This is a genomic window from Micromonospora sp. NBRC 101691 (genome assembly GCF_030269285.1).
GTDB classification, from domain to species: Bacteria; Actinomycetota; Actinomycetes; order Mycobacteriales; family Micromonosporaceae; genus Micromonospora; species Micromonospora echinospora.
Genome location: NZ_BSTB01000017.1, coordinates 1 through 57,671, shown reverse-complemented (window position 1 = coordinate 57,671; position 57,671 = coordinate 1). Strand labels below are relative to the sequence as shown.

The 57,671-nt window shown below is 73.5% G+C and carries 45 protein-coding genes; 18 read left to right on the top strand and 27 right to left on the bottom strand.

All coding sequences use genetic code 11. The features are described 5' to 3' along the window. Window positions 1-313: 313 nt before the first annotated feature. Window positions 314-1,735 (top strand): glycoside hydrolase family 10 protein, encoded by a 1,422-nt coding sequence (locus tag QSK20_RS23460; protein ID WP_285790765.1) that lies wholly within the window; start codon window positions 314-316, stop codon window positions 1,733-1,735. A gap of 73 nt (window positions 1,736-1,808) precedes the next feature. Here QSK20_RS23460 and QSK20_RS23455 read toward each other — a convergent pair whose 3' ends face one another. The 4 genes from QSK20_RS23455 to QSK20_RS23440 form a co-directional block, all read right to left on the bottom strand. Next, window positions 1,809-3,104 carry an extracellular catalytic domain type 1 short-chain-length polyhydroxyalkanoate depolymerase gene (locus QSK20_RS23455; protein WP_285790764.1) on the bottom strand — a complete coding sequence of 432 codons (1,296 nt, stop codon included), beginning with the start codon at window positions 3,102-3,104 and terminating at the stop codon, window positions 1,809-1,811. Between the two features lie 224 nt (window positions 3,105-3,328). Next, window positions 3,329-5,770, bottom strand: a complete 2,442-nt coding sequence (locus tag QSK20_RS23450; RefSeq protein WP_285790763.1) for a M14 family metallopeptidase — start codon at window positions 5,768-5,770, stop codon at window positions 3,329-3,331. 235 nt (window positions 5,771-6,005) lie between these two features. Further along, a complete protein-coding gene (locus QSK20_RS23445) occupies window positions 6,006-8,591 on the bottom strand; it encodes a DUF6493 family protein (protein WP_285790762.1) in 2,586 nt (861 codons plus the stop codon). Further along, window positions 8,588-9,910, bottom strand: a complete 1,323-nt coding sequence (locus tag QSK20_RS23440; RefSeq protein ID WP_285790761.1) for an SWIM zinc finger family protein — start codon at window positions 9,908-9,910, stop codon at window positions 8,588-8,590. The genes QSK20_RS23445 and QSK20_RS23440 overlap by 4 nt, the downstream gene beginning before the upstream one ends. Window positions 9,911-10,047: 137 nt before the next feature. Between QSK20_RS23440 and QSK20_RS23435 the strand changes: the two genes are divergently transcribed. Beyond that, the gene (locus QSK20_RS23435; RefSeq protein ID WP_285790760.1) at window positions 10,048-10,713 is read left to right on the top strand and encodes an SMI1/KNR4 family protein; all 666 of its coding nucleotides are present in this window, start codon (window positions 10,048-10,050) and stop codon (window positions 10,711-10,713) included. A 114-nt stretch (window positions 10,714-10,827) separates the two neighbouring features. Here the strand turns inward: QSK20_RS23435 and QSK20_RS23430 are convergent, their stop codons facing one another. From QSK20_RS23430 to QSK20_RS23415, 4 genes are read right to left on the bottom strand one after another with little or no spacing between them, the layout of a single operon-like run. Further along, window positions 10,828-11,868 carry an LLM class flavin-dependent oxidoreductase gene (locus tag QSK20_RS23430; RefSeq protein ID WP_285790759.1) on the bottom strand — a complete coding sequence of 347 codons (1,041 nt, stop codon included), beginning with the start codon at window positions 11,866-11,868 and terminating at the stop codon, window positions 10,828-10,830. A gap of 39 nt (window positions 11,869-11,907) precedes the next feature. Further along, window positions 11,908-12,894, bottom strand: coding sequence for an alcohol dehydrogenase catalytic domain-containing protein (locus QSK20_RS23425; RefSeq protein ID WP_285790758.1), 987 nt, complete (start codon window positions 12,892-12,894; stop codon window positions 11,908-11,910). Beyond that, window positions 12,894-14,114, bottom strand: a complete 1,221-nt coding sequence (locus tag QSK20_RS23420) for an amidohydrolase family protein (RefSeq protein WP_285790757.1) — start codon at window positions 14,112-14,114, stop codon at window positions 12,894-12,896. The genes QSK20_RS23425 and QSK20_RS23420 overlap by 1 nt, the downstream gene beginning before the upstream one ends. A gap of 2 nt (window positions 14,115-14,116) precedes the next feature. Continuing rightward, on the bottom strand, window positions 14,117-15,013 hold the full coding sequence (locus QSK20_RS23415) for an ABC transporter substrate-binding protein (RefSeq protein ID WP_285790756.1): 897 nt from the start codon (window positions 15,011-15,013) through the stop codon (window positions 14,117-14,119). A gap of 204 nt (window positions 15,014-15,217) precedes the next feature. Between QSK20_RS23415 and QSK20_RS23410 the strand changes: the two genes are divergently transcribed. The 7 genes from QSK20_RS23410 to rocD all read left to right on the top strand — a co-directional run bounded on the left by QSK20_RS23410 (window position 15,218) and on the right by rocD (window position 23,109). Further along, on the top strand, window positions 15,218-16,780 hold the full coding sequence (locus tag QSK20_RS23410) for a PucR family transcriptional regulator (protein ID WP_285790755.1): 1,563 nt from the start codon (window positions 15,218-15,220) through the stop codon (window positions 16,778-16,780). A gap of 122 nt (window positions 16,781-16,902) precedes the next feature. Further along, window positions 16,903-17,820 carry an amino acid ABC transporter permease gene (locus QSK20_RS23405; protein WP_285790754.1) on the top strand — a complete coding sequence of 306 codons (918 nt, stop codon included), beginning with the start codon at window positions 16,903-16,905 and terminating at the stop codon, window positions 17,818-17,820. Beyond that, window positions 17,817-18,587 (top strand): amino acid ABC transporter ATP-binding protein, encoded by a 771-nt coding sequence (locus QSK20_RS23400; protein ID WP_285790753.1) that lies wholly within the window; start codon window positions 17,817-17,819, stop codon window positions 18,585-18,587. Before QSK20_RS23405 ends, QSK20_RS23400 begins: the two co-directional genes overlap by 4 nt. A 40-nt stretch (window positions 18,588-18,627) precedes the next feature. Beyond that, window positions 18,628-19,530 (top strand): arginase family protein, encoded by a 903-nt coding sequence (locus QSK20_RS23395; protein ID WP_285790752.1) that lies wholly within the window; start codon window positions 18,628-18,630, stop codon window positions 19,528-19,530. Further along, window positions 19,527-21,041 (top strand): argininosuccinate lyase, encoded by a 1,515-nt coding sequence (argH, locus tag QSK20_RS23390; protein WP_285790751.1) that lies wholly within the window; start codon window positions 19,527-19,529, stop codon window positions 21,039-21,041. Before QSK20_RS23395 ends, argH begins: the two co-directional genes overlap by 4 nt. After that, window positions 21,038-21,847 carry a dimethylargininase gene (gene ddaH / locus QSK20_RS23385; protein WP_285790750.1) on the top strand — a complete coding sequence of 270 codons (810 nt, stop codon included), beginning with the start codon at window positions 21,038-21,040 and terminating at the stop codon, window positions 21,845-21,847. The genes argH and ddaH overlap by 4 nt, the downstream gene beginning before the upstream one ends. Further along, the gene (rocD, locus tag QSK20_RS23380) at window positions 21,844-23,109 is read left to right on the top strand and encodes an ornithine--oxo-acid transaminase (protein WP_285790749.1); all 1,266 of its coding nucleotides are present in this window, start codon (window positions 21,844-21,846) and stop codon (window positions 23,107-23,109) included. Before ddaH ends, rocD begins: the two co-directional genes overlap by 4 nt. A gap of 81 nt (window positions 23,110-23,190) precedes the next feature. Here the strand turns inward: rocD and QSK20_RS23375 are convergent, their stop codons facing one another. From QSK20_RS23375 to QSK20_RS23365, 3 genes are all read right to left on the bottom strand, one after another. Next, a complete protein-coding gene (locus tag QSK20_RS23375; protein ID WP_285790748.1) occupies window positions 23,191-23,430 on the bottom strand; it encodes a hypothetical protein in 240 nt (79 codons plus the stop codon). A gap of 63 nt (window positions 23,431-23,493) precedes the next feature. Next, on the bottom strand, window positions 23,494-23,760 hold the full coding sequence (locus QSK20_RS23370; RefSeq protein ID WP_285790747.1) for a hypothetical protein: 267 nt from the start codon (window positions 23,758-23,760) through the stop codon (window positions 23,494-23,496). A gap of 61 nt (window positions 23,761-23,821) precedes the next feature. Then, entirely contained in the window at window positions 23,822-24,754 is a 933-nt protein-coding gene (locus tag QSK20_RS23365; protein ID WP_285790746.1) for an STM4015 family protein, read from the bottom strand. Between the two features lie 448 nt (window positions 24,755-25,202). On the opposite strand from QSK20_RS23365, the gene QSK20_RS23360 reads away from it, so the two are divergent. The 6 genes from QSK20_RS23360 to QSK20_RS23335 all read left to right on the top strand — a co-directional run bounded on the left by QSK20_RS23360 (window position 25,203) and on the right by QSK20_RS23335 (window position 33,893). Then, a complete protein-coding gene (locus tag QSK20_RS23360) occupies window positions 25,203-27,629 on the top strand; it encodes a carbohydrate-binding module family 20 domain-containing protein (protein WP_285790745.1) in 2,427 nt (808 codons plus the stop codon). 169 nt (window positions 27,630-27,798) lie between these two features. Next, the gene (locus tag QSK20_RS23355; protein WP_285790744.1) at window positions 27,799-29,622 is read left to right on the top strand and encodes a right-handed parallel beta-helix repeat-containing protein; all 1,824 of its coding nucleotides are present in this window, start codon (window positions 27,799-27,801) and stop codon (window positions 29,620-29,622) included. A gap of 258 nt (window positions 29,623-29,880) precedes the next feature. Then, on the top strand, window positions 29,881-31,416 hold the full coding sequence (gene mhpA, locus QSK20_RS23350) for a bifunctional 3-(3-hydroxy-phenyl)propionate/3-hydroxycinnamic acid hydroxylase MhpA (RefSeq protein ID WP_285790743.1): 1,536 nt from the start codon (window positions 29,881-29,883) through the stop codon (window positions 31,414-31,416). 302 nt (window positions 31,417-31,718) lie between these two features. Beyond that, window positions 31,719-32,987 (top strand): family 16 glycosylhydrolase, encoded by a 1,269-nt coding sequence (locus tag QSK20_RS23345; RefSeq protein WP_502888994.1) that lies wholly within the window; start codon window positions 31,719-31,721, stop codon window positions 32,985-32,987. 95 nt (window positions 32,988-33,082) lie between these two features. Then, complete coding sequence (locus tag QSK20_RS23340) at window positions 33,083-33,532, top strand: helix-turn-helix domain-containing protein (protein WP_285790742.1); 450 nt, start codon at window positions 33,083-33,085, stop codon at window positions 33,530-33,532. Next, window positions 33,525-33,893, top strand: a complete 369-nt coding sequence (locus QSK20_RS23335) for a DUF4180 domain-containing protein (protein WP_285790741.1) — start codon at window positions 33,525-33,527, stop codon at window positions 33,891-33,893. The genes QSK20_RS23340 and QSK20_RS23335 overlap by 8 nt, the downstream gene beginning before the upstream one ends. A 75-nt stretch (window positions 33,894-33,968) precedes the next feature. Here QSK20_RS23335 and QSK20_RS23330 read toward each other — a convergent pair whose 3' ends face one another. From QSK20_RS23330 to QSK20_RS23320, 3 genes are all read right to left on the bottom strand, one after another. Continuing rightward, window positions 33,969-35,423: a cellulase family glycosylhydrolase gene (locus QSK20_RS23330; RefSeq protein ID WP_285790740.1), complete on the bottom strand. Its 1,455-nt coding sequence runs from the start codon at window positions 35,421-35,423 to the stop codon at window positions 33,969-33,971. 246 nt (window positions 35,424-35,669) lie between these two features. After that, window positions 35,670-36,686, bottom strand: coding sequence for a LacI family DNA-binding transcriptional regulator (locus QSK20_RS23325; RefSeq protein WP_285790739.1), 1,017 nt, complete (start codon window positions 36,684-36,686; stop codon window positions 35,670-35,672). A gap of 326 nt (window positions 36,687-37,012) precedes the next feature. Then, window positions 37,013-37,852: an SGNH/GDSL hydrolase family protein gene (locus QSK20_RS23320; protein ID WP_285790738.1), complete on the bottom strand. Its 840-nt coding sequence runs from the start codon at window positions 37,850-37,852 to the stop codon at window positions 37,013-37,015. A 225-nt stretch (window positions 37,853-38,077) separates the two neighbouring features. Here QSK20_RS23320 and QSK20_RS23315 point away from each other — a divergent pair, with 225 nt between their 5' ends. Beyond that, the gene (locus QSK20_RS23315; RefSeq protein ID WP_285790737.1) at window positions 38,078-38,818 is read left to right on the top strand and encodes a nucleotidyltransferase domain-containing protein; all 741 of its coding nucleotides are present in this window, start codon (window positions 38,078-38,080) and stop codon (window positions 38,816-38,818) included. 82 nt (window positions 38,819-38,900) lie between these two features. Here QSK20_RS23315 and QSK20_RS23310 read toward each other — a convergent pair whose 3' ends face one another. From QSK20_RS23310 to QSK20_RS23285, 6 genes are all read right to left on the bottom strand, one after another. After that, a complete protein-coding gene (locus QSK20_RS23310; RefSeq protein WP_285790736.1) occupies window positions 38,901-39,803 on the bottom strand; it encodes an ABC transporter substrate-binding protein in 903 nt (300 codons plus the stop codon). 26 nt (window positions 39,804-39,829) lie between these two features. Next, a complete protein-coding gene (locus QSK20_RS23305) occupies window positions 39,830-41,308 on the bottom strand; it encodes an MFS transporter (RefSeq protein ID WP_285790735.1) in 1,479 nt (492 codons plus the stop codon). Window position 41,309: 1 nt separating this feature from the next. Continuing rightward, a complete protein-coding gene (locus QSK20_RS23300) occupies window positions 41,310-42,323 on the bottom strand; it encodes an ABC transporter substrate-binding protein (protein WP_285790734.1) in 1,014 nt (337 codons plus the stop codon). Between the two features lie 16 nt (window positions 42,324-42,339). After that, window positions 42,340-43,062 (bottom strand): ABC transporter ATP-binding protein, encoded by a 723-nt coding sequence (locus QSK20_RS23295; RefSeq protein WP_285790733.1) that lies wholly within the window; start codon window positions 43,060-43,062, stop codon window positions 42,340-42,342. After that, on the bottom strand, window positions 43,059-43,910 hold the full coding sequence (locus QSK20_RS23290) for an ABC transporter permease (protein WP_285790732.1): 852 nt from the start codon (window positions 43,908-43,910) through the stop codon (window positions 43,059-43,061). The genes QSK20_RS23295 and QSK20_RS23290 overlap by 4 nt, the downstream gene beginning before the upstream one ends. A gap of 169 nt (window positions 43,911-44,079) precedes the next feature. Then, the gene (locus tag QSK20_RS23285; protein WP_285790731.1) at window positions 44,080-45,039 is read right to left on the bottom strand and encodes a helix-turn-helix transcriptional regulator; all 960 of its coding nucleotides are present in this window, start codon (window positions 45,037-45,039) and stop codon (window positions 44,080-44,082) included. A 64-nt stretch (window positions 45,040-45,103) separates the two neighbouring features. On the opposite strand from QSK20_RS23285, the gene QSK20_RS23280 reads away from it, so the two are divergent. Together QSK20_RS23280 and QSK20_RS23275 are read left to right on the top strand one after the other, a co-directional pair. After that, entirely contained in the window at window positions 45,104-46,261 is a 1,158-nt protein-coding gene (locus QSK20_RS23280; RefSeq protein ID WP_285790730.1) for an epoxide hydrolase family protein, read from the top strand. Window positions 46,262-46,452: 191 nt separating this feature from the next. Then, window positions 46,453-47,319 carry a S1 family peptidase gene (locus QSK20_RS23275; protein WP_285790729.1) on the top strand — a complete coding sequence of 289 codons (867 nt, stop codon included), beginning with the start codon at window positions 46,453-46,455 and terminating at the stop codon, window positions 47,317-47,319. 216 nt (window positions 47,320-47,535) lie between these two features. Here the strand turns inward: QSK20_RS23275 and QSK20_RS23270 are convergent, their stop codons facing one another. The 7 genes from QSK20_RS23270 to QSK20_RS23240 all read right to left on the bottom strand — a co-directional run. After that, complete coding sequence (locus QSK20_RS23270; RefSeq protein WP_285790728.1) at window positions 47,536-47,826, bottom strand: hypothetical protein; 291 nt, start codon at window positions 47,824-47,826, stop codon at window positions 47,536-47,538. Further along, window positions 47,820-48,143 (bottom strand): hypothetical protein, encoded by a 324-nt coding sequence (locus QSK20_RS23265; RefSeq protein ID WP_285790727.1) that lies wholly within the window; start codon window positions 48,141-48,143, stop codon window positions 47,820-47,822. The genes QSK20_RS23270 and QSK20_RS23265 overlap by 7 nt, the downstream gene beginning before the upstream one ends. 114 nt (window positions 48,144-48,257) lie before the next feature. Next, entirely contained in the window at window positions 48,258-50,156 is a 1,899-nt protein-coding gene (locus tag QSK20_RS23260) for a non-ribosomal peptide synthetase (RefSeq protein WP_285790726.1), read from the bottom strand. Continuing rightward, complete coding sequence (locus QSK20_RS23255) at window positions 50,153-51,619, bottom strand: condensation domain-containing protein (RefSeq protein WP_285790725.1); 1,467 nt, start codon at window positions 51,617-51,619, stop codon at window positions 50,153-50,155. The genes QSK20_RS23260 and QSK20_RS23255 overlap by 4 nt, the downstream gene beginning before the upstream one ends. After that, window positions 51,612-52,850 carry a MupA/Atu3671 family FMN-dependent luciferase-like monooxygenase gene (locus QSK20_RS23250; protein WP_285790724.1) on the bottom strand — a complete coding sequence of 413 codons (1,239 nt, stop codon included), beginning with the start codon at window positions 52,848-52,850 and terminating at the stop codon, window positions 51,612-51,614. The genes QSK20_RS23255 and QSK20_RS23250 overlap by 8 nt, the downstream gene beginning before the upstream one ends. Next, the gene (locus QSK20_RS23245) at window positions 52,843-57,174 is read right to left on the bottom strand and encodes a type I polyketide synthase (protein ID WP_285790723.1); all 4,332 of its coding nucleotides are present in this window, start codon (window positions 57,172-57,174) and stop codon (window positions 52,843-52,845) included. Before QSK20_RS23245 ends, QSK20_RS23250 begins: the two co-directional genes overlap by 8 nt. A gap of 81 nt (window positions 57,175-57,255) precedes the next feature. Continuing rightward, window positions 57,256-57,671: phosphopantetheine-binding protein (locus tag QSK20_RS23240; RefSeq protein ID WP_285790722.1), on the bottom strand; the 416-nt coding region annotated here is incomplete at its 5' end.

The following is a 57,671-nucleotide window of genomic DNA, read 5'->3' as shown; positions in this document are numbered from 1 at the left end:
ATCCGGGAGTCCGGGTGGCCGGCGATCCTCGTCGCGTGACGTCCGATGCCCTGTTCGGATGAGGTGTCGCGGAATCGGCCGGTGCGGCCGAGGCGGTGGGCGGCGCGGCGAGGGCCCTGCCTGGCCGTTGAGGTTTCGGGGCTGTTTCGATAATGTGCGGATGCAGGAGCTTCGATCAACCCATGGTGGTCGAGCAGCCGGACCGGTCGACGTGGCTTCCGGGCGACCACGCCGACGCCGAGCCGGCCGCCATGGTGGGGCAGTGGTCGGGGCGACCTTCCCCATCCGTGCAGCTCAGCGAAAGGCAGCTGTCATGAACGACCTGTTCGCCCGCGACCGCGGGCGTCCGGTTACCGGATCACGGACCCGCGCGGGGTGGTTGTCGGCCGCGCTCGGAGTCGCTCTCGTCGCCACCGCGGTGGTCGTGGCGTCCTCCAGCGCCAGTGCCGGGACCACCCTCGCGACGGCGGCCGGCGAGACGGGCCGCTACTTCGGCACCGCGGTGTCCGCGAACAAGCTCTCCGACTCCGTCTATGTCGGCATCCTCAACCGCGAGTTCAACTCGGTCACGGCGGAGAACGAGATGAAGTGGGACGCGACCGAACCGTCGCAGGGCCAGTTCACCTTCGCCAACGCCGACCGGATCGTCAACCACGCCCGGGCCAACGGGATGATGGTGCGCGGCCACGCCCTGGCCTGGCACTCCCAGCAGCCCGGCTGGGCGCAGAACATGAGCGGGACCGCGTTGCGGTCGGCGATGGTCAACCACATCACCCAGGTGGCCAGCTACTACCGAGGCAAGATCCACTCCTGGGACGTGGTGAACGAGGCGTTCGCCGACGGCAGCACCGGCGCCCGCCGTGACTCCAACCTCCAGCGGACCGGCAACGACTGGATCGAGGTGGCGTTCCGGACCGCGCGGGCCGCAGACCCGACCGCCAAGCTCTGCTACAACGACTACAACACCGACGACTGGACCCACGCCAAGACCCAGGCCGTCTACACCATGGTCCGCGACTTCAAGGCCCGGGGCGTCCCGATCGACTGCGTCGGTCTCCAGTCCCACTTCAACCCCCAGTCGCCGGTGCCGGCGAACTACCAGACGACGCTGTCGAGCTTCGCCGCGCTCGGCGTCGACGTGCAGATCACCGAGTTGGACATCGAGGGCTCGGGGCAGGCGCAGGCCGACAACTACGGCCGGGTGGTCCGGGCCTGCCTGGCCGTGGCCCGGTGCACCGGCATCACCGTCTGGGGCATCCGGGACACCGACTCCTGGCGGGCCAGCGGCACCCCGCTGCTCTTCGACGGCAGCGGCAACAAGAAGCCGGCGTACACCTCGACCCTGAACGCCCTGAACGGTGGCGGCACCACTCCGCCGCCCACCACCCCGCCGCCGACCACGCCCCCGCCGACCACCCCGCCGCCGACGACGCCGCCGCCCGGCGGGGCCTGCGCCGCCACGGTGTCGCTGAACTCGTGGACCGGTGGGTTCGTGGCCACGGTCCGGGTGACCGCCGGTGCCGCCGGCCTCAACGGCTGGACGGTCGCGCTCACCCTGCCGTCGGGCAGCGCGCTGACGAACACCTGGAGCGCGCGGGCCAGCGGCACCGCCGGCGCGTTGACCTTCCGTAACGTCGACTACAACGGCCAGCTGACCCCCGGGGCCAGCACCGAGTTCGGCTTCCAGGGCACCGGTGCCGGCCCGACCGGCACCCCCACCTGCACGGCGGGCTGACCCGCCCGGCCGGTGACGGTACGGCGAGCGGCGGCGGGACACCGGACGGTGTCCCGCCGCTTCTCGTGTCGGCTCAGCCGGTCGAGCAGGTGGTGCCGTTGAGGGCGAACGAGGCGGGCGCGCCGGTGTTGCCGGTGTGGGTGGCCTGGAAACCGATGCTGACCGAGGCGTTCGGGGCGATCGTGCCGTTGTAGGCGACGTTGCGGGCGGTGACCGTTCCGCTCGACGGCGCGTACGTGGCGTTCCACCCGCTGGTCACGGTCTGTCCGGCGGGCAGCGGGAAGGTCAGGTTCCAGCCGTCGATCGTGGTGCCGCCGGTGTTGGTGATGGTGACCGACGCGGTCAGGCCGGTGTTCCAGGAGCTGACCGTGTAACCGATCCGGCAGGTTCCCGGCCCGGGCGGGGGCGTGGTCGGCGGCGGCGTGGTCGGCGGTGCGCTGGTCGGTGGCGTGGTGTCGATGCCGAAGAAGCGGATCGCCTGCGCGGCGTCGACCGGCAGGTTGTGCGACACGCCCTGCATGCTGATCGCCTCGACCGGGGCGGTCGGGCCGGACCCGCCGTACCGGGTGCGGGTGTAGCCGGACTGCGGGCTGTCGGTGTACGTGGGCGTCTGGCTCAACCCGTGCAGGTTGGTCCACTGCTTGATCTGTTCACCGAAGTTGGGGTACCGCAGGGTCTCGTCGTTCGTGCCGTGCCAGGTCTGCATCCTCGGACGCGGGCCGGTGTATCCGGGGTGGGCGTTGCGGACCAGGTCCCCCCACTGCTGGGGCGTCCGGACGATCTGGCCGTTGGCGCACTGGCTGTTCCACTCCGACCCGTCGGTGGTGGCGAAGCAGCCGAACGGCACGCCGGAGAAGGCCGACCCGGCGCTGAACACGTCGGGGTAGAGGCCGAGCAGGACGTTGGTCATCATCGCCCCGGACGAGATGCCGGTGGCGAAGATCCGGGCCGGGTCGACGTCGTACCGCTGCCGGACGTGGTCGACCATGGACATGATGCCCACCGGGTCGCTGCCGCCGTCGCGCCGCAGCGCCTGCGGCGACGACACGTCGAAGCACTTGCTGCTGCGGGTCACCGACGGGTACACCACGATGTAGCCGTACCGGTCGGCGAGCGCGGCGTACTGGGTGCCGGAGTGCATCGCCGGTCCGCTGCCGGTGCAGTAGTGCACCGCGACCACCAGTGCGGGCCGGGGCGCGACGCGGTCCGGGACGTAGAGGTACATGCGGAGGTTGCTGGGGTTGGGCCCGAAGCCGGTCACCTCGGTCAGCGCCGCGGCGGACGCGGGCGCGGGGACCGTCACGGCGGCCAACACGGTGATCGCGGCGGCCACCAGGGCAGCGCCCAGCAGCTTGAATCTCGCCGTCATGGATGGATCCTCCTGAGCATCACTGGATGTGGGGAGGTGCCGATCGGGAACTGCCCGGTGCCCGATCACGTCCGGCTCAGGAACATCTGTCAGTATGGATGGCTGCCGGTCCGGTGGGCAAGCCGGTGGGCACCGGCGTCGCTGACCACGCCCTGATCCCCGGACGCGGCGTGGGGCGGCGGCCAGGTCGGCCACCGCCCCACGTGTTCGTCCGGTCACCCGGGTCAGCCCCGGGGCAGCACCGCCCGGTCCTTGTTGAAGTTGCGACCGTGGCCGTCCGGCCGGTAGTTGCCCTCCACGTTGCCGGCCGCGTCCACCGAGAACCAGTGGACCCGCGTGCCGGCCGGGACGGTCAGCGTCTCCGCCCCCTCCCGGATGCCCGCCGAGGCGTACAGGGTGGACGTGTAGGTCGGCCGGCCGCCGTCGAGGGTGTAGAACACCGCCGCCGGCTCGCTGACCTCGAACCGCACGCTCACCATGCCCGGGGCGGCGTTCGGCGTCACCGCCATCGTGCTCTCCGGCCGGGTGCGGTCCTTGTCGAAGTCACGGGCCACCCGCATCAGCTCGACCAGGCCGTTGGCGTACTCCAGGGTCTGCTCGTGCGCCTCGTCCCAGGCTGGCTGGAAGCTGTTGCCGACCTCGAAGTTCCAGGCGTAGATGCCGTACCGGTACCAGAGCATGTCACCGGAGTTGCCGGCCGCGGAGTAGAGCACGTCGGAGATCGGGCCGGTCCGGGCCGGGGTGACCGCCAGGTTGCGGTGCCGCTTGATGGCGGTGAGGATCCGGGACGAGGCGCCCCAGAAGAACGACTCCTCGGCCAGCGTCGGACGCGGCGCGGAGACCCGGTCCGGCAGCGAGTACGCGCCGGGCGACCACATGAAGTAGTTGCCGGAGGAGTGCAGGTTCATCGAGAACCTGATGTTCCCGCGCCGCGCCAGCCAGTCCAGGTTCCGGTTCTCCGGCTCGGACAGCTCCGACGGCCCGGCGTAGCTGCCGCTGGTGCAGCTCGTCGACGCGCCCGCGTAGCCGTCGAAGAGGCTGTACTCGGTGTAGTTACGGTTGTTGTCCACGCCCCAGGAGTTGCGGGCCAGGGCGTCGGCCGCGTCCCCGGTCGGACAGTGGTTGGTCATGCTCTTGCGCTGCGAGGCGAAGTCGTAGAAGGAGTAGTGCCCGCCGTCCGGGTTGATCGACGGGGCGATCCAGATGTCCAGGGTGTCCAGCAACTGCCGGGTCTGCCGGTCGTGCGCGTAGTTGCGCAGCAGCCGTTCGGCGGTCTCGATGGTCACCAGCGGGGGCACCCACTCGCGAGCGTGTTCCTGGGCGTATGCCAGTACACCGGTGCGGGAGCCGTCCCGGTGCTTGCCGATCCGGATCGCGTACACCGGGTGCGGGTCGCGGGACACGCTCGCCGGCGCCTTGAGGTTGTCGGTCAACGGTGTCCGGGCGACCGGGGCGACCACTCCGGCACCGGCGTCACCCCGGTAGGTGTAGGCCCGGACCAGGGTGCCGGCGCGCGCGTTGAGTGCCGCGACCACCTCGGCGGCGGTGCTGGTGACCGCCCCGGCGGCGTCGGTGGCCAGCTCGACCCGGACCGCCGGACCGGTGACGGTCACGGTGAGCGGCCGGTCGGCGGCACCCGGGTCGGCCAGCTCCACGGAGATGTCGTTGCCGCCCTGGTGGCCCCAGGCGAGCGAGTCGACCGCGACCCGGCTGGCGGCGGCGCTGCCGCCGAGCACCACCTGCGCCTTGCGCCGGTACCCGTTCGTCTTGTACGGCAGCTCGACCACCTCGGCCAGCCTCGGGTGGTCGGCGGCGAGCTGCCGGATCCGCGCGTACAGCTCGGTCGGGGTCAGGTAGCTGGTGACGAAGTCCTTCTGGTAGCCCGGCCCCTCCGGATCGTCGTCCGGGACGGGCAGCCACTCGGTGACCTCGGCGACCGCCACGTCCCCGGTCGGGCTGGTCACCTGGATCCGGTGCGGCCGGGCGGTGACCGTGGCCGCGCCCCGGTGGTACAGGTACACCCCGGCGTCGACGAACCGGGAGATGGTCTGGGTGCCGCCGGAGCCGATCTCCGTGCCGGGGCCGCTGTCCCGGGCCACGGTCAGCGCGTCGCTGGCGGTCTGCCCCTGACCCCACTTCGCCTCGACCGAGAGCACCTGGTCGGTGCCGGAGGTGTAGTAGTCGGCCCGGATGATCCGGACGTCCGACGCGGTCGCCGACGGGGCGAGGCTCGCGGAGAACCGGCGGTTGTCGGCCCGGTGCCCGGCGATCGTCGCCTCCCGTTCGGCGATCCGCTGCGCGGAGTCGGCCGGGTCGTGCAGGGTCGCGCCGATCCGGTAGCCCATCCGCCGCAGCGCGGCGGTCTCGGTCGGGGTCACCACGGCGTGCACCACGATCCCGGTTCCGGTGCGGGTGACGTGGTGGTCGAGGTCGACGCCGGTGGCCACCAGTTCGTCCAGGGCGGCCTGGTCGGCGAGGAACACCTCCACCACGGACGCCTGCTCGTCGGCGGGACGGTCGAGGGCGGCGGGCGCGTCGGCGCGGGTACCGCCGGCCGGGGTGCCGCTGACCGCCGTGGCCGGGCTGGCCAGCATGAGCAGGGCGGCGCCGGCGGCGGTCGCCACGGGGAACCGTCGTCGCCAGCGGGAGGGAACGGGTCGGGGCATCTGTCGCCGCCTTTCGCGTCGGACGGGAGCGGGCGATCCGGCACAGCTGGTACGGGCGTGGACCCGGCGGTGGCTGGCGGGAGGGTCGGCGCACCGCTGGTCCCGGAACCGGTCGGGGGTGGACGATCGGTGCGCCCATCCTGGTCGGAGCGGGTACGCATGTCAATGGAACGGGCACCCGGTCCGATCCGGGGAGTGTGGGCCGCCCGTGCGCCGGGCGGCCCGTCGTCGCGGGTTACCGGGCGAGCGCCTCGGCGAGCCGTCGCGCCTCGCGGACCAGTCGGCTCGAACCACCCCGTCCGGCGACCTCGGCCAGCCCCGGCACCTCGATCCGCACACCGGTGCGGGTGGCCGTCTCGGCCGCCAGGCTCAGCAGGTCCGGGGTGCCCCGGGGCGCGGTCGGCGCGGCGAGCAGCGCCGGCAGGGCGGCGGCGAGCAGCCGCCACGTGCTCAGCGGGGCGCCGGCGGTGGCCGCGTCCCGCAGCGGGGACACCGCCCGGGTGGGCAGCACGTTGCCGTCGGTGACCAGCGTGCCGAGGTGGCCGCCGACCGCCGGGGCGTCCAGGGTGCCGGCGGCGGCGAGCATGAGGAGGGCGTCGAGGGTGGCGATCCGGTCGGCCTCGTGCCGGGCCCCCAGTCCGTACGCCAGGGCCAGGTCGAGGGCGGGGCCACCCGCGCCGCCGCTCTCGGCGAGCACCGGCAGGACCGCCGTGGCCCCCCGGACGTCCTGGTCGGCGGCGCCGGCGACCTCGGGCAGCGCGTGCGCCGCCACCACACCCGGATGCCAGGGCAGCGCCGACGCCCAGAACGCCGCCCGGTCGCCCTGGTTGCCGCCGAGGGGCACGGGCGGCACGGTGAGCAGCCCGAACCGGTCGGCGTACCCCTCGGGCGGGGTGAGCCGTACCTGCCGCCGCCGCTCGGGCAACTGGTCGTACTCCCAGTCGGTAGACCATTTCCGGACGGGCTTGCGGCGCTCCCGTCGGGGCACGGTGAGGACCTCGGTGACCGGAGCGGGCAGTCCACCGTCGCGCAGCCAGGTGGCGAGCCGGTCACCGGCCGGGCTGCGCAGCGCCCGCGCCTTCGCGGCGAGCGGCTCGTCGGGCCCGGGGGGCAGCCGCAGCAACGCCTGGGTGAGGTCCCACCGCCACGGGCCGTCCGAGCCGAGGCGGGCGATCCGCTCGTAGAGGGCCATCGGGTCGACGGCCCCGGTGGCCGAGGTCGGCATGGCGAGCAGCCCCGGGTAGGCGGACTCGCCGATCCGCATGCCGACCTCGGCGATCCGGGCCCGCCACAGCCGGTGCAGGGCGGGCACCCGGGCCGGGGCGGGACTGTCCAGGTCCGGCTCGGGCGTCCGGCCGACCGCGGCCGTCAGCGCCTGCCACCGGCCACGCCGGTCGGGGGACCGCGCCGGGTCGGCGGCCGTGTACAGCACCCCGCCGACCAGCTCGCAGATGCAGCACGGGTCCCACCGGTGCTCGTACATGCGGTGCCGGTGCCGGTCCAGCACCGGGACCAGCGCCCGGTGCAGGGTGGGCCGGTCGGTGCCGGCCAGGCGGACCACCCCGTCGAGCACCCGGTCCAGTGGCAGGGCCTCCGTCCTGCCGTCCAGCAGGGCCCCGACCTCCTCGGCCAACTCGTCCGGGTCGGTGATCGGCGGCGGCGCGGGCAGCGGTCCGGCCGGCGGCGGCAGTTCGTCCCCGACGACGGTGACCACGGCCGGCGCGGGCGCGTGGCCGTGCCGGGCGGTCAGCGTGGCGACCCGGTCCCGGATGTCGGCGGCGGGGTGGTCGAGCGCCTCCGCGATCACCTCGGCGATCTCGGCGGCCCGGTCCGGCAGCCGGCGGGCGAGCCGGTCGAGCCAGCTCAGCTGGGCCTTCACCAGGGCCTTGTCCGGCCGGGCCAGCACCGCCCGGGACGCGTCGAGCACGTCCTCGATCGCTGCGCCGTCCCACTGCCGCAGCGCCTTCTGGGCCATCGTCGCGACCGGCGCCGGGGCGTCCGCGAGTAGCCGCAGGTAGCCGGCGGCCCGGTCGGCCACCTCCGCCCCGGTCGGGGCGAGCTGGTCGAGCAGGGCGGTGAAGGCGCGCAGCGCCGCCGGCCGGTCGTCGCGCAGCAGCCGACTGAGGCACCCGTCGAGCAGGACCGCCCGGTCCAGTCGGCCGGTGCCGGCGAGCGCTGCCAGCGCCCGGGGCAGGGCCATCTTCTCCCGGCTCTCCGGGTCGTCCCTGTCCTGGGACCAGAGGGCGTCGAACGACATGTTCACACCGATGCCGTCGACCTCGAAGAGGCGGGGCAGCAGAGCGTCGAGGAACGGGTCGGCGGCCAGCCGCTCCACCAGCGGGACGCCCCGCTGCCGCTGCTCCCGTGGCCAGGCCAGGTGCCGTACCCATCCGGTGACGAAGAGGTCCCCGGTCGGCGGCGGGGCCTGCTCGGCGGTGAGCAGCCCGCCGATGAACTCCCACCCGTCGTCCGGATCGGTGCGTGGCAACTTGTCCGCCAGGCGGTACGCCAGGTCGGCCAGCCAGGTCACGCCCCGCTCCCGCGCCACCTCGACCACCAGCCTGGTCTGCACCGCGCGCAGCGAGACCGACCGCCGGCCGAGCAGTTGGGCGGCCTGGGCGGCGCTGGGCAGACAGCCCACCGCCACCACCGCCAGGGCGGTGGCCCGGCCCTCCCAGAACCAGGGGTTCTCCTGTCCACGGATGTGGACCAGCAGGGCCTTCGCCATGTCGCGGCGCTGCTCGTCGGTGAGTCCGGTGACCGCCACCTTCGCGGCCCGGACGCCCCCGGTCTTCAGGTAGTCGAAGCGTCCGTCGGTCACGCCGACACCTCCACCATGGACACGGCGAGCGCGTGCTTGCACGGTCCCCGTTCGCCCCGGTGCCGGCTCCACCACCGGCAGGTGCAGGTGTACCCACCGTCGGGGAGGCGACGGACCCGGTAGACCTCGGTGCCGTGGCTGACCGTGGCGACGTCCCCGTCCCGGCCCACCGCCCCGGCCTCCACCAGCGCCCGCGCCCCGACCAGCCGGGGATTGTCCCGCTCGGCCCGGCCGGCGTCGTACGGCAGCACCCGGTGGAAGTACGCCTGCTCGGCCACGTCGTACCCGACCCGGCCGGCGGTGCCCAACTGCACCAGGGCGGCCCGGACCCGCTCGTCGGTCAGGCCCGCCTGCGCGGCCAACGTCGGCACGTCGATCGTCGGATCCCAGGACAGCAGCACGCTGACCAGCGCGGCGTCGTCGGTGACGTCGTCGGAGGCCAGGGACGCCAGGACGCCGCCCTCGCCGGAGAACCCCCGGTACGGTTCCGGGGACAGGGTCAGCGACAGCCGCATCCCGCCGGTGTCCAGCTCCCAGACGCTCGCCGCCGCCGGTGACCCGGCGCCCACCGCCGGTCCGTACACGCGCAGCGTCGTGGCGAAGCGCAGCAGTCCGCGCAGCGCGGCCAGCCGACCGGCCCCGGCCAGGCAGATCGCCCCCGGCCCGGGGCGGGAGGTCAGCCGTAGCGTCCGGCCCGCCGGCACCGCCCAGAGCACCGACCGGTCACCGGCGGACGGCAGCCGGCGCAGGAACGCCGCCGCCTCGGTCGCCGGGACCTCGGCGCGCAGGGTCATCTCGGCGGCCAGCACGTGCACCTCGGCGAAGCCGCGCAGCCAGCGGGCCGGCAGCGGCACCTTCTTCTCCACCACCGGACCGTCCATGGTCGACACGGTGAGGTCGTCCGGGCCGACCGACAGGTGCAGCGGGTCGAGGCCGCCGACCCGGGCCAGCGCCTCCCGCAGCGGCGCGTTGACGTCCACGTTGGTGGTGCCGTGCTCGACGACGTCGCCGTCGAAGCCGGCGGGGGAGACGTCGAGGCGCGCGTACACCCCGCAGCAGCCGGAGAAGGACTCGAACCGCAGCCGGTCCCGGCTGCCGGTGACCACCGGGTCCAGGCTCGCCGGGTTGACCGGCTGGTGGTAGCGGGTGCGGGCGACCTCGGCGACCGCCAGCAGCCCGGACGCGGCGGCCCGGGGCGCGGTGAGGAAGCCGACGAAGAAGCGGGGGTTCGCCGAGGGGCCGCCGCTGGTCTGCAGGGCCAGGTCACCGTCGCTCAGGGCGGACGGCCGGAGGTAGCGGTAGGTCTGAAGCGCGTTCACGAGCGCACACCGTACGGGTGGCCACCGACACCTCCGCAGGGGCCGGGCCGCAGGTCACCACCGCGCGCCGACCGGCCCGATCCGGCGTACGGGTGGGCCGGCGGACGCTGTCGGCGGCCACCGGTACGGTGCCGGCCATGACTGACGACTGGTCCGACGTACCGCCCCGACTCGCCCGGCTGGCCGCCGACCCGCAGGCCGGGGAGGTCTTCGGCGCCGACGAGCACGGGTTCGTCCTCGAACCGCCGCTGTCCGAGGCGGAGCTGGCGGAACTGGAGGGACAACTGCGGCTGGAGCTGCCCGCCGAGTACCGGTCGTTCCTGCTGACGGCGGGCCGTGGCGGTGCCGGTCCGGCGTACGGACTCTTCCCGCTGCGCCGGACCGGGCCGGGGTGGCGGTGGGAGGGCGACGGGGCCGACCTGACCGACCTGGACACCCTCGGCCAGCCCTTCGCGCACACCGAGGCGTTCAACCCGGCCGACGACCTGCCCCCGCAGCCCGACGAGGACGACTTCGACTCGCCCGAGGCGTTGGAGGCCGCCGAGGACGCCTACCAGGAGTTGTACGACTCGGCGGTCTACACCGACGCGCACTCCGTCGGCCTGCTCTACCTCTGTCACCTCGGGTGCGCTCTGCGGGAGGCGCTGGTGGTCAGCGGCCCGGCCCGCGGGCAGATGTGGGCCGACGACAGGGCCGAAGGGGGCGGTCTCCGGCCGCTCCTCGACGAGGACGGCACGCCGCTGGGCTTCGCCCGCTGGTACCGGCGCTGGCTGGACTCCTGCCCCACGCCGGTCACCCGCTGAGTCGGCGCGACCGGTGCTGGTCGGCGACGTGCCCCGCGCCGCCGGTCGGCTCTGTGCCGGCCACCCCGCCGGTCGGCTCTGTGCCGGTCACCCCGCCGGTCGGCTCTGTGCCGGTCACCCCACCCCGGGGTGGCCGAAGGTGCGCAACAGCCGGTCGAGCTGGTGCGGCGCGGCCGGGCGGACCAGTGGCAGGGTGACCCCGGCCTGCCGGTACGCGGCGATCCGGGCCCGCACGTCGTCGGCGGTGCCGGTGGCGGTCAACGAGGTGACGTACCGCTCGGGCAGGATCTCCTGGAGCGCGGCCTTGCCGCCCCGGGCGAAGGCGTCGGCGAACCGGGGCAGGTCGTCCGGGTCGATGGTCGGTTCGCCCACCGACATCTTGGCCTTCGGCGTGGACGCGTAGGTGAACTTGGTCGCGACTTCCCAGCGGATCGCGGCGACGGCGGTCTCCCGGTCGTCCTCGATGGAGGTGTTGACCAACTGCGCCACGGTCAGCTCGGCCGGGTCCCGGTCGATCTTCTCGCAGCTGCGCCGGAGCAGCTCGACCGCGTTGGCCGAGTACTCGGGGGACGTCCCGGCGTCGAGCAGCACGCCGTCGCCGAGCGCCGCCGCGTTGACCAGCCCCCGGCGGCTGGCGGCGGCGATCCAGATCGGGATGTCCGGCCGGAGCGGGGTGAAGTTCAGGCCCACGTCGTCGAGCTGCACCACCTCGCCCCGGTAGGTGACCCGTTCCCCGGTGAGCAGCGCCCGGATCGACTCGACGTACTCGCGCAGGGTGGTGACCGGGTCCGTCAACGGCCGGCCGTTGCGGGCGGCGTGCTTGGCGGTGAACGCCCCGACGACCAGGACGAGCCGCCCGCCGCTCAGCTCGTCGAGGGTGGCCGCCGTCTGCGCCATCACCAGCGGGCTGCGCAGCCGGACCACCTGGGTGGTGCCGAGGGTGACCCGTTCGGTGGCCAGTCCGAACGCGGCGAGGGCGCTGACCGAGTCGCGGTTGGTGAAGAGCGTCTCGGAGAAGAAGGCGGTGTCGAAACCGGCCCGCTCGGCGGCGGCGGCCGAGTCGGCCATCTGCCGGACGGACACCCCCGGGTCGTAGCCGAGCGCCAGTCCGACGCGTTCCGGGGCGGGACTCGGGGCGGGTGCGGTCGGGGTCACGGCAACTCCAGGGGGCTGAGGGCGGATCGGGGAGCGGGGTCAGCGGGTGAGATCGAGCACGATCTTGCCGAGCAGGCCACCGCGTTCCAGGTGTTCCAGGGCGGCGGTGACCCCGGCCGCCGGGTACGCGGCGGCGAGCACCGGGCGGAGCGCGTCCGGTGCCGCCCACGGCCCGCAGCGCCGCACGTCGGCGATGACGGCGGCCTTCTCGGCGGCCGGCAGGCTGCGGATCGACCCGCCGGTCAGCACGAGCCGACGCCGGATCACGGTGCGCAGGCTGAGGGCGACCTCGTCGCCGCTGAGCACGCCGACGCAGAGCCACCGGCCGCCGGTGCGCAGCCCGGTCAGGGTGAGACCGGCGACTGCCGCGCCGACCAGGTCGAGCACGATGTCGAAGCCCTCCGGAGCCTGCTCCCGCAGGGTCCGCTCCGCGCCGGGCGCCGTGGACACCACCACCGGGTCGGCGCCGAGGACCCGGACCCGTTCGGCCAGCGCGGCGGTGCGGACCGTACCGGCGACGCTCGCGCCGAGCGCCCGGGCCAGGCGGACGGCCATGGTGCCCACGCCGGAGTTGGCCGCGTGCACCAGCACCCGGTCGCCGGGGCGCAGGCCGCCGAGCGTCCGCAGGTTCCACCAGGCGGTGGCCAGGGCCTCCGGCAGCGCGGCGGCCTCGGTCATGCTCCACCCGTCGGGCACCGTCAGCACCTGGGCCCGTGGCGCGACGACGTGGGTGGCGTACCCGCCGCTGCCGAGCAGGGCGCAGACCCGGTCACCGATCCGCAGGTCGGTGACCCCGCTGCCCAGCGCGACGATCCGACCGGCGCACTCCAGCCCCGGCACCGCCGACTCGCCGGCCGGCGGCCGGTAGTCGGCGTCGCGTTGCAGCAGGTCGGCGCGGTTGAGCCCGGCGGCGTGCACCTCGATCAGCACCTGGTCGGGGCCGGGCGTCGGGGTGGAAGCGTCGATCCAGACCGGCACCGGCGGCCCGGCGGACGCCGGCGGGTCCTGGAAGAGCACGTGTCGCATCAGCGGCTCCCGGTGTCCGGGCCCGCGCCGGTGGCGACCTCGCCCGGCGACGGACGGAACGGGGCGGGGGTGACCGCCCGGCCGTCCCGGACCAGTTCGGCGCCGTCCCGGAACACCCGGCGGACCCGCAACTGCGGGTCGAGCACGACGACGTCGGCCGGTACGCCGGGCCGCAGCGTGCCGGCACCGGTCAGGCCGAGCGCGGTGGCGGGGTTCCGGGTCACCAGGGCCAGGGCGCGGGGCAGGTCGAGGGTGCCGGTGTCGACAAGCGCCCGGACGGTCGGCAGCAGCTCCACCCGGTAGGCGAACTCCTCCCGGGTGCCGTCCGGCAGCGTCCGGGGCACCGAGGCGTTCCCGTCGCTGCTGAGGGTGAGCCGGTCGGCCGGCACCCCTCGGGCGAGCAGTTCCGCGACCGCGTCGACCGGGGCCACCGCACCGGCGATGCGGGCCGGGTTGATCAGCGGGTTGACGTCGACCCAGGAACCGGCGGCACCGATCCGGGCGGCCAGGTCGAGTGTGCCGGGGCTGTAGTTGGCATGGGTCACCTGGAGCCGGCGCGGGTTTGCGCCGGAGGCGTCCAGCGCCCGGGGGAGCAGGTCCGGGTCGCCGCCTGCGGTGCCGAGGTGTACGTGCAGCAGGGCCGCCCGGCCGGTGGCCCCGGCCGCCCACTCCAGCTCCCGCAGCAGCCGGGTGAGGTCGGCGAGGTCCGGGCAGGTGGCCTTGTGCTCGTACAGGGCGATCTTGACGCCGACCAGGTGTGGCAGCAGGTAGAGGTCCCGCAGCAGGGACCCGGTCAGGGTGGGCGGCGGCCAGTGGAACCCGCCGGCCATCACCCAGGCGCGTGGGCCGGCGACCGGCAGGGCGTACGCCCGGGCGAGCAGCGTCTCCGGCCCCTTGCTGACCGGGTCGACGCCGGGCATCCCGACGCAGGTGGTGGTGCCGGCCTCGACGATCACGTCGGCCGGCAGCTCCGGGATCCGGGAGTGGTATCCCGCGCCGCCGCCGCCACCGACGATGTGCAGGTGCCCGTCGACCAGCCCGGGCACCACCAGCAGGCCGGCGCAGTCGTACACCGCGTCCGGCGACCCGACCGGCGGCCCGCCGGTCGGGTCGCCGGACGCCGTCACCGCGAGGACGTCACGTCCACCGACGACCACGTCGGCGGTGCCGGCCGGCTGCGGGGTGAACACGGTGCCGCCGCGCAGGACGGTGACGGTCACGGTCAGGCCACCGGCTGGCCGTTGACGGTCACCGCCGGACGCAGGATGTCCGACAGGCCCCACTTCTCGCCGATCTTGGCGTAGGTGCCGTCCTCGATCAGCGCCTTGAGCGCCGCCGCCACCGCGTCGCGCAACTGCGTCTGCTTCTTGCTGACGCCGATGCCGACCGGGATCTCCGCGATCGGCTTGCCGATGAGCGCGTACTTGCCGGGTTCCTGCTCCTTCGTGACGTACCGGATGGACTCCGCGCCCCGGATGCTCACGTCGGCGCGGTCCTGCTGCAACTGCAACAGCGCGTCGGCCGTGCCGTTCGTGGTCAGTTCCTGGACCGGTGGCTTGCCGGCGGCGGCACAGACCCGGGTGTTGAAGTCGGTGAGCGCCGCCCGGTAGCCGGTGTCGCCGCTGTCCACCGCCACCTTGTGCCCGCAGACGTCGGCCTCGGTCGGGAACTGGCCGGCCCGGTCGGCGCGGGTGAACAGCTGCGGCCCGGTGGTGTAGTAGTCGACGAAGTCGACCGTCTCCCGGCGGGACTCCAGATCCTGCATGGCGGACTGCACCAGGTCGATCCGACCGGTGGCCAGGGACGGGATGTACTGCTCGTACTCCTGGGTGACGAACGTGACGGTGACGCCGAGCTTCTCGCCGATGGCCCGGGCCAGGTCGACGTCGAAACCCTGCCGCTTCTCCCGGTCCTCGGTGCCCTCCGGCAGGTAGGACATCGGGGGATAGACCGGGCTGTTGCCGACGTTGAGCCGACCGGCTTTGCGGACCGACTCGGGGAGCATCGCGTTGAGCGGGTTGTCCGACGACGCGGTGGCCGCCGGCTCCTCCGTGCCGCCGCAACCGGCGAGGAGCGCCGCCGCGACCGCCACGCTCACCCATGTGGCTGACTTCTTCACACCTGTCTCCTCCGGGTTCGCGGGTGATGGCGCACCCCACACCCCGCCTGACCGTCGCCGGTGATCGGCTGACGTTGCCCCAGTGTTCAAGCGACCGCGGGGCTGTCGGAAGGCGACCTATTGTCACGTCGCCGCAGGTCGGACTGTACTTCATGTCGAAGACAGGCCGTCCAATCATGATCGACGACAGGGGGGTGGGGGCCGATGGCGGTGACCGTCGCGCAGGTTCTCGCGCTGCCGGAACTGCGGCTGCGGATGGTGGCCGGCGGCACCGGCGTGGGCAACGAGGTGCGGTGGGTGCACGTCAGCGAGACGGTGGACCCGACCCCCTGGTTGCGCGGTGGGGAACTCCTGCTCACCACCGGTATGCGGATCACCGACCCGGCGGAGTTCGGGCCGTACCTGCACCGCCTCGCCGACGCCGGGCTGGCCGGACTCGGCTTCGGGGTCGGACTCGACCACCCCGACGTCCCCGAACCGCTGCGGGCCGCCGCCGAGGAACGCGGCCTGCCCGTGCTGGAGATCCCGGTCGACGCGCCCTACGTGGCGATCTCCGAGGGCGTGTCCAACCTGCTCGCCGCCGAGCGCTACGACACCATCGCCCGCGCCTTCGACGCCCAGCAGACGCTGACCGCCGCCGCGTTGGAGTCCGGACGGGGCGGCATCGTCACCGCGATCTCCCGGGCGGTCGACGGCTGGGCCGTGCTCACCGACACGGCGGCGACCGTCGTCCGGGCCTGGCCGCCGGAGGCCGGCGAGCGGCTGCCCGCCCTGCTCCCGGACCTCATGCGCACCCGGGAACGGGGCATCCGGGCGAGCAGCGCGGTGGTCACCCCGCGCGAGTCCATCGCGATCCACACTCTCGGCGCCCGGGGCCGGATGCGCGGCTTCCTGGTCGCCGGGGTGCCGGGTCGGGCCAGCGACTACAGCCGGATGGTGCTGGCCGGCGGGGTGGCCCTGCTGTCGCTCGAGATGGAACGGTCGCAGGCGGCCAGCCGGCAACTGCGCCGGTTGCGCGCCGACACCCTGCTCCAACTGCTCCGTGGCGCGATCGCGCCGACGGTGGCCCACCAGCACGTCACCGGCTGGGACCTCGACCCCACGGCCCTGCGGGTCGCCACGTACCTCTGTGACGCGAGCCGGGGCGACCCCCTGGGCGACCGGGTGAACGAGCTGATGAGCGAGGCCAACCTGCCCGGCGCGGTGGTGGTCCAGACCACCGGCCGGCAGGCCCGGGTCACCGTGCTCACCGACGACTCGGACCGCACCGCCCGCGCCCTCGCCCGACTGGCCTCGGTCCGTCCCACCGTCGCGCTCGGTCTGGGCGACGTGGTGCCCGTCGAACGCGTCACGCACTCGCACCGCGCGGCCAGTCACGCCGCCGAGGTCGGCCAGGCCGAACGGCGGGCGGTGACCCGCTTCGACGACCTGGAAGCCCTCCAGATGCTGTTCCACGCCCAGTCACCCCAGGCGCTCGCGGGCTTCGTCCGCCGGGTGCTCGGCCCGCTCCAGCAACACGACGGCGGCCGGGACGGGACCCTGCTGGGCACCCTGCGCGCGTTCCTTGCGCACAACGGGCACTGGAACGAGACCGCCGCCGAACTCGGCATCCACCGGCACACCCTGCGGGCCCGGATCGAGCGCATCGAGCGGATCACCGGCCGCGACCTCGCCTCCGCCTACGAACGCATGGAGCTGTGGCTCGCCCTGCTCGCCGACGGTGCCGCCGACCCGGACGACACCCCACCACCACCGGACCGGACGTAGCGCCGCCCCGGCACCCGGTAGGACAGGAAGTCCTGGTCAGGGCGTTCCCACTGGACCTCCTGTCGGGTACCGCACCCCGTCGTCGCCGGTGAGACTCGGCGAAAGTACCGACGGGAGGCACCATGACCAGCACGGACCGGGGTGGAACCGCCACCTCGCCGGCACCGGGACCGGGACAACTCGCCGGCCTGCCCCGGGTGCCGCTACGGCACCACGGCCGCTGGATCTCGGCGGCGCTGGTGATCGTCCTGCTCGCGCTGCTCGCCCGGGCCTTCGCCCAGGGCAGCATCGAGTGGCCGGTGGTCGGCCGGTACCTGACCGCCGGGGCGATCCTGCACGGACTGGGCAACACCATCGTGATCACGCTCTGCTCGATGGCGCTGGCCATCGTCCTCGGCGTCGTGGTCGCGGTGATGCGGATGTCGGCCAACCCGGTGACCCGGACGGTCGCCTTCGGCTACATCTGGCTGTTCCGGGGCGTACCGGTGCTGCTGCAACTGCTGATCTGGTACAACCTGGCGCTGGTCTTCCCGACCATCGGGTTCGGCGGTTTCCAGGCCCGCACCATCGACGTGATGACGCCCTTCGTGGCGGCCCTGCTCGGGCTGGGCATCAACATGAGCGCGTACACCGCCGAACTCGTCCGCGCCGGCATCCTGGCGGTCGACCGGGGTCAGATCGAGGCCGCCCAGGCGCTCAGTCTCACCCCGGGGCAGATCCGCCGCCGGGTGGTCCTGCCCCAGGCGATGCGGGTGATCGTCCCGCCGCTGGGCAACGAGTTCATCAGCACGCTGAAGATGTCCTCGCTCGCCGCAGTGATCACCTACGGCGAGATCCTGGAGAGCGCCGAGTTCATCTACTACGCCAACAACCGGGTCATCGAACTGCTCATCGTCGCGGCGATCTGGTACCTGGTGGTCGTCTCGGTGCTCAGCGTGATCCAACACTTCGTCGAACGACGGTTCGGCCGGGGCTTCCAGCACACCACCCGTCGGGCCGCCCGCGCCCTCGCGCGCCGAGAGAAGGAGAACGAGGCGTGACCGGCACACCCGTCGTCCAGGCCATCGGAATCCACAAGTCGTTCGGACCGGTCCACGTGCTGCGTGGGGTGTCCCTGACCGTGCACGCCGGGGAGGTGCTCTGCGTGATGGGGCCGTCCGGGTCGGGCAAGAGCACCTTCCTGCGCTGCGTCAACCAACTCGAACGCATCGACGACGGTGAGCTGTGGGTCCGCGACGACCTGGTCGGCCACCGGGTGCGCCAGGGCCGGCTGTACGAGCTGAACGAGCGGGAGATCGCCCGGCAGCGGCGCGGGATCGGCATGGTCTTCCAGCGGTTCAACCTCTTCCCGCACATGACCGCGCTCGGCAACGTGGTCGAGGGGCCGCTACGCGCCCTGCGGCACAACCGCGCCGACGCCACCGCCGCCGCCCGCCGGCTGCTCGACCGGGTGGGTCTCAGCGACAAGTACGACGCGTACCCGGCGCAGCTCAGCGGCGGACAGCAGCAGCGGGTCGCGATCGCCCGGGCGCTGGCCATGCAGCCGTACCTCATGCTCTTCGACGAGCCCACCTCCGCCCTCGACCCGGAACTGGTCGGTGAGGTGCTCGACGTGATGAGGACCCTCGCCGCCGACGGCATGACCATGGTCGTCGTCACCCACGAGATCGGTTTCGCCCGCGAGGTCGGCGACACACTCGTCTTCATGGACGACGGCGTCGTCGTGGAGAGCGGCCCGCCGGCCGACGTGCTCGGCGCCCCCCAGCACCCCCGGACCCGGGAGTTCGTCTCCCGTGTCCTCGGCTGAACCCACCCACCACCGTCGTTCGCACAGCGAGAGGTCAGGAATGCCACGTCGTCACCAGCCGCGGACGTTCGACCTGTGGGGGGTCCCCTTCGACGGGGGCTCCACCCTGGGTTGGCCGGGTTCGCGCTACGCGCCCGCCCGGGTCCGCGAGGCACTGGGCTGGATCACCCAGCGCATCGAGAACGGTGCCATCTACTCCCTGGACAGTGACTCGGTGCACGAGGTCGGCGACGACCTGCTGCGCGACCGGGGCGACGTGGACGTCGTCGGCCACGACATCCACGCCACCCTCGACGCCTGTTCCACCGCCGTGGCGGACTCGCTGCGGGAGGGCCGGTCGCCGATCGTCATCGGCGGCGACGACTCGGTCCTCTTCCCCTGCGCCCGGGGAGTGCACGAGGCCCTGCCCGGACGGGTCGGGGTCATCCACTTCGACGCCCACCTCGACCTGCTCGACCACAACCGGCACCAGGGCCGGGTCAGCCAGTCCAGCGGCATGCGCCGCAGCCTGGAACTCGACCGGATCAACGCCGACGACTGCATCCAGGTCGCCGTCCGGCACTTCAACTTCCCGTCCTCGGCGACCTTCAAGCGCACGTCCGGACTTCCCCACATCACCGCCCGGGAGTTCCAGGCGCTCGGCCCGGTCTCCGCCGTCGAGCAGATCCTCGACCGGGTCTCCGGCGCCGACCACATCTTCCTCTCCTTCGACATCGACGCGATCGACCCGGCGTTCGCCCCCGGAGCCGGCGCGCACGAACCGGGCGGTCTCACCTCCGGCGAGGCGCTGGAGGCCGTCCGGCTGCTCGCCCCGCACTGCGACGCGTTCGCCGTCACCGAGGTCAACCCGCTCACCGACCACCCCACGTCGACCACCGCCACGCTCACCGCGTACCTGTTGTTCCACTTCGCCGTCTTCGGCGCCGGAGGAGCCCGTCGATGACCACCGACCACGACCACCAGGGATTCCGGGCCACCGGCGTCCGGTTGACCGAGGAACAGCTGCCGCACCTGCGCAGCCACCGCACCGAACTGCTCGGCGACTCCCTGCCGGCGATCCACGCCTTCGACAAGGCCCACGCGGTGATGCTCACCGACCAGGGCCTGCTCGACCCGGCCACCGGCCGGGCCATCGTCGCCGCCCTGCGGGAGATGGACGTCCGGGGTGTCGCCGAGACCCGGATCGCCGCCGGTGGCGGCATGCACTCCGGCGAGCAGTACCTCACCGCCACCCTCGGTCCGGACACCGGCGGCCGGATCCACCTCGGCCGCAGCTCCGGCGACCTGATCGAGGTGGCCCGCCGGATGACGATCCGCTGGCACCTGCACGCGCTCCTGCCCGCCCTGACCGACCTGCGGGGCGTCCTGCTCGACCTGGCCGACGCGCACACCGACACGGTGATGCCCGGCTACACCCACGGCCAGCACGCCCAACCGACCACGTTCGCGCACTGGGCGACCATGTTCGAGCAGGCCTTCGCCCGGGACACCGAACGGCTGTTCGGGCTGTACGGCCGGCTGAACCTCTCGCCGGCCGGGGCGGCCATCCTCACCGGCAGCGACCTGCCGGTCGACCGGCACCGGGTCGCCGACCTGCTCGGCTTCGACGCCCCGCTGCCGCACACCATGGACGCGATCCTCAGTCACGACCTGGAGATGGAGACGGCGGCGCTGCTCGCCACCACCGGTGCCACCCTGGCCCGGCTCGCCGACGACCTCTACCTGTGGTCGACGTCCGAGTTCGGCTACGTGGAGCTGCCCGACCGGTACTGCGGCACGAGCAGCATCATGCCGCAGAAGAAGAACCCCGACGCCCTGGAGGACGTCAAGTCGGTCGCCACCCAGGCCCTGGCGGCCCTGGTCGGGGTGATCACCGCCGAACGCGGCCCGACCGGCTTCCCGATCCTCGAACGCCGCTACTCGCAGCAGGCGCTCTGGTCGATGTGTGGGTCGATCTCCGGCAAGCTCCGCGACTGCGCCGGGATCCTCGCCGACCTGCGCGTCGACCGGGACCGGCTGGCCGCCCAGGCGGGCGCGCACTGGGCCCAGGTGACCGACGTCGCCACCGCCCTCGTCCGGCACACCGGGCTCGACTGGCGGCACGCCCACCAGGTCGTCGGCGTCTTCGTCCGGCTCGGCATCGAGCGCGGGGTGACCGCCCCGGCGGCCACCTGCGCCCTGCTCGACGACGCGGCCCGGCAGGTGCTCGGCCGCGACAGCGGTCTGACCCCGGAGCAGTTCGCCGAGGCGATGGACCCGCACGCCTTCGTCGTCCGGCGGACCCTCTACGGCGGTCCGGCCCCGGAGGCGGTCCGGCGGGAGGCGGCCCGCTTCGCCGAGCGGCTCGCCGCCGACCGGCAGCGCGTCGGCGACCTGCGGCAGCGGGTCGCCCGCGCCGAGGCGGCCCTGGAGGCGGCCGTCGACGACATCCTCACCCGGGACGAACCGCGATGATCCGCACCGCCTCCCGGCGCGAGTACCTCATGTGCCCGCCGGCCCACTTCGACGTCACCTACTCGATCAACCCCTGGATGGACCCGGGGGTGCCGGTCGACCGGACCCGCGCGACCGCGCAGTGGACGCGGCTGCGCGAGACGTACCGCCAGCTCGGCCACACCGTGCACCTGGTCGACCCGGTGCCCGGGCTGGTCGACATGGTCTTCGCCGCCAACTGCGGCCTGGTGCTCGACTCCCTGGTCTACGGCGCCCGGTACCGCAACGTCGAACGCGCGCCCGAGGTCCCCGCCTACCGGGCCTGGTTCACCGCCGCGGGGTTCCCCAGCGTCCGACCGCCCGAGCACGTCAACGAGGGGGAGGGGGACTTCGCGGTCACCCGGAACCTGGTGCTGGCCGCCAGCGGCTTCCGCACCGACCCGGCCGCGCACGGTGAGGCGCAGGAGTTCCTCGGTCGGCCGGTGGTGTCGCTGTGCCTGACCGACCCGCGTTTCTACCACCTGGACACCGCGCTGTTCGTCCTCGACGACGACACCGTCGCCTACTACCCGGCGGCGTTCTCCCCGGGCAGCCGACGGGCCCTGGCGCACCTGTTTCCCGACGCCCTGCTGGCCACCGAGGCCGACGCGCTCGCCCTCGGGCTGAACTCCGTCAGCGACGGCGCGAACGTGGTGGTCGCGCAGGCCGCCACCGACCTGATCGCCCAACTCGCCGCCCGGGGCTACCGGCCGGTCCCGGTCGAACTGTCCGAGCTGGCCAAGGCCGGCGGCGGGGCCAAGTGTTGCACCCTGGAGATCCGCCGATGAGCATCCGCACCGAGGCCGCCGACCGGACCCGCACCCGCGCCGCGATCAGCCGGGAGGAGGCGGTGCTCGCCCACAACTACCACCCGCTGCCGGTCGTCGTCGCCCGGGCCGAGGGCGCCTGGGTCACCGACGTCGACGGTCACCGCTACCTCGACCTGCTGGCCGGATACTCGGCGCTGAACTTCGGCCACGGCCATCCGAGGCTGCTCGCCGCCGCCCGGGAGCAGCTGGCCAAGGTGACCCTGACCAGCCGCGCCTTCCACAACGACCGGCTCGGCCCGTTCGCGGCAAAACTCGCCGCGCTGGCCGGGATGGACCTGGTCCTGCCGATGAACACCGGCGCGGAGGCGGTGGAGACCGGGGTCAAGGTCGCCCGCCGCTGGGCGTACGAGGTCAAGGGTGTCCCCGCCGACCGGGCGACCATCGTCGTGGCCGCCGGCAACTTCCACGGCCGGACCACCACGATCGTCAGTTTCTCCACCGACCCGCAGGCCCGGGCCGGGTTCGGCCCGTTCACCCCCGGCTTCACCGTGGTGCCGTACGACGACCTCCCGGCTCTGGAGGCCGCTGTCGACGAGCACACCGCGGCCGTGCTCATCGAACCGGTGCAGGGCGAGGCCGGTGTGGTCGTGCCCGCCGACGGCTACCTCGCCGGGGTCCGCCGGACCTGCACCGAGCGGCGGGCGCTGTTCGTCGCCGACGAGATCCAGTCGGGGCTGGGGCGCACGGGCACGACGTTCGCCTGTGAGCGGGCCGGTGTCCGCCCGGACGTGTACCTGCTCGGCAAGGCGCTCGGCGGCGGCATCGTCCCGCTCTCCGCCGTGCTCGCCGACCGGGCCGTCCTCGGTCTGCTCCAGCCGGGCGAACACGGCAGCACCTTCGGCGGCAACCCCCTGGCGGCGGCGGTCGGCGAAGCCGTGGTGGACCTGCTCGGCACCGGCGAGTACCAGGCCCGGGCCCGCCGGCTCGGCGCCGTCCTGCGGGAGGGGCTCGACGCCATGATCGGCGACGGGGTCACCGCCGTGCGCAGCGCGGGCGCGTGGGCCGGCATCGACATCGACCCGGCCCTGGCCACCGGGCGGCACGTCTGCGCCGCGCTGGCCGCGCGGGGCGTGCTGGTCAAGGACACCCACGGTTCCACCGTCCGGATGGCACCCCCGCTGGTCGCCACCGACGACGACCTCCGGTGGGCGCTGGAGCAGCTACGGGACGTGCTGGCGAGCTGCCGCGCTACCGTCACCGGGCCCGGCCGGGCCCGGTGACAGTCGGGGGCTGACGGCACGACGGCCGCCGTCCCGCCGACACCGGCGGGCGGCGGCCGGGCCGCGACCGGTGAACAGTGGTCAGTCGGTCTGCCGGGCGGCGCGTTCCCGGTCGGCGTCGGCGTCGGCCGCGCCGACCGGGACGCCGTCACCGTCCCGGTTCGCCCCGGTCAGGTCGACGTCGGCACCGGCCCGGGCGGCGTCGGCCGCCGCGTCGTCCGCGCCGACGATCGCGGCGGTCGGCTCGGGACCGCTGCCGTCGTCCTCGTTCCGCAGGCCGGTGGCGGCCAGTGGTAGTGCCGCGTACCTCGGGTCGCTCATCTGGTCCTCCTCGACGTCCGGTTGCCCTGGTGCTACCCAGGCCGGGCCGTCCCGAACCGGACGTCACTCCCCGACGGCGGTGTACCGGTGGCTCTTCCTGCCGTACCTGTGGTCCTCCTGCGGGTCGGACACGTCCACCCGGACCCCGGGCAGGGCGGTGACCAGCGCGTCGGCGATCTCGGCGTTGCGCAGCCCGAGGCGGCGCAGTGCCGGGAAGCGCTCGCCGGCCAGCAGCGGGGCCAGGTCCGCCACCTCCGTGTCACCGCCGTAGTCGGGGGTGCCGATCCACAGCTCCAGGTCGGTCAGCGCGGGCAGCTCCGAGGCGACCACCGCCCGGGCGAACGCCGAGGACAGCGAAGGTCCGCGCGTGGCTGCCGAACGTCACCGCCGGTCACTCGCCGACGGCGGTGAAGCGGTACTCGTGGCCGTTGTAGACCTCGACCTTCCGGGCGTCCGAGAGGTCGACGTCGACGTCGGGGAGCGCGGCCACGACCCGCCGCTGCGCTTCGTCGGACAGGAAGTGGTGGGTCAGGTCGAGCCGGCGCAGGTGGGCCAACGACTGGCCGGCCAGCAGCGCGTCCAGGCCGTCGTCGGTGAGCACCCCCATCGACAGGTCGAGCACCTCCAGCCGGGCCACGACCGGCGCGTCGGCGACCGTCCGGGCGACCACGTCGGCGAGCTGGCTGTTGCACAGGCCCAGGTGACGCAGGGCCGGCAGCCCGGTGCCGGCCAGCAGCGGGGCGAGTTCCTCGGGACCGGTGCTCGCGCCGTAGTCGATGCGGCCGAGCCAGAAGACCAGCCGCTCCAGCGCCGGCAGTTGTGACTCGCCCACCGCCCGCACCACCGTGCCGGGCAGCCCGCCGGACTCGAAGCGCAGCTCCCGCAGCCCGTCGTGCCGCACCGGGGTCAGCGCGAGCTCGTTGCCGCCTCGCACCCAGAGCGTCTCCAGGGCCGGGTAGGCGGTCAGCAGGGGGGTGATGTCGGCCAGCGTCAGCCAGGAGATCTCGCACTGTTCGGAGACCAGGTCGGCGAGGAAGACCGCGCGCAGCCCGGTCCACTCGGCCGCCGCGTCCACCAGCAACTCGACCGGCAGCGCCCGCTCGTACGCGGTGCCCCACTCACCGACGACCACGGCCCGGACGGCCTCGGCGGGCACCGTCGCCCGGAACGTCGCGACCAGGTCGGCGAACTCCTCGGGCTCGGCGTCGAAGTCCTCGACCTCCAGCCTCCAGGCCACCGCCGACGGATCCGCCGGCAGGGGCTCCCCGGGGGTGAAGAGCCGCACCGGCAACCCGGCGAACGACGACGCATGCGAGCTGATCACGACAACCTCCGGTCGGACGGGTAGGCCAGCGGCGCGACGCTAACAGCCCCGACCGACAGCGCGACCAGTGGTGGCCCTCCCTCCGCTCGCCGACGCCCGGGTCCGTGGCCCGTCCGGCCAACGGCACGTCGTGGCGCATCCCGCTTCGCAAGGTGGTGCAAGAATCTGGAACATTTTGCGGGGACGCTACGCCGACGGCTCGTCGTACGTCAATCATCCTCCCGGGCATCGGGACGATGGTCCATCGAGGCGACGCGCTCCGGCTCGCTTACGTCCAGCACCTTGCGGAAATAGCCGGGGTCCTATGTGGCGGGCATGTTGCGGGAAGGTTGCGAAAAGTTCCCGCAAGCTCTTGCAAAGATTTCATCAATCCCTCATTGTTCTGCTACACGGACGGCCGTCCACTCTCGCCAGCGCCTCTTCGACCCCGGAAGAAGGTCCTCGTGCCATGGAACGTCTGAGATCACCCCTGCGCGGCCTCGCCGGCCGTGTCCTGCTCGCCGCCGCGCTCGTCGCGTCCGCCGCCACGCCGGCGGTCCTGGCGACCGTGTCCGCGACCCCCGCGCGGGCGGCCGTCACCCTGAACGACAGTGAGGTCACCGCGAACCTCTGGGAGTGGAACTGGCCGTCGGTCGCGGCCGCCTGCACCAACCACCTGGGCCCGGCCGGGTACGGCGCGGTCCAGGTCGCCCCGCCGCAGGAGTCGGTCAGCCTGCCGAACAGCCCCGACGGCGTGCACCCGTGGTACGAGGTCTACCAGCCGGTCTCCTACAAGCTGGAGAGCCGGTTCGGCAACCGGCAGCAGTTCGCCGCCATGGTCAACGCCTGCCACGCCGCCGGGGTGCGGGTGTACGTGGACGCGGTGGTCAACCACATGGCCGGCACGAACAACCCGGCGGGCAGCGTCGGGTACGCCGGGACCCAGTTCTCCGGCTACAGCTACCCCGCCGTGCCCTACGGCAACGGCGACTTCCACCGTCCGGGCGACAACTGCCCGACCAACGGGACGATCAACGACTGGAACAACGAGGCGCAGGTCACCAGCTGTGAGCTGCTCTCCCTCTCCGACCTCTACACGGAGAAGGAGGCGGTCCGTAACAAGATCGCGGCCTACCTGAACGACCTGATCGGCCTCGGCGTCGACGGCTTCCGGGTGGACGCGGTCAAGCACGTCAGGAAGGACGACTTCGCGGCCATCCTGGGCAAGCTCAACAACACGGTCGCGGAGAACCGGCGTCCGTACGTGGCCCAGGAGATCTTCGACGGCGCCAGCAACGACGCGCTCAAGGCGCGGGCGTTCATCGGCAACGGCGACGTGCTCGACTTCGCGTACGCCAAGGGGATCCGCTCCGCCTTCCAGGGCTCGATCTCGGCCCTGGCGAACATCCCGAGCTGGAACCTGGACGCGCCGAGCGCCAACGTCTTCTCCATGGTCACCAACCACGACCTGGAGCGGGACGGGGTCGTCCTGTCCTACAAGAACGGCACCGACTACGTCCTCGCGAACTACTTCGCGCTGGCCTACCCGCACGGCAAGCCGTCGGTCTACGACAGCTTCTCCTGGAACAACCGCAACCAGTCCCCGCCGCACAACGGCAACGGCCACGTCACCGACACCGTCTGCGGCAGCGCCTGGAACTGCCTGAGCCAGACCACCGGCATCAAGGGCATGGTCGGCTGGGCCAACGCGGCGCGGTCGGTCAAGACCGTCTCCGACTTCACCACCGTCAACAACAACGTCATCGGCTTCCACCGCGGTGACCGCGCCTGGATCGGCGTCAACGACTCCGGTACCGCCGCCAGCGCGCAGTTCGTCACCGGTCTCGCCGACGGCGAGTACTGCGACGTCATCTCCGGCGGGGTCGGTGGTTCCGGCTGCACCGGCGCCCGGGTCACCGTCTCGGGTGGACGGGCCACCGTGAACATCCCGGCCAACAACGCGGTCGCCATCCACGTCAACGCCCGGCCCACCCCGGGGGTCACCGTCAACACCACGTTCACCGCGACCGCCTCCCTCGGGGCCGGACAGACCCTGCACGTGGTCGGCAACACCCCCGCGCTCGGCGGTGGCAACACCGCCAACTCCGTCGCCCTGACCGGCAACGGCAGCACCTGGACCACCACCGTCGCGCTGCCGGCCAGCACCGCGATCTCCTACCGGTACCTGGTCAGGAACGGGTCCACGGTGGTGGGGCAGGAGGCGACCGACCGTGCCTTCACCACCCCGGCCAGCGGCACCGCGACCCGCACCGACACCTACGTCCCGGGACCGGTCGGCGACACCGTCGAGGCCACCTTCACCGTCACCGCCTCCACCACCGCCGGCCAGGGCGTGTACCTGGTGGGCAGCGTCCCCGCGCTCGGCTCCTGGGCCCCGGCCTCGGCGGTCGAACTGACCGCACAGGGCGGCGTCTTCCGGGGCGTGGTGCAGCTGCCGAAGTCCAGCACGGTGGAGTACAAGTTCGTCAAGAAGAGCACCTCCGGCACGGTCACCTGGGAATCCGGCGCCAACCGGAGCCTCACCACCCCGGCGGGCGGCGGCGTCACGGTCACCGAGACGTTCCGGGGGGACACCGGCACCTCGACGGTGGCCACCTCCTTCCAGGCCACCGCCACCACCTCCTGGGGACAGAACGTCTACGTGGTCGGCAACGTCGCGGCCCTGGGCTCGTGGAACCCGGCCAACGCGGTGCCGCTCTCCTCGGCCGCCTACCCGGTGTGGGGGGCCACGGTGAACCTCCCACCGAACACCGCGGTGGAGTACAAGTACCTCAAGAAGAACGCCGACGGCACGGTGACCTGGGAGGGTGGCGGCAACCGCAGCTTCAGCACCTCCTCCGGCGGCACCGTCACCCGCACCGACACCTGGCGCTGACGCGCCGACCACCCCTGCCACGGCCGGCCCCGAGACGGGGGCCGGCCGTCGGGCGTCGGTGGGAGCGTGCCCCACGAGAGGTTGACAGGGCTGAATGCGGGTTCGTACCGTCAGCGGGGAAAGCGCTTTCATCCTCCGCCACCGTCCCCGTCCCCGGAGGTACGTCCACATGCGTCCGTCCCGCCAGCGTCGGCTGGCCCTCCTCCTCGCGGCGGTGCTCGCCCCCGCCGCCGCGTTCGTGGTCGGGCTCGCCGCGACCGCCTCCGCCGCCACCGTGTTCAGCGACGACTTCTCCGACGGCGACACCGGCGGCTGGTCGAAGTCCGGCGGCAGTTGGGCCGTCGTCACCGACGGATCCCCGGCCGCCCGGCAGTCCAACGCCGGCAGCGAGAACGCCCGACTCTTCGCCGGCAGCACCAGCTGGACCGGGTACACCGTGCAGGCCCGGGTGAAACCGCTCAGCCTCGGCGCGAACGGCCACGTCGGCCTGCTGGCCCGCGCGAGCGGGTCGACGGTGTACTACCGGCTCGCCCTGCTGCCCGGCGACCGGGTGCAGTTGCAGGCGGTCAGCGGCAGTGCGGTGACCGTGCTCGCCACCGCCTCCCGTACGGTCGCCCCGGGGACCTGGTACACCCTCTCCGTCGAGGTCACCGGCACCACCGTCCGGGGCAGCGTGGACGGGACGGTGATCGGCCAGGGCACCAGCACGCTCTCCAGCGCCGGCCGGATCGGCCTCCAGACCGCGTACGCGTCGGCGACCTTCGACGACGTGGTGGTCAGCACCGGCGGCGGCACCCCGCCGACCACGCCACCGCCGACCACCCCGCCCACCAGCGCGCCGCCGACCACGCCGCCCGCGACCACCCCGCCGCCGACCACCGCGCCGCCCCCCTCGGGCACCCTCTTCGTCGCGACGAACGGCGACGACGCCAACCCGGGCACCCTGGCCCAGCCGCTGCGGACCATCCAGCGCGCCCACGACCTCGTACCGCCCGGCGGCACCATCGCGGTCCGGGGCGGCACCTACGCCCCGAGCGTCACCATCAAGATCCTCAAGGACGGCACCTCGTCGCAGCCGATCACCCTTACCAACCACAACGGCGAGCGCGTGGTCATCGACGGCGAGAACATGCCGTACACGCCGGGGGCCGTGGGCTCCTCCATCCCCCGCTCCGACCGGGGGGCGCTGCACATCGAGGGCGACTGGTGGCGGTTCGTCGGTCTGGAGATCATCAACGGTCCGTACGGCATCTTCGGCGTCGACACCAACAACGGCCGGTACGAGCGGCTGGTCACCCGGGACAACTACGAGTCGGGCCTGCACATCCAGGGCTCCTCGTCCGGCAACCAGATCATCGACCTGGACAGCTACGGCAACCGGGACCCGCGCAAGAACGGCGAGAGCGCGGACGGGCTGGCGATCAAGGAAGGCTCCGGCACCGGCAACGTGGTCCGGGGCGCGCGGCTGTGGCGCAACGCCGACGACGGCTTCGACGCGTGGCTGTTCCTCTCGCCCATCCTGATCGAGAACAGCGTCGCCTACGACAACGGCTACAACTACTGGAACCTGCCCGACTACACCGGCGACGGCAACGGCTTCAAGAACGGCGGCGGCAACGACCCCCGTCCGGCCGTCAACCACGTCACCCGCAACAGCATGGCCTGGGGCAACTCGGCCGGCGGGTTCATCGACAACGGCAACCCGGGCTCGCTGGTGTTCGAACGCAACACCGCCTGGGACAACGGCAAGGCCGGCTTCGACGTCTCCCGTTCGACCTCCACGGTCAACCGGAACCTCTCGGTCGGCAACACCACGAACGTGTCGCTGGGCAACTCCACCGGGTCGAACAACTCGTGGAACCTCGGCGGCACCTGGACCTTCGTGAGCACCGACCCCGCCACCATCACCGGTCCCCGGGCGGCGGACGGGTCCATCCCGAGGTCGACCTTCCTGCATCCGGCGAACGGCGCGGACGTGGGCGCGCGGCTCTGACCGCACCCCGCGCGGCGCTGCCGGCGGTTCCTCCGCCGCCGGCAGCGCCGCCCACCTCGGGTCCGGGCGGCCGGTCCGACGCCGGAGCCGGTCGTACGGGTGACGCCGGGCCGCGCGAGGTGCCCCCCGCCGACGTGTCGGGACCTCTACGGTGGTCAGCCGGAGCCGTTCCTGTAGCCGAGGAGAGCCGATGGTCGACCCCCGCCGCCGACGTGTCCCCACCCGTCCCGGGGCGTCCACGACGGACGGCGCGGGACGGTGAGCGCGCCGGTGCCCGTCGTCATCGTCGGTGCCGGCCCCACCGGCGTGACCGCCGCGCTGCTGCTCGCCGGGCACGGCGTCCGGTCCGTGCTCCTCGACCGGTGGGTGGACGTCTATCCCCGGCCCCGGGCCGTGCACCTCGACGACGAGGTCTACCGGATCCTGCACCGGATCGGGGTGCACGAGCGGTTCGCCGCCATCTCCCGGCCGGCCGAGGGGCTGCGGTTGCTCGCCCCCGACCACCGGGTCCTCGCCGAGTTCCGCCGGGGCACGGCGGCCGGCGTGCACGGCCATCCCCAGGCGAACATGTTCGACCAGCCCGAGCTGGAACGCCTGCTGCGCCGTCGGCTGGCCGAGGAGCCACTGGTCACCCTCCGTGGCGACGTCGAGGTCACCGGCGTCGACCGGGACGGCGGCGGACCGGTGCGCGTGCGTCTGGTCGACCGCGCGTCGGGAACGGAGGAGACGCTCTCCGCGCGGTACGTGCTCGGCTGCGACGGCGCCAACAGCACCGTCCGGCCGCTGATCGGCTCCACCATGCGCGACCTCGGCTTCGCCCAGCGCTGGCTGGTGGTCGACGTCGACACCGACGCCGACATCGACGCGTGGGAGGGCGTACACCAGGTCTGCGACCCGCATCGCGCCGCGACGTACATGCGGGTGGGGCGACGACGGTACCGGTGGGAGTTCCGGCTGCTGCCCGACGAGACGGCCGCCGACCTCTCCGCGCCGGAGACCCTGCACCGGCTCGTCCGGCCCTGGACCGGGGAGGTGCCCTTCACCGCGCTCACCGTGACCCGCTGTGCCGAGTACACCTTCCGTGCCCAGGTCGCCGACCGGTGGCGGGCCGGACCTGTCCTCCTCCTCGGCGACGCGGCCCACCTCACCCCGCCCTTCATCGGCCAGGGCATGGGCGCCGGCCTGCGCGATGCGGCCAACCTGACCTGGAAGCTCGCCGCCGTCCTCGCCGGCAGCCTGCCGGAGGGCGTGCTGGACAGCTACGAGGCGGAGCGGCGGCCACACGTCACGTCGTTGATCCGGCTGGCCACGCTGATCGGCCGCGCGATGACCGAGGGGGGCGAGGTCGGCAACCTGCTCCGCCGGGTCGTCGCCCCCCGCCTGGCCTACCTGCCCGGTTTCCGGGCGAAGGTCCTCGACAGCGCGACCCCACCGCTGCCACGGTCGGCGCTGCGTCAGCGTCGCCCGTCGCCGCGCAGCCTGCACGGCCGGCTCTGTCCGAACGTGCTCCTCGGTGACGGCCGCCGGTTCGACGACGTGGTCGGCCCCTGCTTCGCGGTGGTCACCGTCCGGGCGCTGTCGACCGAGGCGGCCGGGGCGTCACGGCGTCACGGCGTGGTGCCGGTGCCGGTGGACCGGGCCTCGGCGCTCGGGCGCTGGCTGCGGCGGGCCGGGGTCGACGCGGCGCTGGTCCGTCCCGACCGGACGGTGATGACCTCGGGGAACGACGTCGCCGCCCTGGTGGAACGGGCTCCTTCCGTCCGCTGTGTCGACCTGCCGCCGGTCGCCTCCTGACCGGCGGTCCCCGAACCGCCCCGTCCCGGGCCGGGGAAGGGGGTCGGCAGCCCTGATCATGGGGCGCGGCCTGCGCTTCGGCGGCCGTCAGGCTAATTGGCAACAGTGTTGACAAAAAGACCAACCATCGACATGCTTCGCTAGAGAGCGCTCTCTCGTCCGCCGGGTGGAAGCGGTGCCGCCGGTGCCCGCCGTCAGCCGTGGGCGCGTCCGGCGTCACCCGGCCGGATATCGCGCCGCGCCTGGCGGCGGCCGACGGCACGCCGCCGCCCGGACCGCTCCACCACGCGAAGGAGATCCCCGTGCCCCGATTCCGAATTCCCCCGCGAACCCGCACACTCGCCCTCGCCCTCGCCCTCGCCGCGGTGGTGGGGTTCACCGCGGCGCCCTTCCTGCCCGCCGGTGACGAACCCGCGCAGGCCGCGATCGGCGGCATCACCTGGCAGGACGAGTTCAACGCGCCGGCCGGGACGCCCGTCGACCAGAGCAAGTGGCGGTTCGACATCGGCGGCCACGGGTGGGGCAACAACGAGCGGCAGTACTACACCAACAGCACCAGCAATGCGGTGCACGACGGCCAGGGCAACCTGGTCATCACCGCCCGGCGGGAGAACCCGAACAACTACCAGTGCCACTACGGCCGGTGCGAGTACACCTCGGCCCGGCTGCTGACCGCCGCGACGTTCACCCAGGCGTACGGCCGCTTCGAGGCCCGCATCAAGATCCCCCGGGGGCAGGGCATCTGGCCGGCGTTCTGGATGCTCGGCAACGACATGGGCAGCGTGGGCTGGCCCAACGCCGGCGAGATCGACATCATGGAGAACATCGGCCGGGAACCGAACACCGTCTACGGCACCATCCACGGGCCGGGCTACTCCGGCGGTGGCGGCATCACCGGCAGCCGGACCATCGGCGCCCCGCTGGCCGACGGCTTCCACACCTACCGGGTGGACTGGGAACCCAACTCGATCATCTGGTACCTCGACGGGGTCGAGTTCCACCGGGTCGACCCGAGCCGGCTGGGCGGCAACCGCTGGGTCTTCGACCACCCGTTCTTCATGCTCCTCAACGTCGCGGTGGGCGGCAACTGGCCCGGCTACCCGGACGGCACCACCAGCTTCCCCCAGCAGATGCTTGTCGACTACGTCCGGGTGAACGGCTACACCTCCGGTAACAACCCGCCCCCGGGCACCACCCGGCTCCGGGGCGTGGGCAGCGGACGCTGCATCGACATCCCCAGCGCGAACCCGATCGACGGCGCCAAGCTCCAGATCTGGGACTGCAACACCAGCGCCGCGCAGCAGTGGACGTTCGCGTCCGACGGCACCGTCCGGGCGATGGGCAAGTGCATGGACCCGGCCTGGGCCGGCACCGCCAACGGCACCGAGGTCAACCTGGTCACCTGTAACGGCAACCCGGTCCAACGGTTCACCCTCAACGCCGCCGGTGACCTGGTCAACCTCAGCGCCAACCGGTGCGTGGACGTCCGGGAGAACGTGACCGCCAACGGCGGCAAGCTCCAGCTCTGGGACTGCGCGGGCACGCCCAACCAGAAGTGGACCCGGTACTGACGATCGCTGGCTCCGGCCGGCTGGCGTGTCCTCCGGCCGGAGCAGCACCACCGCAAGATTCCCTATCCTTCCTTCGTGAGGTAGTTTAGGGAGTGATGAGCGAAGAACTGTATTCGGTTGAGCAGGTGGCCGACCGGCTCGGCCTGCACGTCCGCACGGTGCGGGGCTACATCCGCAGCGGCCGGCTGCGGGCGATCCGGATCGGCAAGCAGTACCGGATCACCGAAGCCGACCTCGCCGTTCTGACCGGGCGACCGGCCCAGCCGGCCGGGGCGGTCGCGGTCGAGGTGTCGAGCATCGTGCAGGTCGACGGCGTGGACCGGACGGCGGCCGACCGGCTCGGCACCCTGCTCCTGGCCGGGGCGAAGACCGTCCGGGACCCCGCCCGACCACTGCGCATCCAGACGGTCCACGACGACGAACGGAACCGCATGAAGATCGTGATACTCGGCGGTGCCGCCGCCACCGCCGACGTGCTGCACCTGGTCGAGGCGGTGCTCGACGGGGACAACGGCCTGCTCGCCGGGGAGACCCACGGTGGCTGACGTGGTGCAGGAGCGGGCCGGCGTGCGGGTGCTGGTCTGCGACCCGGACGGCCCGCCGGTGGCCACCGTGCAGGACGCGTTGGACCTGGTCGGCGCGGCCTTCCTCGGTGCTGAGGCGGTGGCCGTACCGGCGAGCCGGCTCGGCGACGAGTTCTTCTCCCTGGGCAGCCGCTTCGCCGGCGAGGTCATGCAGAAGTTCGTCAACTACCGGCTGCGGCTGGTGGTGCTCGGCGACATCTCCCGGCACCTCGCCGCCAGCTCCGCACTGCGCGCCCTGGTCCACGAGTCGAACCGGGCCGACCACGTCTGGTTCCTGCCCGACATCGAGGCGCTCGACGCCCGGCTGCGCGCCACGGCCTGACGCCCGGCCCCGCCGCGACGGCGTCCCGGCCCCGGAGGGGCCGGGACGCCCTTCGGCGGTACGTTCCGCTCCGGATCAGCTGGTGGGGAAGTTGTCCGGGGTACGGATGCGGTTCCGCATGAAGGCGCCGGACTCGGTCAGCACCGCCGTGCCGGCGTACGTGTTGCCGTAGCAGGTGCCCGGCCGGAACGCCGCGCTGCCCTCGGCCTTGTCGGAGTAGGTCCAGTTGGCGTAACTGATCTTCAACCGGTCGAGCAGGTCCAGCCAGACCGTGCTGCTGGCCAGGTCGACCCCGCCGTCACCGGTGTAGTCGACCGTGCCGAACTCGGTGACGAACATCGGCAGTCGGGTGGCGGCCCGCTCCAGCTCGGCCCGGTAGTTGTCCCGGTGCGAGGCGGCGTAGAAGTGGAACGCGTACATGACGTTGCTCGCGTTCACCGGGTTGTTGATGATCTCGGTGGAGTTGCCGCCCTCCGAGACGCCCAGCGACGACCAGGCCCGGGTGCCGACGACCACCACGGCGTCCGGGTCGTTGGCCCGGATGACCGGGATGACCTGCTCGGCGTAGTTCTTGATGGTCGACCAGCTCACGCCGTTCGGTTCGTTGGTGATCTCGTAGATCACGTTGTTCTTGTTCGCGTGCCGGGCGGAGACGGCGGCGAAGAAGGTCATGGCCCGCTCCAGGTTGTACATCGGGTCGCCCGGGGTCAGGGTGTGGAAGTCGATCAGCGCGTACATGCCGCGCTCGGTGGCCTCCTCGACCAGGTTGTTGACCCGGTTGGTGAACCCGGCCGGGTCGGTCTCGTAGCCGTCCTCCTGCACGTACATGGAGATCCGGAACAGGTCCGCGAGCCAGTCCTTGGCGAGCGCGTCCAGGGACGCGTCGTTGTAGCAGTGCGGGAACCACTGGATGCCGTGGGTGCTCATCCCGCGCAGCTGGATGGGCTTGCCGTACTGGTTGCAGAGGTTGGCTCCGCAGACCCGCAGCTGGCCGTTGACGGCCACCGGGGTCTGCCCACCCGGCGGGGGAGTGGTCGGCGGTGGGGTGGTCGGCGGCGGAGTGGTGGGCGGTGGCGTGGTGGGCGGCGGGGTGGTCGGGGGCGTGGAGCCGTTGCAGACCGTGCCGTTGAGGGTGAACGACGTCGGCGCCGGGTTGCTGCCGGTCCAGGTGCCGTTGAAGCCGATGCTCGTGCTGGCCCCGCTGGCCAGCGCGCCGTTGTAGCTCATGTTCCGCGCGGTCACCGCGGGGCCGGTCTGGCTGTACGTCGCCGACCAGCCCTGCCCGACCCGCTGGCCGGCGTCCGGGAAGCTGAAGCCGAGGGTCCAGCCGTTGATCGCGTCCCCGAGGTTCTTGATGCTGATGGAGGCGGTGAAGCCGCCGGTCCAGCTGGAGGTCGTGTAGGTGACCTCGCAGCCGGCGGCGGCGACGGCGTCCTCGGTCGGCAGGATCGCGGTCGCGCCCATGGCCAACGCGCCGATCGCGCCGGCCACCGCCAGCTGTCGCCGGAACGGACGTGGGATGTCTGTCATCGGAGGCGTCTCATTCTGTTCGGGGGTGGGGGTGGCACGCCGGGTCGCCGGTCCGGAACTCCGGCGCGCGACGCGGTGGTGACGAGGCGTCGCGGGTTGCCCACACCCGTTCCGCCGGCCCGGACGGCGCTCGTCGTCACGACCGTGGACGGCGACAACCGTCCCCGGATCGCGGGAGCGCTCCCACGGCAGCGTACGGGGGTCCGTAACCACCGTGCAACATGCGCATGTGTCGAAGTGCCGGGATCAGGGCAGCTGCCGGGTGCTGTGCCGGACCACCAGCGGCGTGGCGAGTTCGAGCCGGTGACTGCCGAGCTCCTCGCCGTCGACCAGGCTGAGCAGCATCCGGGTGGCCATCGCGGCCATCTCGGTCAACGGCTGGCGAACGGTGGTCAACGGCGGCACGGCCCACCGGGCGGCGTCGAGATCGTCGAAACCGACGATGCTCATGTCGTCGGGCACCCGCAGGCCCCGCTCGTAGAGGGCCTCGTACGCCCCCATGGCCATCTCGTCGGCGCAGGCGAAGATGGCGGTGGGCGGTCGGGTCAGGTCGAGCAGGGCGTTGGTCTCCCGGTAGCCGGAGGGCGCGGTGAAGTCGCCGGTGCGGACGTAGCCGGTCGGCACCCGGTGTCCGGCGGCGTTCATCGCCGCGCGGTAGCCGTCGACCCGGGCGCGGCTGCACGGCACGGTCGGCGGACCCCCGATCACCGCGACCCGCTCGTGGCCCAGGCCGACCAGGTGTTCGGTGGCGGTGAGCCCACCCGCCCAGTTGGTCGCCCCGACGCTGGGGATGTCGGCCGGCGGGTGCCCGGCCGGGTCGATGATGACCACCGGGATGCCCAGCTCGTCGAGCTGGCCACGCTGGCTGGGGGAGATGTCGGAGAGGACCAGCAGCACCCCGTCGCAGCGACGGGCGGCGAGCTGCTCGGTCCACCGGCGGTCGGGGCGGTTGCGGTGACGCCCGTGCACCGCCGAGACGATCACCCCGAACCCGGCCCGGTAGGCCAGTTCCTCCACCCCGTCGATGATCTGCATGGCCCACGGGTTGCCGAGGTCCCGGAGGACCAGGTCGATCAGGCCGGCCCGACGCGCCGGTCGGCTGGTGCGACGGACGGTGTACCCGCGTTCGTCGATCAGGGTCTGCACCTTCTGGCGGGTGGCCGCCGCGACGTCCGGACGGCCGTTGAGGACCTTGGAGACGGTGGGGATCGACACGCCCGCGGCCTGCGCGATCTCCGCCAGCGTCGCCCGTTGCTGATCCACGGCATCTCCTCACCGGTCGGTCCGGCCGCAGCATATCCCGAAACTTTCGACGCTCACCGGTGCCCGGCTGGTCGGCGCGGCGGGTGGCGTCGGACGCGGGACGGCGCACGCGCGAGGAACTCCCGGTGGCGGGGATCCCAGGTCCCCGAGCCACCGGGAGTTCGGTCAGCGGTGAAGCGCCGGTGCCGCGGCCCTGCGGCAGGGCCCGGTCCGGTCATGCGGTCAGCCGAAGGGGCGCCGGGCGCTGTGGGTTCCGGCCCGCTGCGAAGATCGAGCGCCGCAGAGGGCCGCCTGCCTCGCGGCCCGACACCCACCGGCCGCGAGGCTCAGTCGACGTCGAAGACGCCCTGCCGGACGGCCTCGTTCCAGGTGGCCTGAGCGATCTTGTTCTGCCCGCTGAGCGACGGGTGGAATCCGTCGAGAATCGACAGGTCGGACGAGGTGAACGAGGTGTTGTGCACCGCGCCGTTGTCGTAGAACACGTTGCCGCGCTCTGCGGCGAGCTTGGCCAGCCGCCGGTTGTACTCGTCGACCCGGGCCTCGACCGCAGCGCGGCGTTCGTTCGCGGCGGAGGAGGTGTCGGTCGGGTCGGCCAGCATCACCGGACAGATGCCGATCAGGGACCAGCGCGCCCGGATCAGGAAGTTGTCCCGGCCGACCCGGTACAGCGACATCATGCTCGGCACCGAGGCCAACAGGACCCGCGTGTCCGGATTCTCGGCCCGGACGATGTCGAGCGCGCGCCGCACGTTCGCCTCGAAGGTGTCGGGCGAGGTGGTGCCGGCAGGGGTGGAGGCGTAGCAGATGTCGTTGCCGCCGATCAGAATGGTCACGTAGTCGGCGTCGGCGTTGGCGAGGGCGTCGGTCGCCTGGGTGGCCAGGTGCGTCGAGCGGTCACCGCCCTTGGCGTAGTTGCCACCGGTCATGTCGACCCCGTACGCCTCCAGCCGTCGCAGGTGCGAGTCGACAGCTGTGCTCGTACCGGTGGACCAGGAGTTCTGGGGTTGGGCGTTCTGGGTGCCGTCGGCGACGGCGGCCCGGGTGATGGAGTCGCCGAGCGCGACCATCCGTGCGCTGGTCGGCACGGCCGCGACCGCGGCCGACGGGATGAGCATCGCGGCGGTCGTGACTGCCGCGATGCTGGAGAGGAGGGTCCGGTAGGACATCACGTGGGCTCCGGGGGTGATCGGAAGGTTGGGACACCGGTGAGCGTAGAACTTGACGATCATCATTGTCAGCAATGGACGGTGAACCCTCGGAAGCGTGGTGGGACCGGTGACGACCGGGGCGTCCAGCGGGGGCGGCGTGTTCTCCCGGGCCGGGCACGGGGCACACCGGAGGTCCGGTAATCCCGGTGCCCCCGGTGGCCGGCGTCTGAGACGATCATCGGCGTGTCGCCCCCGCATGCTGCCCCGCCCGGTGACCACGGCCCAGGCGCCGCCGAGTCGACCGACCGGCTGGTCGACGAGCACACGATCCTCCAGGTGGTCGTGGGCTCGCGAGCCTTCGGACTGGCCACCACCGGGTCGGACACCGACCGGCGGGGAGTGTACGCGCTGCCGGCGGTGGCGTTCTGGCCGCTGACCAAGCCGGCGACGCACCACGAGGGGCCGCTGCCGGAGCAGCTCCGCTGGGAGGTCGAGCGGGTCTGCGTCCTCGGGCTGTCCGCCAACCCGAACGTCCTGGAGGTCCTGCACTCGCCCCTGGTGGAGACCTGCACCCCGCTCGGCGCGGAACTGCGGGACCTCACCCCGGCGTTCCTGTCCCGCCGGGTCGCCGACACCTACCTGCGCTATGCCACCGCCCAGTTCGCCAAGGCGCAACGGGGGATCGAGCGGTCGGGCGCACCCGTGTGGCGGCACGTCATGCACCTGGTCCGACTGTTGACGTCCGGTGTGCACCTGGTACGGACCGGAGAGCTGGTACTCGACGTGGGCGCCGATCGGGACCGCCTCCTGGCGCTGAAGGCGGGCGTGCTGCCCTGGTCCGAGGTGGTCACCTGGCGGAACCGGCTCACCGACCGGCTCGTCGCGGACCTGGAACGCAGCCCACTGCCGGAGCACCCGGCCACCGCCCGCGTCGAGCGGTGGCTGGTGTCGGTCCGCCGCCGTTCGGTCCGGGGGCTGGCCTGACCGCTCCGCCTCCCACTCGACACTCGCCGGATGACGCCGGCCCGGGCGACGCTGCCCGGGCCGGCGTCCGACGGTCGGCGGATCACACCGTGACGACCCGGTTGTCCACGATCGCGGAGAAGGTGGACGCCGGCTCGATCAGGCCCCACCTGACCATCCAGCGGTACGTCCGCTCGAACTCGCCCTCCGGGTACGGCTCCGGGTCGGCGTAGCGCAGCCGGCCGAGCCGGAAGTCCGCCGGCTCCAGCTTCACCACGTCCTCTGGGACCTCCTCGACGAAGTGGCGCAGGTACGGCCGGATGTCCTCGTTGATCGTCCGCACCGCCCGGCGGACGGCGCGGTCGACCGCGGCGAAGGTCTCCGGGTCGAGGTCGGCGCTGGCGATCTCCGAGCCGACGTAGAACGCCTCGGTGATCAACACGTAGCCGAGCTTCTCCGCAGCCGTGGTCCACGGCTCCATCAGCGCGACCGCGTCGACCTCGCCGTCACGCAGCTTGCGGAACCGCTCGGCCGGTCCACCGGCGTGCACCACCTTGATCTCGTCCTGTTCGAGGAAACCCTCCAGTGACTGGATCGCCAGGTAGTGCGAGCCGTGGTGGAAGTTCACCCCGACCGTACGGTTGGCCAGGCCCTGCGGGTGCAGGATGCCGGAGTCCGGGCGGACGAAGATCGCCTGGCTGGCCACCGCGGCCCGCTTGGCGATGATCTGGCCGCCCCGGGCGCTGTCGTGCGAGCGGCGGATCTGCCCCCACTCGCAGGCGCGGTAGAGGGAGACGTCACCGCTCTCGAACGGCCTGGAGATGCCGCCGAACGAGCTGACCAGTTCGTGCTCCTCGATCGGCTTGAGCACGGCGTCGTACGAGCCCGGGGCGACCAGCTCCAGGTCGATGCCCTCCTCGGCGAAGTAGCCGTGCTCCAACGCGACGAGGTAGGGGAGGGTGAAGATGGCGCCGCTGCGGACGCTTCTGACCTTCTTCAGTGCCACCGTGGTGGTCCTTTCCATGGGATGTGTCATCGGGCGGATGTCGTGACGGGTGGGGTCGCGGAGAGGCGTGCGTCTCCCACCACCTCCCTCCGGGGCGGGGGTGGGCGGAACAGCCGCCAGGTGGCTCCGGCGGCCAGCGCGGCGGTGACCGCCACCAGCCCGTACGCGACGCGCAGAGCGGTGACGTAGTCCTCGCCGGAGTCGGCGGCGACCCGGGCCAGGTCGTCGGTCGGCTGGCCGGAGGCGACCAGGACCGACACCAGGACGGCACCGAGGCCGGCGACGCCGAGGTTGGTGCCGACCTGCCGGGCGGTGCTGGTGATCGCGCTGGCCACCCCGGCCCGCTCGCCGGGCAGGCTGGTCACCGCCGCGTTCGTGGCGGGTGGGTTGACCAGGCCCATGCCCGCCCCGAGCAGGAGGTAGCCGACCAGCAGCAGCGGTAGCCACGCGTCGGTGGCGACCACCAGGGCGAGCAGGGCCATGGACGCCACGAAGCACAGGTGCCCGACCGTCGCGGGGAGCCGGCCCCCGTGCCGGCCGACGATCCGACCGGAGACGTTGGCCAGGATCAGGGTGCCGACCGTGGTGGGCAGGGTGAGCAGTCCGGTGGCCAGCGGGCTGAACCCGAGCACCTGTTGCAGGTAGAAGGTGTTGACGAAGGTGAACCCGCCGAGCGCGAGGTAGGCCACGACCGCGCTGAGCACCGCGCCGCGCAGCGCCGGGACAGCGAGGTGCGCCGGGTCGAGGACCGGGTCCGCCCGTCGCCGGGCGGCGGGGGCGTAGCCGATCGCGGCGGCCAGGCCGACGGCTCCGGCGACCAGGACCGGGCCGCTTGTCCAGCCCCGGTTCGGGCCGTCGATCAGCGCGAACGTGAAACCGACCAGGACTAGGGCGGCCAGGGTGTTGCCCAGGGCGTCCAGCCGTCGTGGCGGGCCGTCGACCCGCCCCTCGGGCAGCAGCCGGGTGCCCAGATACAGCAGCACCGCCCCGCCGACCCCGACCCAGAACACGCTGCGCCAGCCGGCCGCCTGCACCAGGACCCCGCCGACCAGCGGACCGCAGGCCGCCGAGACGCCGGCCGTGGCGCTCCAGGTCCCCAGCGCCCGGCCGCGCTGCCCGGCGTCGGGGAAGAGGTTGGCGATCAGGGCCAGCGCGGGTGGCGCCATCAACGCGCCGCCGGCACCCTGGAGGCCACGGCTGGCGACCAGCCAGATCGCGTCCGGTGCGACGCTGCACGCCAGGGAACCGACGACGAAGACGCCCAGGCCGAGCCGGAAGATCCGTCGCCGCCCGTACCGGTCGGCGACCGCGCCGCAGAGCAGGGTGAGGCTGGCCCGCACCAGCGCGTTGCTGGCCGCCACCCATTGGAGTTCGGCCGTGGCCAGCCGCAGGTCACGCTGGAGCGAGGGGAGGGCCAGGTTCAGGGCGGTGCCGTCGAGGACGCCGAGGAAGAGCGTTCCGCAGCAGACCAGCAGCGCGGCGCGGCTGCGCCGGGGCAGGGTCATCTCACAGCTTCTCGTACACCGGCCGGTCGGCACGCCTGGTCAGGATGCCGACCTCCAGGGCCACGTCGATCTGCTTCTCGATGTTGGCGAAGACGGTGTCGTCCCAGACGTCGCCGTACACCGGCGCCAGCCGGTCGGGCAGCAGTTCGACGGCCTTCTTCTCGTCCGGCTGGATGCCGTAGTCGGCGTGGTACCGGGCCGTCAGCGTCGGGTCCTTCTTGATCAACCGCCAGGCCTCCACGGTCAGGTCCACGTACGCCTTCGCGGTCTCCCGGTTGGCGGTCAGCCAGTCGCGGCGAACCGCCGTGCCGTTGAGGAAGAGCGGACTGCGGTCGCCGGTGCCCTGCTGCCAGAGTTCGCTGACCGAGGCGAGCTGCCGGTTGCCCTTGGCGACCAGCCGGGTGGCGTTGGGTTCGATCGCGATGATCGCGTCGAGGTCGCCGCGCTCGTAGAGCGCCAGGTTGGCGATCGGCTGGCCGGTGAAGAGGCGGTACTCCCGGGCGAAGTCGATCCCGTTGACCGCCGAGGCGAGCGCGGCGGCCCGGTAGGTGTCGCTGCTGGGCGGCTGGACGCCGACCTTGCGGCCCTTCAGGTCGGCCACCGTCCGGTACGGACTGTCGGCCGGCACGATCCAGCTTCCGTGGTTCCACAGCGAGGGTCCGACGATGACCACGTCGTGGCCGCTGGTGTTCACCTCGGTCACGCCCAGCGGGCCGAAGGCGAAGATGTCCAGCACCCCGGTGAGCAGTTGTTCCTGTCCGGCGCCGGGACCGCCGCCGGCCTTGCGGTCCAGGGTGAGGCCGTACTTGCCGTCCAGGTCGAACTGCTCGACCACGGAGTCGCGGATGGCGCCGGCGGTGCCGGGGCTGCGGGGCTGGACCTTGGCGCGGCGGGTGCCGGCGCTGGCCGGCTCGTCCGCGCCGCAGGCGGCGAGCAGGGCGGCGGCGCCGGCACCACCGGCGAGCAGGCCGGCCGCGCGCAGCAGGGATCGACGGTCGAGGGGGTACGCGGACAAGGGAGGTCCTTCCGGGTCAGGCGAGAGCCGCCACGATCTGGCGGTGGATGTCGAAGAGGTCGGGGTCCTCGGGGCCGCGCGGGCGGGGCCGGTCGATGCGGTACTCCCGCACCACCCGCGCGGGCCGGTCGCCGAGAACCAGCACGCGGTCGGCGAGGAACGCGGCCTCGAGGGCGTTGTGGGTGACCAGCAGCCCGGTGCGGGGCTGGCGCAGCCACAACTCCTGCAGCAGCAGTCGCAGCCGCCGGGCGGTCAGCTCGTCGAGGGCGCTGAACGGCTCGTCGAGCAGGAGCAGTTCGGGTCGGACGACGAAGGCCCGCGCCACCGCGACCCGCTGGCGCTGCCCACCGGAGAGCACCGACGGGTAGGAGCGGGCGTAGTCGGTCAGGCCGACCGCGTCGAGGATTCGCGCCACCTCGGCGGTGTCCACCCCGGCCGCGCGGGCGGCCAGCCGGACGTTGGTCTCGACCGGAGCCCAGTCGAGTAGTCGGGGCTGCTGGAACACCATGCCGACCCGGGGTGGGGCTGCGCCGGTGTCGACCTGGCCGGCGTCGGGGCGTTCCAGGCCGGCGACCAGGTGCATCAGCGTCGTCTTGCCGGTGCCGGACGCGCCGACCACGGCGACCAGTTCGTCCGGGGCGAGGGTGAGGGAGAAGTCGTGGAAGATCTGCTGCCGCTCGCCGGTGCGCCGGTTGGTGAAGGTCTTGTCGACCCGGTCGAGGGTCACCCGGACGCTCATCGCACGGCCACCCTCCGCCACTGGGTGGCCCGGCGTTCCAGAGTCTGCACCAGGCCGTACTCGATGACCGCCATGACCAGGGCGAAGGCGATCGTCCAGGCGAGCACGCCGGCCACGTTGTGCTGGGAGAACTCCAGGTTGAGCTGGTAGCCGACACCGTCGGCGAGGCCGAAGATCTCCACCAGGACGATGACCTTCCAGGCCATCGCGATGCCGAGCCGGGCTCCGGTGAACAGGTCGGGCACGATCGCCGGGATCCACACGTGGCGCAGCCGGGTCAACGCGTCGAAGCGGTAGACGTGCGCCATCTCGCCGAGTGCCGGGTCCACCGCGCGGACGCCCTGGGCGACGTTGATGGTCAGCGCCGGGGCGGCGGCCAGCGCCACGGTGAGGATCGGGTTGAGCAGGCTCACTCCGAACCAGATGACACAGAGCAGCGCCTTGACCAGGCCCGGGGTGGCCAGACCGATGAGCACGGCGGGTTCCAGGAACCGGCGGAGCCACTCGTTGCGACCCATCGCGATGCCGGCGGCGACCGAGACGACGAACGCGACGGCGAAGCCCAGCCCGACCCGGGTGAGAGTGACCCGGGTGTTCTCCCACAGCTCGCCACCGGTGGTGATGGCGGCCAGTTCGCGGGCGATCTCCGGGAGGCCCGGAATCAGCGCGCTGCCGGAGGTGGCCGCCATCAGCTGCCAGCCGACGGCGAGGAGCCCCAGCAACAGCAGGGCGGGCAGCGGCCGGGTCAGGTGGGTCCGGCGGCCGGGGGAGGGTGGTCGGTGCGGCGGTGTCGCGGGGGTCCCGGACCGCACGACCTCCTCGGCGCCGACGGGTTGCGTGAGCGTCATCGCCATCCCATTTCTCGGTACACGGCCGCAGTCGCGGCGAGGGGCGGACCGCTCCTGACATGGGCGATCTTCGGATTCCCTATGCTGTCGATAGGAATAGTGGGTTAGCAAGAAATCTCTCACATCCTGGGATGTGCAGTGAGATTGTCGGCGCTCGGTGAGCGGGGTCCTACGCGGGGTCGACCGCGCGCAGGCACCGCGCCGCGTGGGCACGCAGGGCGGCGGTGAGGTCGGGCGGTCCGTCGACCACCGTGAAGCCGACCCCCAGCGAGGTGACCATCCAGACCAGGTCGTTGGCGTTCTCCGCGCCGACGTGCAGCCGGCAGCGGTGGGCGTCGACCGCCTCGACCACGCCCATGCCCGGCCAGATCCGCGCGGCGACCGTGGCGGCGGGCTCGTCCAGCACGACGGTGGCCCGTACCGGCCAGGCCCACGTCGACAGCCGCTGGTTCAGGTACGCCACCACGTCGCCGTCCGGGTCCGCGCGGGGAGCGAACCGGGGGCCGGTCGGCGTCCGGGGCTCCATCCGGTCCAGCCGGAAACAGCGCCAGTCGTCGCGGTCGACGTCCCAGGCGACCAGGTACCAGTGCCGGCCGTGGCTGACCAGGCGGTGCGGCTCGACCGACCGTACCGACACCTGTCCGTCCGGCCCGGTGTGGGCGAAGCGCAACCGCTCGTGGCGGTGGCAGGCCTCGGCGACGGCCAGCAGCGCGGCCGGGTCGACCCCCGCTGCGGCGCCGTCGGCCCGCACCGTGGTCCGGTGCAGCGCCGCCACCCGGTGGCGCAGTCGGGCCGGCAGCACCTGTTCGAGCTTGCCCAGCGCCCGCAGCGAGGCCTCCTCCATCCCGGCCACCGAGCCGATCGCGGCGGTCCGCAGCCCGACCGCCACCGCGACCGCCTCCTCGCCGTCGAGGAGCAGGGGCGGCAACGCGCGGCCCGCGCCGAGCCGGTACCCGGCCGTGCCCGGGGCGGCGTGCACCGGGTATCCCAGCTCCCGCAGGCGGGTGACGTCCCGGCGCACGGTGCGGGTGGTGACACCCAGCCGGGCGGCCAGCTCCGTGCCGGACCAGTCGCGTCGGGCCTGGAGCAGGGAGAGCAGGGCGAGGAGTCGGCCGGCACCGTCGATCACCCGGCCAAGCCTGCCAGCCGGTGCGGACCGGAGCTGTCCGCACCGGCTGGCAGCGTCCTGCGTCATGAGCACCGCACCCGACGTCCGACCATTCCGCATCTCCGTCGCCCAGGAGCGGCTGGACGACCTCCGTCGACGGCTGGCCCAGGTCCGCTGGCCCGTCGAGCCGACCGACGTCGGCTGGTCCTACGGCGTGCCCGGGGAGTACCTCCGGCGGCTCGTCGACCACTGGCGCACCGGATACGACTGGCGCGCGGTGGAGACCCGCCTCAACGCCCTGCCGCAGTTCAGCACCGCGATCCTCGGACAACCGGTGCACTTCCTGCACGTCCGCTCGCCCGAGCCGGCGGCGCTGCCACTGGTGCTGTCGCACGGCTGGCCGGGGTCGTTCGTCGAGTTCCTCGACGTGCTCGGCCCGCTGGCCGACCCGCGCGCCCACGGCGCCGACCCCGGCGACGCGTTCCACCTGGTCGTCCCGTCGCTGCCCGGGTTCGCCTACTCCGGGCTGTCCGGCCGGGTGGGCGACGGCGGCACCGAGCACCACGCGGAGGTGGTGGCCGCGCTGCTGGACCGCCTCGGCTACCCGCGCTACGGCGTCCAGGGCGGCGACGCCGGTGGGTTCGTCTCCGCCCAACTGGGCCGGATCGCCCCGGATCGCGTGGTCGGCGTCCACCTCAACGGCCCGTTCTTCTTCCCCGCCTGGGACGACGACCCCGGGGAGCAGGCGACGTGGTCCCCGGCCGACCGGGAGCGCCTGGCGGTGCTGACCGACCCCGGCTGGGAACGTTTCGGGTACGCCGTGATGCAGTCGACCCGCCCGCAGACCCTGGCGTACGGGATGCACGACTCGCCGGTCGCCCTGCTGGCCTGGATCGTCGACCTGTTCCAGCAGTTCACCGACCCGTCCCGGGCGTTGCCCGAGGACGCCGTGGACCGGGACACGCTGCTGACCAACGTCACGCTCTACTGGCTGACCGGGACGTTCGCCTCGTCGGTCCGGCTGTACCGGGAGTCGGCGCAGTGGGGCGCCCAGCCGCCGAACTCCGGCGTGCCGACCGGGTGCGCGGTGTTCCCGGGCGACCTGACCGTCCGGGCGCTCGCCGAACGGCAGCACACGATCGTGCACTGGTCGGAGTTCGACCGGGGCGGGCACTTCGCCGCGCTGGAGGCGCCGGACCTCTTCGTCGCCGACGTCCGCGCGTTCTTCCGGCCGTTGCGCTGAGCGTGTCGTCGCGCCGGGCCGAGCCCGGCGCGGCCTGCCTGGCGAGCAGCCGCACCACCTGCGGCCGGACACCGCGCCGGGCCCGGCGGCTCGCCCTGTCCGGCCCGACGCCACCCGCCGTCGCTTGAATGTCGCCGGGGAGGGGTGGATGCTGTATCGATATTCAGCAATATCGATCAGCGGAGGTCCGCATGCGTCGTTCCCCGTTCCCCGTCCTGCTCGCGGCGGTGCTGCTCCTCGCCGCGCCGGCCGCCGCCCACGCCCGACCCGCCGCCCCCGAGGCCGTCGAACCGGCCCGGGCGGCGGCGGTCCTCGCCGAGGTGCGCACCGCCGGCACGGCCTGGGGCCTCGACCCGGCCACCGGGCGGATGACCCTCACCGTCGACGACACCGTCGGCGCCGCGGAGGTGGCCGCGTTGCGCGCGACCGCCGCCCGGGCCGGTGCCGTGCTGCGCCACGAGCCGGGCCGGCTGACCACCCTCATCGCCGGTGGCGAGGCCGTCTACGCCGGGGGCGGCGGACGCTGCTCGCTCGGCGCGAACGTCCGCAGCGGCACCACGTGGTACTTCGTCACCGCCGGACACTGCACCGCCACCGGCGCCACCTGGTACGCCAACGGCGGCCAGACCACGGTGCTCGGCAGCCGTACCGGCAGCAGCTTCCCGGGCAACGACTACGGCATCGTCCGGTACACCAACACCTCGATCCCCCACCCGAGCGCGGTGTACACCTACCCCGGCCTGCTTCCGATCAACGGCGTCGGCAACGCCTACGTCGGTCAGCGGGTCTGCCGCACCGGTTCCACCACCGGGGTCCGGTGCGGCACCGTGCTCGCCCTGAACCAGACGGTGAACTACGCCCAGGGCTCGGTGTCCGGTCTGATCCGGACCAACATCTGCGCCGAGCCGGGCGACAGTGGTGGTCCGCTCTACGACCCGGCCACCGGGCGGATCCTCGGCATCCTCTCCGGGGGCAGCGGCAACTGCACCTCCGGCGGCACGACCTACTACCAGCCGATCATGGAGATCCTCGCCGCGTACGGCGTGACCCTGCCCTGACCGGCCCGCCCCGCTCCCCTCGGGTCGTCGGGGAGCGGGGCGGCTCGTCAGCCGGTCAGCGCGGTCCGCAGGCCGGCGGCCGTCCGCAACGCCTCGTCGGGTCGGCCGACTCCGCCCACAGCTCCCGCCACACGGCCCGGCGTCCCCGGTGCCCATGTCGCTCTCGTCCGTCGTGTCGGTGCGCGGAGCGTAGCGGGCGGGGCTGACGTTCCCGGGTCAGCAGAACCAGCCGTCCTGCACCCAGCCGCGCCGGTTGATGTCGCCGTAGGCGAAGCCGTAGACGTAGCCCCCGCTGCGGGGACCCTCGACGAGGAAGGTCTGTCCCCGGTAGAGGGTGCCCATCCAGGCGCCGACCGGCTGGGTGCGGACGAAGAGGTCGTTGGCGCAGACCGTCTCCCGTACGCCGATGGTGCCGTTGGCGGCCGACGCGGTGGTGGGGGTGAGCGCGACCACGGCGACCGCCACCGCGACCGACGCGCCGATCCGGCGGACGACGGGGTTCACCATGAGTCGTACCCTCCGATGCACTCGTGCCGCAGGTAGCCCCAGTCGTTGGGGCCGAAGTCGAAGGAGGCGGCCCAGCCGTTGTAGACCGGGTGCGCGCCCGGGGTGTGGCCGATCTTGTTGCCGTAGTAGAGGGTGCGCTTGAGTCCGGTCGGCCCGCCCGCCGAGTCGTAGTTGGCGTAGAAGCTGGCGCTCTGGCACACCACGATCGCGTGCCGGGGCACCACCGGGTCGGCGTGGGCGGCGGTGGCGCCGAGCGGGATGGTCAGCGCGCCGGCTGTCAGCGCGGCGGCGAGTCGCAACGTCGGTCGTCTGTCCACAGGGCCTCCGATCAGCGGTGAACGGTGCGCCCAGGCTACCAATCAATTGAGAACTATGAATAGGTCCGGGTCGGCCCCGGAGCCGGCGACCGCCTCCGGGACCGACCCGTCCGGTCACGAGTCCCGTCCGGCCCCCCGCGCCCGCCCCATCTGGCGGCGGGCCTCCTGCCGGGCCCGCGCCTGCCGTTCGGCCGGCGTCGGCCCGGTCGGCGTGGACCCGCTCGCCACGGCGACCGGCGGGGCCAGATGGGCGGCCATGTCCCGGATGGTCGGCAGGCGGAAGAGGTCCACCACGTCGACGTCCCGGTCGAACGCCCGGCGGAGCACCCCACTCAACCTGATCATCAGGAGGGAGTCCCCGCCCGCGTCGAAGAAGTTGCGGTCGGCCTCGACCGGCCGGCCCAGCACCGCCGCCCAGGCCTGGGCCACCGTCCGTTCCGCCGCCAGCACCGGCTCGGCCCGGTCGGACGTCGGCTCCACCTGCGCGGCCCGCGCCCGCTCCACCCGCAGGACCGCGCCGAGCAGGGCCCGCCGGTTGACCTTGCCGGACGGCAGCAGCGGCAGCGCGTCCAGCACGGCCACCCGGTCCGGCCGCAGCCGCGCCGGAAGCAACCCGGCCAGGTGGGACCGCAACCCGTCGGCGGTGGGTCCGGCACCCGGGACGGGCACCGTCGCCGCGACCAGTTCCCCGGCGGGGGAGCAGACCACTGCGGCGTCGGCGACTCCCGGATGCCGCCGCAACGCGGCCTGCGCCTCCACCGGTGGGGTCGGCTCCCCGTCCCGCCGGGGACACTCGTCGACCCGGCCCACCCACCGCAGCACGCCGTCGGCGTCGCGGCGTACCAGGTCGTCGGTGGCGACCATCCGCCCACCGGGCGTGGCGGTGAACGGGTCGGGCAGGTAGCGCTCCGCCGTCAGGGACGGCTGCCCGTGGTATCCCCGGGTCACCGCCCCGCCGCCCAGGTGCAGGCGACCGACCGCGCCGACCGGCACCGGCCGCAGCGCCTCGTCCAGCACGTGGACGGTGGTGTCCGGGCGGGGCTCGCCGAGCGCCCGGACATCGTCTCCGAGGCACGCGGCGGCCAGCGCCGGCCCGCCCACCTCGGCTGCGCTCCACGCCGACCAGCAGGCCGCACCGGCCGGCACGGCGGTGAGCGGCCCGCCGGTGAGCAGCAACGCGACCGCCTCCCCGCCCGGGGCGGGCGGCCCGATCCGCACGCTGGGGGCACCCGCCCCGCCGACGCCGGCCGGGTCGTCCCCGTCGCCACCGTGCGGGCGGCCGGCGGTGTCGCCACCGTGGGGTGGGTCGCCCACCAGCACCGTCCCGCCGACGGCCAGCGGCGCGAGCAACTGGCAGAGGGCGACGTGCCCGTCCAGCGGCGCGTCGACCCGCACCGCGTCGAAGGTGTCCGCCGGCCAGCCGTCCACCAGCCAGTCCACCAGGCCGGCGAGGTTGCCGTGGGTCACCACCACCGGTCTCGGCTCCTCCTCCACCCCGGCCGAGTGCACGACCACCGCCGCGCGCTCGGCGCACCAGTCGGGCAGCGGGACGGTGGCCGGAGCCGGGGCCGCGTCCACCCGGGTCACGGCCACGCCGACCGACGCCGCGCACTCGGCCGTCGTCGCCGTCGCCAGGACCGTCACCAGCTCCGCGTCCGCCGCCTGGAGACGCAGCCGCATCCGCGCCGCCGCAGGGTCCAGCGGCACCGCCACCGCGCCCGCCCACAGCACCCCGAGCAGCGCCGCCACCAGTTCGGGCGAGCGGGGCAGGCAGAGACCCACCGGTGACTCGACGGTCACCCCACGCCCCCGCAGCAACCCGGCGACCGCCCCGGCCCGGGTGACCAGGTCGCCGTAGTTCAGGCACCCGGAGGCGGCGCGGACCGCCAGGGCGCGCGGCGTACGGTCGGCGTGGGCCACGACCCGGGCGAGCAGGCCCGGTCCGGTCGGTGCGACCCGGCCCGGAGACGTCGTCCGGGTCCCGCCAGCCGGGTCGCTGCCGCCGCCGGTCACCGGTCCCCGTCCCCGGACGGCGTCGGCAACTCCGCCATCGGCCGGTCGGGCGTCGCGACCGCCCCGTGGAGCAGCAGGTCCAACTGCTGCCACATCCGCTCGATGGTGTCGGCGGCGAAGAGGTCGGCGTTGTACTCGATCATGCCGTAGACGTGGTCCTCGCCGGCCTCGTCGAAGTAGCCGATGCTCAGGTCGATGGTGACGGTCTGCTTCTCCAGCATCAGCGGCTCCAGTTCGAGGCCCGCCATCGTCAGGGGGGCCTCGTGCCGGAAGTCGACCATGATGAAGGCCACCCGGTAGAGCGCGCCGAGCCCCACGCCCCGGCCGACGTTCAGCTCGTCGAGGATCACGCCGATCGGGATGTCGTGGTGGTCGAGGGCACCGGTCATCGTCCGGCGGGTGGCCGCCACCAGCTCCCGGAACGTCAGCTCCGACCGGACGGTGGTCCGCAGCGGCAACATCGTCAGGAAGAGCCCCATCAGCGGTTCGGTCTCCGCCCGCCGACGGGTGGACGAGTTGGTGCCCACCACCACGTCCTCCGCGCCGGTGAGCCGGTGCAGGAGGAACTTCCACACCGCGAGGAGCACCACGTTCAGCGTGGTCCGCTCCTCGTGGGCGAACCGGCGCAACTCCTCGGTCAACTCCGGCGACAGGCGGAAGTAGCGCTGCCCGGACCGGTTGGTGGCGCCCCGCCGCTCGGGGTGGTCGGTCGGCAGTTCCCGCGCCGGCGGCACGTCCGCCAACTGACGCCGCCAGTACGGCAGGTGCCGGACCCGGACCTCCCGCTCGATCCACTGCGGCTGCCACTCGGCGTAGTCGCCGTACTGGATGGGCAGCGGCGGCGGGTCGTACGTCCCACCCTCGACGTAGGCGCGGTAGAAGTTGGCCACCTCCTGCCCGAAGATGCCCATCGACGCCCGGTCCCAGATCATGTGGTCGAAGATGCGGACCAGCACCTGCTCGTCGTCGGCGAGCCGGATCAGCAGCATCCGCAGCAGCGGGCCGACACCCAGGTCGAAGGGGCGGTTGCCCTCGGCGCGTGCCTCCTGCCACATCCGCTCCTCCCGCTGCTCGGCGGGCAGGTCGCGCAGGTCGACCGTCGGGATGGTGAACGGCAGGTGCGGGTGGACCACCTGCACCGGCTGGTCGCCGTCCAGTTCGTACGTGCTCCGCAGCACCTCGTGCCGGGCCATCACGGCGTGCACCGCGCGGGTGAGGGCGTCGAGGTCCAGCCGGCCGCGCAGCCGCCACGCCGACGGCACGTTGTGCGCCGGGTCGTCCGGCAGACGCTGGCGGTGCAGCCAGACCCGCTCCTGGGCGTCGGTCAGCCGGGCCCGGTCCCGCCGCGCCCGACGGGGGATGGCCCCCACACCCACCATGGCCTGCCGGTCGGCGAGCCGACGGTCCAGCAGGGCCCGCTGCGCGGGGGTGAGCCGCTCCAGCCGGGCCGACAGGTCACTCATCCGTGGGTCCCTCCGAACTCTGGTAACGGTCGCGCAGGTCGGCGAGGTGACGCAGACCGTCGCGTACGGTGTCGGGCGACAGGCCGAAGTCGACCAGGCAGGCGACCTCGTCGACGCCGACGTCGACCAGGTCCTCCACCAGGGCCTCGCACTTGTCGGGCGTGCCGAGCAGCGCCAGCGACTGGAAGTAGCGTTCGAAGGTGGCGTCGAGCATCGCCGCGCGGGCGTCGTCGTCGAGCGCGCCGAACCCGCCCTCGATGCCCTGGTGCTGCCGCAGGAACGTGCCGAGGTAGTCGATCAACGGCTCCCGGACCAGCCCACGGACCTCCTCGTTGCTGGTGCCGAGGAAGGTGTGCACCATCGTGGTGACCGTGCCGGCTTCCGGGTCGTGCCCGCCCGCCGCCCGGGCCGCCCGGTAGGCGGTGATCTTCTCGCCGAGCTCCACCAGCCGGTGCCCGATCACGCCGGTCAGGATGTTCGCCCCGATCGCGCCGGCCCGCTCGAACGTCTCCACCGAACCTGCCGCCGAGACCCACACGGGAAGTTTCGGCTGCAACGGTCGGGGCAGCGTACGCACCGCCCGGACGCTGCCGTCGGGACGCGACACGTCGATCGTCTCCCCGGCCCAGAGCCGCTGGACGGTCTCGATCGCCTCGAACATGGCGTCCTTGCGCCGGGGGAAACCGTCGGGCCCGCCGGGCGCGAGGACGAAGTCGTCCGGATGCCAGCCGGAGGCGGCCGAGATGGCCGCCCGCCCGCCGGAGAGGTTGTCCACCACCGCCCACTCCTCGGCGACCCGCACCGGGTGGTGCAGCGGCAGGACGACGCTGCCGGCCCGCAGCTGCACCCGTCGGGTGGTCACCGCCAGCGCCGCCGCCAGCAGCGACGGGTTCGGGTAGAGGCCACCGAAGTCGACGAAGTGCCGCTCGGGCACCCAGACCGCGGCGAAGCCGTGCTCGTCGGCGAACCGGGCGCAGTCCAGCAGGAGCCGGTACTTCTCCCCGTCCTGCGTGGAGCCGTCTCCGGAGAAGAAGAACAGGCTGAACGCCATCCGGCTGGTGGGGCGGCGCCGCCGGCCCGGCTGGGCCGCGGCGCGGGCCGCCGGGGCGGCCAGCTCGGGCGGCAGGCTGACGGCCCGGGCCCGCATCGCCTGCTCCAGGGCCGCCCGACGTTCCGGGGAGAGGGCGGCGAGCCGCCGGTTCAGGTCCGCCACCGAGGGACGCTCAGACACGGTCACCACCTCCGACGCCGCCCACCGCCGGGCTGGCCTCGATCTCCGCCAACAGCGCCTCGAACTCGTCGAGTCCGATGCCCTCGCCCCGCCACACCCGGATCGCCGCCGCCAGGCCGGTCACGGTCGGCGCCTCGAAGATGACGCTCATCGGCAGGTCACCGAAGTGCTGCCGCAGCCGGGCGACGATCTGCATGGCGAACAGCGAGTTGCCGCCGAGCTGGTAGAAGTCGTCCGCCAGCCCGAAGCCGGACACGCCCAGCACCTCCCGCCACACCTCGGCGACGGTCCGCTCGACCTCGTCCCCGGTCTCCACGGCGTCCGGCGGCGCATCCCCGGCGGCGATCCCGTCCGGCAGCACGTCGCCGGCCACGGGCGTCGGCGGCGCGGTGACGACCACCTGCGGCACACCGCCGCCGAGCGCCGCCCGGACGACCGCCACCGGCCCCGCCGGGCCGTCCGGGTCGACCCCGGGGCGCAGGCGTACGGCCGTCGTGGCCCACCCGTCGGCGGTGCGTCGCTCGGCGAACGCCCCCACGGCGGACGCGACCGCCTCCTCGGTCAGCGGGTCGGCCCCGCCCAGCCCGGTGACCAGCACCAGCACGTCCAGGTCGGCACCGGCCAGCAGGTCGGCCAGGGCCCGGAGCCGGTCGACGCGCCGGCCGACCGGCTCCGGCACGGACGGCGGACCGGCGACGTGCACGACCCCGTGCAGCGGACCGAGCAGCTCCCGGGCCGTGTCGACCAGCCGGCGCAGCCCGTCGGCGTCGGCCGGGTCGGCCGGTACCCAGCTCACCGCGTCCGGTCGGTCGGCGCGCAGCCGCGCCAGCTCCGCCGCGAGAGGGCCGGTGGCGTCCGGACCGGCCGGATCGGGCGCTCCCGGAGCGCCGGTCAGCACCACCCGGGCGCCCGAACGCGCCAGTTCCGCACCGAGGCGCAGCCCGGTCTCCCGGTCGGCCCCGGTCACCAGGTAGCCCCCGCCCGCCACGACACCGGCCGGTCCCGCCGGCACGGGCACGAGGGCCCGCCGGAACCGCCGCGCCCCCCGGTACGCCACGTGCGTGTCGTCCACGTCCGCCGCCAGTTCGGCGAGCAGCCGGTCGCGCTGCCGGTCCCGGTCCGCGTCGCCGGTCACCGACCCGACGTCCACGACGTGGAAGCGCAGCGCCGGATACCGCGCGGCGAGCACGGCGACGACCCCGTCCAGCGCGGCCCGGTGCGGTGCCCGGACCCGGGAGCCGGCGACCTCCCGCAGGTCCTCGGTCAGCACGTCGACGCGGACCGGGTGGTCCGGCGCGGACGCGTGCAGGGCCCACGCGAGACCCACCAGCGCGGCCACCGCGACATCGACGTCGTCGTCCCCGGCGTACAGCACCCGGTCCACCGGCCCGTCGGCCGTACGGTCCCGGACGAGGCGCTCCCAGGTCTCCGGCCGTACCGCGTCGGCCTCGCCGTCCGCGTCGCCCCGGGCGACCCGGCGCACCGGATGGCCGGCGGCGCGCAGCGCCGCCGCGACGTCGTCACCCCACCCGCACCCGTCGCCGAGGACCAGCCAGTCGCACCGGTCCGGCACGCGGGCCGCGTCGCGGGGCAGCGCCGCCGGGAACCAGACCGGCGTCCCGGCCGGCGACCCGGCCGGCCGCGCCGTCGCCACCCGGGGCAGCAGGAAGTCGGTACGGGTGAACGGGTACGTCGGCAGCGGGGTGCGCCGCCGGGGCACGCCACCGTGCAGCGCCGCCCAGTCCACCTCCACGCCGTGCTGCCACAGCTCGGCCAGGGCGGCGAGCACGCTCCGCTGCTCGTCGTGGGTGCCCGTCCCGCCGTGCCGCTCCGCCTCCCCGGGCGGCGGCGCCAGCAGCGCCACCACCGGGGGGCGACCCTCGTACGCGCCGGCCCGCACCAGGTTGCCGAGCCCTCGGCCCGGCCCCACCTCCACGAAGAGCGGGTTCGGACACGCCGCCGCCACCGCCACCCCGGCCGCGAACCGTACCTGCCCCCGGACGTGGGCCACCCAGTACTGCGGGTCGGTGGCCTGCTCGTCGGTGATCCACGTTCCGGTCAGGTTCGACAGGAACCGCACCGTCGGCGGGCGCAGCCGCACGGTGCGCAGCACGTCGGCGAAGGCGCGCAGCGCCGGTTCGGTGTGGACGGTGTGGAAGGCCCGCCGCACCGGCAGGACCCGGGTCACCGCGCCGACCTCGGCGAGCCGCCGTTCGACCACCGCCATCTCCGCCTCGGTGCCCGCCACCACGCACGAGGAGGGCGCGTTGACCGCCGCGATCGTGCCGTGTCCGTCCAGCACCGCCCGCAGCCGGCTCTCGGCGAGGGCCACCGACACCATCCGCCCGGCCGGCAGCTCCTGCATCAGCCGGGCCCGGGCCGCCACCACGCGCGCCGCGTCCGCCAGGTCGAACACCCCGGCCAGGCAGGCGGCCACCAGCTCGCCGAGGCTGTGACCGACCATCGCGTCCGGCGCGACGCCCCAGGAACGCAGCAGCCTCGCACCGGCGTAGTCGAGGCAGAACATGGCCGGTTGCGCGTAGCCGGTCTCCGCCGAGGGGTCGTCGGGCAGTCCCGACGTGCCCCGCCCGACGAGCAGCGCCCCCAGGTCCCAGTCCAGGTGCGGGGCGAACGCGGCGACGCACTCGTCGACCGCCGCGCGGAACACCGGCTCGCTCTCGTAGAGCCGTGCGCCGACACCGGCGAACCGGGTGCCCTGGCCGGGCAGGAGGAACACCACGTACGGCGGCCCGTCGACGACCGCTCCGGTCGACGCGGCCCGCAGCGCCGCCACGGCGTCGGCCGCGTCGGTGGCGACGACGGCCCGCCGGTGCGGGAACCGGGCCCGCCCCACCTGGAGCGTCCACGCCGCGTCGGCCAGCTCGGCCGGGCCGGGCGCGGTGTCGGCCAGGTGGTCGGCCAGGCGCGCGGCGGCGGCGGTCAGCTCGTCGGCGGTCCGCGCCGCCAGGGGCAGCAACTGGACGGGACGGTTCGCGGCGGCGACCGGGCGGGCCGGGGCCGCCTCCAACAGCAGGTGCGCGTTGGTGCCGCCCATGCCGAAGGAGCTGACGCCGGCCCGGGGCGGATGGTCGGTGACCGGCCACGGCTCGCCCTCGGCGGTGATCCGGAACGGGCTGTCGGGCTGCTCCAGAGCTGGGTTCAACTGGCGGAAATGCAGCGTGCCCGGGACGAAGCGGTGCTCGATCGCCAGCGCCGTCTTGATCAGACCGGCGACCCCGGCGGCGACGTCCAGGTGACCGATGCTGGACTTGACCGCCCCGACCCGGCAGGAGCCGGCGGGCACCGCGCCGATCGCCTCCGCCAGCGCCCGCAGTTCGATCGGGTCGCCGAGCGCGGTGCCGGTTCCGTGCGCCTCGACGTAGTCGACGGTCTCCGGGGCGAATCCGGCCACGGCCAGCGCGTCCCGGATCACCGCCACCTGACCCGTGGTGGACGGCGCGGTGATGCCCACCTTCGCGGAGCCGTCGTTGTTGACCGCCGACCCCCGGATGACGGCGTGCACGTGGTCGCCGTCGGCGAGCGCGTCGGCGAGCCGCTTGAGCACCACCACCCCGACCCCGTCACCGGCGACCGTGCCGGTGGCGTCGGCGTCGAAGGGCCGGCACCGCCCGTCCCGGGACAGGATGCCGCCCTCCTCGTGCCGGTAGCCGGTCGGATCGAGCTGCCGGACGGTCGCGCCGCCGGCGAGCGCCGTGTCGCACTCGTGGGTGAGCAGACTCTGGCAGGCCAGGTGCACCGCCACCAGCGACGACGAACACGCCGAGGAGACGGTGAGGGTCGGGCCGGTCAGGTTCAGCTTGTACGCGACCCGTAACGCGAGCATGCCCGCGTCGTTGCCGACCGCCACCTGCAACGGGTGGGCGATGCGCGCGGCCCGCTCGGACGGCACGACCCGCTCGGCGAGGTGCGTGCTCGCCGACGCGGCGGCGAAGACACCGACCCGTCCGTGGTCCCCGCCCGGGGCCCGCCCGGCGTGTTCCATCGCGGTCCAGCAGCACTCCAGGAAGAGCCGGTGCTGCGGGTCGGTCACCTCCGCCTCGGCCGGGCCGACGTCGAAGAACTCGGCGGCGAAGAGACCCGGCGCGACGAGCGGGTAACCGATGTTCACGTACGCCGGGTCGGCGATGTCCGCCGCCGGGACGCCCGCCGCGGCGAGTTCCCCGTCCGCGTACGTGCGCGAGCCGTCGACCCCGGCCACCAGTCCCCGCCAGAACTCGTCGACGGAGTCGAACCCGGCCAGACGGCCACTCATGCCGATGATGGCCACGCTGTCGTGGACGGTGAACTCCTCGTCGTCGCTCATGTCTGGCCTCGCTCCGTGTGAGTAGGTGGGTCGGAGGACCTGCCGCCACGGTCGATGACGGCAGGTCCGGCGCGTGACAGGTCAGGGGTGTGCCGGCAGTCGCGCGTCCAGGGCGGCGACGGTGGGGTGGTCGACGAGGAGTTGGGCGTCCATGTCGACGCCGAGGATCGCGCGGACCCGGGCCGCCAGCCTTCCGGCGAGCCGCGCGTGGCCGCCGAGGTCGAAGAAGTCGTCGTCGGCACCGACGTCGGGCAGGCCGAGGACGGCGGCGAAGAGCTCGCAGAGCACGTCCTGCCGGGGACTGCGGGTCGGGTCGTCAGTCGGCTCCGGCAGGGCGTTGCGGTCGAGTTTGCCGTTGGCGGTGATCGGCAGGGCGGTCATGGTCACGTAGGCGCTGGGGACCATGTAGTCCGGCAGTTTCACGCCGAGGTCGTGGCGGAGGTCGCCGATGTCGATGGTGCTGTTGTCGGTGGGGACGAGGTAGGCGACGAGTCGTT

What these genes read in the sequence shown, in the direction of transcription:
- QSK20_RS23460 (WP_285790765.1), top strand. Translation starts at nt 314, where the DNA reads ATGAACGACCTGTTCGCCCGCGACCGCGGGCGTCCGGTTACCGGATCA.
- QSK20_RS23455 (WP_285790764.1), bottom strand. Translation starts at nt 3,104, where the DNA reads ATGACGGCGAGATTCAAGCTGCTGGGCGCTGCCCTGGTGGCCGCCGCG.
- QSK20_RS23450 (WP_285790763.1), bottom strand. Translation starts at nt 5,770, where the DNA reads ATGCCCCGACCCGTTCCCTCCCGCTGGCGACGACGGTTCCCCGTGGCG.
- QSK20_RS23435 (WP_285790760.1), top strand. Translation starts at nt 10,048, where the DNA reads ATGACTGACGACTGGTCCGACGTACCGCCCCGACTCGCCCGGCTGGCC.
- QSK20_RS23425 (WP_285790758.1), bottom strand. Translation starts at nt 12,894, where the DNA reads ATGCGACACGTGCTCTTCCAGGACCCGCCGGCGTCCGCCGGGCCGCCG.
- QSK20_RS23410 (WP_285790755.1), top strand. Translation starts at nt 15,218, where the DNA reads ATGGCGGTGACCGTCGCGCAGGTTCTCGCGCTGCCGGAACTGCGGCTG.
- QSK20_RS23405 (WP_285790754.1), top strand. Translation starts at nt 16,903, where the DNA reads ATGACCAGCACGGACCGGGGTGGAACCGCCACCTCGCCGGCACCGGGA.
- QSK20_RS23395 (WP_285790752.1), top strand. Translation starts at nt 18,628, where the DNA reads ATGCCACGTCGTCACCAGCCGCGGACGTTCGACCTGTGGGGGGTCCCC.
- argH (WP_285790751.1), top strand. Translation starts at nt 19,527, where the DNA reads ATGACCACCGACCACGACCACCAGGGATTCCGGGCCACCGGCGTCCGG.
- ddaH (WP_285790750.1), top strand. Translation starts at nt 21,038, where the DNA reads ATGATCCGCACCGCCTCCCGGCGCGAGTACCTCATGTGCCCGCCGGCC.
- rocD (WP_285790749.1), top strand. Translation starts at nt 21,844, where the DNA reads ATGAGCATCCGCACCGAGGCCGCCGACCGGACCCGCACCCGCGCCGCG.
- QSK20_RS23375 (WP_285790748.1), bottom strand. Translation starts at nt 23,430, where the DNA reads ATGAGCGACCCGAGGTACGCGGCACTACCACTGGCCGCCACCGGCCTG.
- QSK20_RS23360 (WP_285790745.1), top strand. Translation starts at nt 25,203, where the DNA reads ATGGAACGTCTGAGATCACCCCTGCGCGGCCTCGCCGGCCGTGTCCTG.
- QSK20_RS23355 (WP_285790744.1), top strand. Translation starts at nt 27,799, where the DNA reads ATGCGTCCGTCCCGCCAGCGTCGGCTGGCCCTCCTCCTCGCGGCGGTG.
- QSK20_RS23340 (WP_285790742.1), top strand. Translation starts at nt 33,083, where the DNA reads ATGAGCGAAGAACTGTATTCGGTTGAGCAGGTGGCCGACCGGCTCGGC.
- QSK20_RS23330 (WP_285790740.1), bottom strand. Translation starts at nt 35,423, where the DNA reads ATGACAGACATCCCACGTCCGTTCCGGCGACAGCTGGCGGTGGCCGGC.
- QSK20_RS23320 (WP_285790738.1), bottom strand. Translation starts at nt 37,852, where the DNA reads ATGTCCTACCGGACCCTCCTCTCCAGCATCGCGGCAGTCACGACCGCC.
- QSK20_RS23305 (WP_285790735.1), bottom strand. Translation starts at nt 41,308, where the DNA reads ATGACCCTGCCCCGGCGCAGCCGCGCCGCGCTGCTGGTCTGCTGCGGA.
- QSK20_RS23295 (WP_285790733.1), bottom strand. Translation starts at nt 43,062, where the DNA reads ATGAGCGTCCGGGTGACCCTCGACCGGGTCGACAAGACCTTCACCAAC.
- QSK20_RS23290 (WP_285790732.1), bottom strand. Translation starts at nt 43,910, where the DNA reads ATGACGCTCACGCAACCCGTCGGCGCCGAGGAGGTCGTGCGGTCCGGG.
- QSK20_RS23280 (WP_285790730.1), top strand. Translation starts at nt 45,104, where the DNA reads ATGAGCACCGCACCCGACGTCCGACCATTCCGCATCTCCGTCGCCCAG.
- QSK20_RS23275 (WP_285790729.1), top strand. Translation starts at nt 46,453, where the DNA reads ATGCGTCGTTCCCCGTTCCCCGTCCTGCTCGCGGCGGTGCTGCTCCTC.
- QSK20_RS23270 (WP_285790728.1), bottom strand. Translation starts at nt 47,826, where the DNA reads ATGGTGAACCCCGTCGTCCGCCGGATCGGCGCGTCGGTCGCGGTGGCG.
- QSK20_RS23255 (WP_285790725.1), bottom strand. Translation starts at nt 51,619, where the DNA reads ATGAGTGACCTGTCGGCCCGGCTGGAGCGGCTCACCCCCGCGCAGCGG.
- QSK20_RS23245 (WP_285790723.1), bottom strand. Translation starts at nt 57,174, where the DNA reads ATGAGCGACGACGAGGAGTTCACCGTCCACGACAGCGTGGCCATCATC.